General features: G+C 43.5%; 46 protein-coding genes and 1 pseudogene (1 of these 47 only partly in view). 35 read left to right on the top strand and 12 right to left on the bottom strand.

Annotated elements, in window-relative coordinates; genetic code table 11:
- The 14 genes from IEW26_RS14875 to IEW26_RS30760 form a co-directional block, all read left to right on the top strand.
- On the top strand, positions 1-379 hold a 379-nt coding region (locus IEW26_RS14875), incomplete at its 5' end, for a hypothetical protein (protein ID WP_188592978.1).
- A gap of 46 nt (positions 380-425) precedes the next feature.
- Positions 426-2,363, top strand: coding sequence for a carbamoyltransferase C-terminal domain-containing protein (locus IEW26_RS14880; RefSeq protein WP_188592979.1), 1,938 nt, complete (start codon positions 426-428; stop codon positions 2,361-2,363).
- Positions 2,364-2,486: 123 nt separating this feature from the next.
- Positions 2,487-2,744, top strand: coding sequence for an acyl carrier protein (locus IEW26_RS14885; RefSeq protein WP_188592980.1), 258 nt, complete (start codon positions 2,487-2,489; stop codon positions 2,742-2,744).
- A gap of 60 nt (positions 2,745-2,804) precedes the next feature.
- Positions 2,805-4,631: an ABC transporter ATP-binding protein gene (locus IEW26_RS14890; RefSeq protein WP_229729875.1), complete on the top strand. Its 1,827-nt coding sequence runs from the start codon at positions 2,805-2,807 to the stop codon at positions 4,629-4,631.
- Positions 4,632-6,521, top strand: coding sequence for an ABC transporter ATP-binding protein (locus IEW26_RS14895; protein WP_188592982.1), 1,890 nt, complete (start codon positions 4,632-4,634; stop codon positions 6,519-6,521).
- Entirely contained in the window at positions 6,490-7,992 is a 1,503-nt protein-coding gene (locus IEW26_RS14900; protein WP_188592983.1) for a class I adenylate-forming enzyme family protein, read from the top strand. The genes IEW26_RS14895 and IEW26_RS14900 overlap by 32 nt, the downstream gene beginning before the upstream one ends.
- Positions 7,993-8,299: 307 nt before the next feature.
- Positions 8,300-8,707: a GDP-mannose 4,6-dehydratase gene (locus IEW26_RS30755; RefSeq protein WP_188592984.1), complete on the top strand. Its 408-nt coding sequence runs from the start codon at positions 8,300-8,302 to the stop codon at positions 8,705-8,707.
- Between the two features lie 98 nt (positions 8,708-8,805).
- Positions 8,806-9,699, top strand: coding sequence for a glycosyltransferase family 2 protein (locus IEW26_RS14910; protein WP_188592985.1), 894 nt, complete (start codon positions 8,806-8,808; stop codon positions 9,697-9,699).
- A gap of 44 nt (positions 9,700-9,743) precedes the next feature.
- Positions 9,744-10,871: a glycosyltransferase family 4 protein gene (locus IEW26_RS14915; protein ID WP_188592986.1), complete on the top strand. Its 1,128-nt coding sequence runs from the start codon at positions 9,744-9,746 to the stop codon at positions 10,869-10,871.
- Complete coding sequence (locus IEW26_RS14920; protein ID WP_188592987.1) at positions 10,872-11,717, top strand: DUF6492 family protein; 846 nt, start codon at positions 10,872-10,874, stop codon at positions 11,715-11,717.
- A gap of 4 nt (positions 11,718-11,721) precedes the next feature.
- On the top strand, positions 11,722-12,594 hold the full coding sequence (locus IEW26_RS14925; protein WP_188592988.1) for a class I SAM-dependent methyltransferase: 873 nt from the start codon (positions 11,722-11,724) through the stop codon (positions 12,592-12,594).
- 157 nt (positions 12,595-12,751) lie between these two features.
- The gene (locus tag IEW26_RS14930; RefSeq protein ID WP_188592989.1) at positions 12,752-13,108 is read left to right on the top strand and encodes a hypothetical protein; all 357 of its coding nucleotides are present in this window, start codon (positions 12,752-12,754) and stop codon (positions 13,106-13,108) included.
- 10 nt (positions 13,109-13,118) lie between these two features.
- The gene (locus tag IEW26_RS14935; RefSeq protein WP_188592990.1) at positions 13,119-13,379 is read left to right on the top strand and encodes a class I SAM-dependent methyltransferase; all 261 of its coding nucleotides are present in this window, start codon (positions 13,119-13,121) and stop codon (positions 13,377-13,379) included.
- Positions 13,380-13,384: 5 nt separating this feature from the next.
- Entirely contained in the window at positions 13,385-13,471 is an 87-nt protein-coding gene (locus IEW26_RS30760; RefSeq protein WP_373288495.1) for an FkbM family methyltransferase, read from the top strand.
- 156 nt (positions 13,472-13,627) lie between these two features.
- Here the strand turns inward: IEW26_RS30760 and IEW26_RS14945 are convergent, their stop codons facing one another.
- Positions 13,628-14,332: a 4'-phosphopantetheinyl transferase family protein gene (locus tag IEW26_RS14945; RefSeq protein WP_188592991.1), complete on the bottom strand. Its 705-nt coding sequence runs from the start codon at positions 14,330-14,332 to the stop codon at positions 13,628-13,630.
- 323 nt (positions 14,333-14,655) lie between these two features.
- On the opposite strand from IEW26_RS14945, the gene IEW26_RS14950 reads away from it, so the two are divergent.
- The 5 genes and pseudogenes from IEW26_RS14950 (at position 14,656) to IEW26_RS14970 (ending at position 19,470) form a co-directional block, all read left to right on the top strand.
- Positions 14,656-16,425 carry an HAD-IIIC family phosphatase gene (locus tag IEW26_RS14950; RefSeq protein ID WP_188592992.1) on the top strand — a complete coding sequence of 590 codons (1,770 nt, stop codon included), beginning with the start codon at positions 14,656-14,658 and terminating at the stop codon, positions 16,423-16,425.
- A gap of 22 nt (positions 16,426-16,447) precedes the next feature.
- Positions 16,448-17,302 (top strand): glycosyltransferase family 2 protein, encoded by an 855-nt coding sequence (locus IEW26_RS14955; protein ID WP_188592993.1) that lies wholly within the window; start codon positions 16,448-16,450, stop codon positions 17,300-17,302.
- Positions 17,303-17,343: 41 nt separating this feature from the next.
- Positions 17,344-17,691: pseudogene (locus tag IEW26_RS30860) on the top strand (transposase); the annotation flags it as partial.
- 409 nt (positions 17,692-18,100) lie between these two features.
- On the top strand, positions 18,101-19,006 hold the full coding sequence (locus IEW26_RS14965) for an SDR family oxidoreductase (protein ID WP_188592994.1): 906 nt from the start codon (positions 18,101-18,103) through the stop codon (positions 19,004-19,006).
- 104 nt (positions 19,007-19,110) lie between these two features.
- Entirely contained in the window at positions 19,111-19,470 is a 360-nt protein-coding gene (locus tag IEW26_RS14970; RefSeq protein WP_188592995.1) for a hypothetical protein, read from the top strand.
- 344 nt (positions 19,471-19,814) lie between these two features.
- Here IEW26_RS14970 and IEW26_RS14975 read toward each other — a convergent pair whose 3' ends face one another.
- The gene (locus tag IEW26_RS14975; RefSeq protein WP_188592996.1) at positions 19,815-23,447 is read right to left on the bottom strand and encodes an S-layer homology domain-containing protein; all 3,633 of its coding nucleotides are present in this window, start codon (positions 23,445-23,447) and stop codon (positions 19,815-19,817) included.
- A 593-nt stretch (positions 23,448-24,040) separates the two neighbouring features.
- Here IEW26_RS14975 and IEW26_RS14980 point away from each other — a divergent pair.
- Positions 24,041-31,738, top strand: coding sequence for an immunoglobulin-like domain-containing protein (locus IEW26_RS14980; RefSeq protein WP_229729876.1), 7,698 nt, complete (start codon positions 24,041-24,043; stop codon positions 31,736-31,738).
- A 156-nt stretch (positions 31,739-31,894) separates the two neighbouring features.
- Here the strand turns inward: IEW26_RS14980 and IEW26_RS14985 are convergent, their stop codons facing one another.
- Entirely contained in the window at positions 31,895-32,425 is a 531-nt protein-coding gene (locus tag IEW26_RS14985; protein WP_188592998.1) for a glutathione reductase, read from the bottom strand.
- Between the two features lie 271 nt (positions 32,426-32,696).
- Between IEW26_RS14985 and IEW26_RS14990 the strand changes: the two genes are divergently transcribed.
- The 3 genes from IEW26_RS14990 (at position 32,697) to IEW26_RS15000 (ending at position 34,559) form a co-directional block, all read left to right on the top strand.
- Positions 32,697-33,296 carry a DJ-1/PfpI family protein gene (locus IEW26_RS14990; RefSeq protein ID WP_188592999.1) on the top strand — a complete coding sequence of 200 codons (600 nt, stop codon included), beginning with the start codon at positions 32,697-32,699 and terminating at the stop codon, positions 33,294-33,296.
- A gap of 17 nt (positions 33,297-33,313) precedes the next feature.
- Complete coding sequence (locus IEW26_RS14995) at positions 33,314-33,793, top strand: GNAT family N-acetyltransferase (protein ID WP_188593000.1); 480 nt, start codon at positions 33,314-33,316, stop codon at positions 33,791-33,793.
- 97 nt (positions 33,794-33,890) lie between these two features.
- The gene (locus tag IEW26_RS15000; RefSeq protein ID WP_188593001.1) at positions 33,891-34,559 is read left to right on the top strand and encodes a Type 1 glutamine amidotransferase-like domain-containing protein; all 669 of its coding nucleotides are present in this window, start codon (positions 33,891-33,893) and stop codon (positions 34,557-34,559) included.
- Positions 34,560-34,579: 20 nt separating this feature from the next.
- Here the strand turns inward: IEW26_RS15000 and IEW26_RS15005 are convergent, their stop codons facing one another.
- The gene (locus tag IEW26_RS15005; protein ID WP_188593002.1) at positions 34,580-35,515 is read right to left on the bottom strand and encodes an FAD:protein FMN transferase; all 936 of its coding nucleotides are present in this window, start codon (positions 35,513-35,515) and stop codon (positions 34,580-34,582) included.
- A 9-nt stretch (positions 35,516-35,524) separates the two neighbouring features.
- Positions 35,525-36,454 (bottom strand): LysR family transcriptional regulator, encoded by a 930-nt coding sequence (locus IEW26_RS15010; RefSeq protein WP_111273001.1) that lies wholly within the window; start codon positions 36,452-36,454, stop codon positions 35,525-35,527.
- 179 nt (positions 36,455-36,633) lie between these two features.
- On the opposite strand from IEW26_RS15010, the gene crdA reads away from it, so the two are divergent.
- From crdA to IEW26_RS15030, 4 genes are all read left to right on the top strand, one after another.
- A complete protein-coding gene (gene crdA / locus IEW26_RS15015) occupies positions 36,634-37,248 on the top strand; it encodes an NADPH-dependent FMN reductase (protein WP_188593003.1) in 615 nt (204 codons plus the stop codon).
- A gap of 13 nt (positions 37,249-37,261) precedes the next feature.
- Positions 37,262-39,688 carry a flavocytochrome c gene (gene crdB, locus IEW26_RS15020; protein ID WP_145402936.1) on the top strand — a complete coding sequence of 809 codons (2,427 nt, stop codon included), beginning with the start codon at positions 37,262-37,264 and terminating at the stop codon, positions 39,686-39,688.
- A gap of 241 nt (positions 39,689-39,929) precedes the next feature.
- Positions 39,930-40,739, top strand: a complete 810-nt coding sequence (locus IEW26_RS15025; protein WP_145402935.1) for an alpha/beta hydrolase — start codon at positions 39,930-39,932, stop codon at positions 40,737-40,739.
- A 48-nt stretch (positions 40,740-40,787) separates the two neighbouring features.
- Positions 40,788-41,309: a MarR family winged helix-turn-helix transcriptional regulator gene (locus tag IEW26_RS15030; RefSeq protein ID WP_188593004.1), complete on the top strand. Its 522-nt coding sequence runs from the start codon at positions 40,788-40,790 to the stop codon at positions 41,307-41,309.
- Positions 41,310-41,470: 161 nt separating this feature from the next.
- On the opposite strand, the gene IEW26_RS15035 is transcribed toward IEW26_RS15030, so the two are convergent.
- The 4 genes from IEW26_RS15035 to IEW26_RS15050 form a co-directional block, all read right to left on the bottom strand.
- Positions 41,471-42,871, bottom strand: coding sequence for a prolyl oligopeptidase family serine peptidase (locus IEW26_RS15035; RefSeq protein ID WP_188593005.1), 1,401 nt, complete (start codon positions 42,869-42,871; stop codon positions 41,471-41,473).
- Between the two features lie 201 nt (positions 42,872-43,072).
- Positions 43,073-43,369, bottom strand: coding sequence for a putative quinol monooxygenase (locus IEW26_RS15040; protein ID WP_111273008.1), 297 nt, complete (start codon positions 43,367-43,369; stop codon positions 43,073-43,075).
- Positions 43,370-43,492: 123 nt separating this feature from the next.
- Positions 43,493-44,143 carry a nitroreductase family protein gene (locus IEW26_RS15045; protein WP_188593006.1) on the bottom strand — a complete coding sequence of 217 codons (651 nt, stop codon included), beginning with the start codon at positions 44,141-44,143 and terminating at the stop codon, positions 43,493-43,495.
- A gap of 24 nt (positions 44,144-44,167) precedes the next feature.
- Positions 44,168-44,587: a MarR family winged helix-turn-helix transcriptional regulator gene (locus tag IEW26_RS15050; RefSeq protein ID WP_188593007.1), complete on the bottom strand. Its 420-nt coding sequence runs from the start codon at positions 44,585-44,587 to the stop codon at positions 44,168-44,170.
- A gap of 344 nt (positions 44,588-44,931) precedes the next feature.
- Between IEW26_RS15050 and IEW26_RS15055 the strand changes: the two genes are divergently transcribed.
- The 5 genes from IEW26_RS15055 (at position 44,932) to IEW26_RS15075 (ending at position 50,816) form a co-directional block, all read left to right on the top strand.
- Complete coding sequence (locus IEW26_RS15055) at positions 44,932-46,533, top strand: helix-turn-helix domain-containing protein (protein ID WP_188593008.1); 1,602 nt, start codon at positions 44,932-44,934, stop codon at positions 46,531-46,533.
- Between the two features lie 108 nt (positions 46,534-46,641).
- Positions 46,642-47,622, top strand: coding sequence for an ABC transporter substrate-binding protein (locus IEW26_RS15060; RefSeq protein WP_188593009.1), 981 nt, complete (start codon positions 46,642-46,644; stop codon positions 47,620-47,622).
- A complete protein-coding gene (locus IEW26_RS15065; RefSeq protein WP_188593010.1) occupies positions 47,623-48,453 on the top strand; it encodes a (2Fe-2S)-binding protein in 831 nt (276 codons plus the stop codon). It abuts the gene before it with no gap.
- A gap of 225 nt (positions 48,454-48,678) precedes the next feature.
- Positions 48,679-50,169 carry a flavin-containing monooxygenase gene (locus IEW26_RS15070; RefSeq protein WP_188593011.1) on the top strand — a complete coding sequence of 497 codons (1,491 nt, stop codon included), beginning with the start codon at positions 48,679-48,681 and terminating at the stop codon, positions 50,167-50,169.
- A 134-nt stretch (positions 50,170-50,303) separates the two neighbouring features.
- Positions 50,304-50,816 (top strand): hypothetical protein, encoded by a 513-nt coding sequence (locus IEW26_RS15075; protein ID WP_146259781.1) that lies wholly within the window; start codon positions 50,304-50,306, stop codon positions 50,814-50,816.
- Between the two features lie 185 nt (positions 50,817-51,001).
- On the opposite strand, the gene IEW26_RS15080 is transcribed toward IEW26_RS15075, so the two are convergent.
- Positions 51,002-51,691, bottom strand: coding sequence for a G1 family glutamic endopeptidase (locus IEW26_RS15080; protein WP_145402927.1), 690 nt, complete (start codon positions 51,689-51,691; stop codon positions 51,002-51,004).
- A gap of 238 nt (positions 51,692-51,929) precedes the next feature.
- On the opposite strand from IEW26_RS15080, the gene IEW26_RS15085 reads away from it, so the two are divergent.
- From IEW26_RS15085 to IEW26_RS15095, 3 genes are all read left to right on the top strand, one after another.
- Complete coding sequence (locus tag IEW26_RS15085) at positions 51,930-52,676, top strand: DeoR/GlpR family DNA-binding transcription regulator (protein WP_111273017.1); 747 nt, start codon at positions 51,930-51,932, stop codon at positions 52,674-52,676.
- Positions 52,677-52,678: 2 nt separating this feature from the next.
- Positions 52,679-53,590 (top strand): 1-phosphofructokinase, encoded by a 912-nt coding sequence (pfkB, locus tag IEW26_RS15090; RefSeq protein WP_188593012.1) that lies wholly within the window; start codon positions 52,679-52,681, stop codon positions 53,588-53,590.
- 111 nt (positions 53,591-53,701) lie between these two features.
- A complete protein-coding gene (locus IEW26_RS15095) occupies positions 53,702-55,672 on the top strand; it encodes a PTS fructose transporter subunit IIABC (protein ID WP_188593013.1) in 1,971 nt (656 codons plus the stop codon).
- A gap of 89 nt (positions 55,673-55,761) precedes the next feature.
- Here the strand turns inward: IEW26_RS15095 and IEW26_RS15100 are convergent, their stop codons facing one another.
- Positions 55,762-56,925 carry an oxalate decarboxylase family bicupin gene (locus IEW26_RS15100; RefSeq protein ID WP_145402924.1) on the bottom strand — a complete coding sequence of 388 codons (1,164 nt, stop codon included), beginning with the start codon at positions 56,923-56,925 and terminating at the stop codon, positions 55,762-55,764.
- Positions 56,926-57,010: 85 nt separating this feature from the next.
- Positions 57,011-57,671, bottom strand: partial view of an SDR family NAD(P)-dependent oxidoreductase gene (locus IEW26_RS15105; protein WP_188593014.1) — the 3' portion only. 188 nt of this gene lie beyond the right edge of the window; 661 of the gene's 849 nt are visible here — the last part of the coding sequence; its start codon lies beyond the right edge, outside the window; it ends in the stop codon at positions 57,011-57,013.

Below are 57,671 nucleotides of genomic sequence, written 5' to 3' on the forward strand. Positions count from 1 at the left end.
TAGCGAGCCTATCATCAACAGGGCAGAGGAAGCAATTAATTTTGCGTTGCGAAAAAATATCAAAGTTATCTACTTGAACGGTAAGCGAGTCGAGTTGCAGAATCATGAGAGGTATACGGAAACCAAACCCTTGGGTGATCAACACTGGAGCGAATTCTTCTCTAGAGAAGTTACGACCGATGAAGCTCTCCTGGCTGAAGTGAATCCGTTCCATATTTCCCGTATCATGATCGTCATGTATCTTACGACACCGAACATGCGACAAACCATAGACATCACAACGAAAAAGGGTGCTAGAGAATTGATAAGGTATTGTTCAATTGCTTACAAGATGATGGAAAAGAAAAAGATCCGTCCTGCAGTCACGTGCGATCTATAAGTTTGGCAATATTTTAAATAAATAAAGAGAATTAGGGGGGGTTGAGATGAGAGATGGTTATTACTTAGCGGCATATCTCGTTGTGAACAAATTAGCCTACGCTATGGACATTAGTGTAAGGCACGATCACAACCTCTCGCTATGGAAAAAAACAGGTGAAAAAATAGAGCTAGTCCATTATTGGGAGTTAGAGAGATTAACAAGGAATAAAGGTCATTACCGTGCATTTAAAGACGTGGTCAGCGCAAAAAAATTTATTAATACATTACTCAACCAATACGATTTGTCGATAGACGATATGGTCGAGGTTTGGGGGACTCCAGAACTAGCTACCTGCAGCGACTATCATTCGTATACTGAGTACCCTTCTATTGCCTATCACAGCGTTAGTCATTTGTTCTCTGGCATTCTTACGGATTCAAAGAAATTCTATGAAGAAAACATTATTGGATTTGCCGTTGACGGTAGTCCAGACGTAGTAGTTGAACCGGATAACGAATGGTTTGAGTACACTTATTGTGGCTGCATTGTTAATCGAGGACAAATTAACATATTTCCAGTGATGGGTCCAGGTGCTCTCTGGCAGATGGCTACTTTTTCATTAAAGTTAAGAGAAGGGACATTGATGGCATTAGCTAATGCCAGCAAAAGCGAAATGCTGATCGATTATCCATTCGAAATCGATATTTCCGAAGCGAATGTTCTTGACAGAGTCAACAACTATGTCGAAGAATTAATCGCTGCAGTAAATGCACTGGAGCTGAAAGATGAGGGCGTACTTTTCAATTATTTCGATCCGTCATTTACAATCGAAGAGAACAAGATCAGCATGGTCATGAAGGTAATACAGAAGAGATCGATCGAAATGATGGACCGGAACGTCCAGATGATCGTCAATCAATACGGCCTAGACCCATCAAATTATCATTTGTCGATGAGTGGTGGCTATGCGTTGAATTGTCCAACGAACAGCTTTTTGATGAACAAATACAGATTCAAGGACTTCATAGCGCCGCCTTGCGTCAACGATTCGGGCATGTCGCTCGGGATCGCGCTGTACGCGTTCTATAAGAAGATGGGTAAGTTTGATTTCACGCTTGAACATGCCTATCATGGCGATGAGGAGTTTGATATTGCTCAAGTGACAGAAGGCGGTCTGTACTCGAAGTTTATCAAGAGCGTTCGTGAATTTGACCCAAGTCAAGCGGCAGAGGACATCATCGAGAGCCCTATCGTATGGCTGAACGGGAGAAGCGAAATCGGTCCCCGTGCATTAGGGAACCGGAGCATTATCGTCGATCCGAGAAGCGGGATGGCAAAAGACAAGCTGAACATCATCAAACAGCGGCAATGGTGGAGACCGGTAGCGCCAATTGTACTGGAAGAGCATATGGACGAATGGTTCGAGGATTGTTATCCTTCCCCATTTATGCTGCATACGTTCAAGATCAAGGAAGACAAGGCGGAGCAGGTGCCAGCAGTATGCCATCTCGATCAATCCGCACGGATTCAAACGATGGTGGAGAGTGCTAACCCTCTGCTGACCAGCGTTTTACAGGCATTTTACGAGAAGACGGGCGTACCGATCGTGTGCAATACCTCGTTAAATGACAACAGCGAGCCTATTATCAACAGGGCAGAGGAAGCAATTAATTTTGCGTTGCGAAAAAATATCAAAGTTATCTACTTGAACGGTAAGCGAGTCGAATTACAAAATCATGAACATTATAAGGAAATCAAACCATTGGATAATTTGAATTGGCTTGAGTTCTTCTCTAGAGACGTTACGACCGATGTCGACATTCTAGCTGAGGTAAACCCATACGGAATCGTCAGAAACAAACTTTCGATGTACATGAATCACCCGCAACTAAAATCAATTGATATAACATCTAGCCGAGGGGCAAGAGCTGTTCAACGAGCTGTCACATTGGCTTACATGACATCCAAGGGCATAAAGAAACTCAATTATGCGGATTCCTAATTCACTCGGTTAGAAGCCGTTTTCTAAAGGAAAACCATGCGAAAATGTAAAGAAACTTTTTAGTGGACGGACTGTGACATTGGATTAATGGTAATAAATTCCTATAAATGGGAGGAAATATTAATGCTTAATACAAGAGAAAATGTAAAAGATCAAGTATCTAAAATAATTCAGAAACACATTGAACTAAATATTGATGAAACAAATCAGCAAGACGGATTAGACATTTCCGCAATTACTTCATTAAAATTCATTGGAATTGTGGTGGATTTGGAATTAGAATTCGATTTTGTATTTGAAGACGAGTACCTAGATAACCGGATGTTCAACTCGTTCGATTCCATAGTAACCTATGTTTACGACAGAACTAACTTGGCGTAATGCATAGCGGGCCATAGCAAAAGCGATGAAGAATGCTACCGGAAAGAAGGAACCAAACTCATGCATAAGTTATTGGGTGGGGAAAAATTCAACAACTTAAAAAACCTCTTATTCGTCATTGCCTTGGTCTATCGAGCAAGTCCTCCTAGAATTATCATATCTATAACGAAGTCCGTTATAGAGAGGGTTTTTAACGTATTTTTCTTCATTTACTTGTTGCAGTATATTTTCGAATGCATTGAGAACGGGACAACATTCTACCACTTGTTCTGGATTCTCTCGATGATTATTGTCGTAAGAGCATTGATCGGTTTGATGAATATAGGCTACAACTATTATATTTCTCGGAACAACCCAATCGTATTCAGGTATATATTCGGTCGCATTATGAATAAGTCAACTGAAATCGAGTTATATAAATTCGAGCAACCTGACTTTTACAACGATTATACCTTAGCGCTGGACCAATCGAGTTGGCGTGCTGAGGAAGTGACCGAAAGCATGTCCTACATTATCAGTCAGTTCATCGGAATTGCCGCCACTGTCATTCTAATTGTCTCATGGGATCCGACTCTTATATTTTTCACAATTGTGCCAATCATTAATAGTTATTTGGTAGGATTGATGAGGAACAAGGTTCAGTACGAAAAGGACATGTCTCTCTTGAAAGATGAACGGATAGCTGCTTATTCCAAAAGAATATTCTATGAGAAAAAGTATGCCCAAGAAGTTCGGTTGTTTGGAATAAAAGACATCTTCCTAAAGAAGCAATTAGATAGTTATCGCGCAATGAGGCAAAACCTGAAAAAACACGGAATTAAATTGACAATACTAGATATTTGGAACGTGCTCGTCATGGATACGTTGCTGTTCCTTGCGGTGGCTCTCTACTCTACTTACCAAATCGTAGTGAACCACAATCTCTCGATTGCGGTGTATGTCTCGATCATGACAGCAGTAAACAGTGTCAGTTGGAGCTTTAATGGGCTTATATATGAGATTGCTTATTTCGCCCAGCATGGTAGATATATCGAGAATATCAAAAAGTTCATCAACTACGAGATGCCTGTAACGACGACCGTCAATTCTGGTTTAACTCCTCCGTTTGAGAGCCTGGAAATGATTAATGTATCTTTCCAGTATGAAGGTTCGAACAAGGCCGTATTAAAAAACATAGATTTAAAGATCAGTAAGGGTGAGAAGATTGCTTTGGTTGGGTACAACGGTGCGGGAAAAACAACATTGATTAAGCTGTTAATGCAGCTTTACGATGCCCAGCAAGGCAGCATCTTTTATAACGGTGTGGACATCAGGCAGTTTGATAAAGATGATTATTATTCCCGCTTTTCCGCAGTGTTTCAGGATTTTCAACTATACGCCCTCTCCTTACAGGAAAATATTTTGATGGACGAAGCTAAATTGGATAAGGATAGGATAAAAGTGCTCGAAGCCTTAGAAAAAGCAGGTTTCGAGGAGCGATTAAGTAAGTTAGATAAAGGCATCGATTCAGTTCTGACGAAAGAATTTGATAATGATGGCGTAGTCTTATCTGGAGGGGAAGGACAGAAAATCGCAGTTGCACGGGCATTCGCCAAATCTTCGGAAATTATCGTTATGGATGAACCCTCAAGTGCCTTAGATCCCATAGCGGAATATCAGCTTTTTCAGAAGTTGATGGAAATTGCAAACAATAAGACGGTGATTTTTATCTCGCATCGTTTATCCACTGCTAAACTAGCAGATCGGATTTATATGCTGGAAGACGGGGAGATTATAGAAGAAGGAACCCACGAAGAGCTGATGGGTAATCATTATAAGTATTCAGAGATGTTTACCAAGCAAGCTGAGAAATATATCAATTATGAATCAGCAAAGGATGTTATCTAAATGGCGTCAACTACCAGTCAAGGGACAAGCCGAACGTTTCGACAGTTTATTAGAAACAACTTGTTTATTCTCAAATATTCCTTTCAGATCTCGCCGGTATACTACTCTATTTATATTGCCATCAGCGTACTGACAGAAGTCGTGAACAACGTGATGTATGTAATGTTAATCAAGTTTATTATCGACGCAGTTAAAGAAGGGAAAACCTACGAAGAGATTCTCAGGTTAATCTTACTCTGTTGCGCTATTACAGCGACAACCTTGATCGTATCAAAAGTTTTAGCATTTTTAGATGAAATGAAATCAAAGGATATAACGGGACACATTCAGCGAGTGATCATGACAAAGGTATCACAAATGGACCTCATTTATTATGACGATTCGTCATTCTATGACGAGTTCATACGTGCTAGCGGACATGCGGAGGATAATATAAAGCGCTGCATTGGGAATGTGGTTTCTATTCTCTCCAAAATGTTAAGTATCATTACGATTACTGCTGTTATCGTTACGATTGATCCGGTCCTGGCGGTCTTTCCTTTGGTCGCGTTCATTGCGGGTATTGCCGCAGAGTATTTCAAAAACTCGATTCAGTATAAATATCGGCTTGAACTAGATCCGATCGAGCGTATGAAAAACTACTCTCGCAGAGTTTTTTATCAATCTGAATACGCCAAAGAAATGAGAATGACAAAAATAAAAAAACCGCTAATTAAGCAATTTAATCAAGCAATTGACGACCATAGGACGCTTGCCCGCAAGTACGGTCTAAAAGATGCTATCGTATCGTTCATCAATGAAGTATTCGTATGGTGTATATGTATCTTTTTCCTCCCCCCTGCTTATCTAAGCTACCATGCAATCGTAACAAGACGGATCACGATTGGGGATTTTGCTTCTATGAATAATGCAACGAGAACGATATTCGATAATCTAAACCAATTCAAGGACGCGTTCTCTGTTGCTCACAGTATTGGGCTGTATACAGAGCATTTCAGGAAATTTATGGAAAAGGATATTAATATTGAGAAGCCCGAAGGCCTCCCGTTAAAACTGACGACTTCTCCGGAAATAAAGTTGATAAATGTCTCTTTTAAATATCAAAATAGCGATGATTACGTGCTGCGAAATGTTAACATGACAATTAATCCATACGAAAAAATCGCGATTGTCGGTCATAACGGTGCGGGTAAATCAACGCTTATCAAGTTATTGCTGAGATTGTACGACCCCACCGACGGTAGAATAGAGCTGAATGGTGTCAACATTCAAGATTACACTATTAAAGAATACAGAGAACAATTCGGAGCGGTGTTCCAGGATTCGCAATTATATGCAGCGTCCATTTATGAAAATGTCATGATGCGCAAAATGGCGGAGAGTGAGAAACAACGAGCCGACAAAGCCTTAAGTTTAGTGGAGTTAAACAATAAATTAGGCACGTTACAGCATGGGGGAGATACGATCTTAACGCGTGAGTTCGATGATGAAGGCACCTTGCTTTCCGGCGGCGAAGGTCAGAAGGTAGCAATAGCAAGAGTATTCGCTAAGGAATCTTTCGTGGTGATCCTTGACGAACCGTCAAGCGCGCTAGACCCCATTGCCGAATACAATTTGAACCAACTTATGCTCGATGCCGCAAAAGACCGTACTGTCGTTTTCATATCACATCGCTTATCTACCACACGAATGGCTGATAAAATCTACTTATTCGAGAAAGGAGAGATCAAAGAAGTAGGTTCCCATGAACAGTTAATAGGGATTAATGGAGAATATGCAAAAATGTTTAAGAAACAGGCGGAAAGTTATTCGTATAACTCAGAGGTTAAGAAAATAAATGGCGTAGGTGGAGAGAATATTGAGAGTCGAGGAGTTATTGTGGAGCGATGAGAATCGGACGTTTAGAATTGTAGACGATGCTGGAGAATGGTCGTATCAGCAGATCAGAACTAGAATCGGTAAACTCGCTGGTGCATTGACAACCAACGGCGTAGTAGAAGGGGATCGCGTAGCTGTACTTTGCGAGAATAGTGTGTCCTTCTTTGTAGGCATCATGAGCGGATTAATATTGAATGCGACAGTCATTCCGTTAGATCCACAACTTCCTCTCAACGAATTGATCAAATTGGTTAAGAATGTTGATGCGAAAATTTTATGTACCTCAGGGACAAGACCCGAGAGGATTATAATGGATGAAGCATTAAGGATTGAAACGAATGGAATAACAATTCTAGACGAATCCTCCGGTCACTGGGACGCTGACCGGTTTGGTCAATATTTTACTGATACTCCAAAGGATCCGACTGTTCCTGCCTTTATCTTGTTTACATCGGGCACGTCTGGCCATCCCAAGGGCGTCACTCTGTCTCATGAAGCAGTGTGCAAGAATGTCCAATCTATCATGGACTGGATCCTGCCTTCGTGCCAAGATCGGTTCTTGATCACGAAGACTTTGGTCCATTCCTCTACCTTATTGTGTGAAGTTTTGGTTGCATTAAGAGCGGACGCAACGGTATTCATGTTGAATCCTGTGGTACCCATATCTGTTACCGTGAAGCGTATCCTAGAGCTCAAACCAACTATAATTGGCTTGAATCCGACATTGCTCTGGCTCTTGAACCGATCCATAAAAGATTCTCGGTCTTCTTCAGTAAAACTAATTGTGTCTAGCGGTGCTGTAGCTGCCCCCGACCTTTTGAACGAGAGCGAACGCAAATGGCCGAACGCAAAGATTATTAACGCATATGGATTAACTGAAGCGGGTCCTCGTGTTACGATGCAGAAGCTCAATCAACCTAGCAAGAAGGGGTCAGTTGGCCATCCTGTTCCCAACGTCAAAATTAGAGTAGTGAAAGATGGCTTTACATGCCAGGTAAACGAGATTGGATGTATATTCGTAAAATCGGATAGCATGATGAACGGTTATTGGAAGGATAACGAAGCTACAGAACAAAAAATTCAGGCAGGCTGGATAAATACTGGAGATATTGGGTACCTGGACGAGGATTCCGAGCTGTTCGTAGTTGGAAGAAAAGATGACATGATTATAAGGGGTTCGCATAATATCGACCCGAACTATGTTGAAGACGTACTCAGATCTTATAAAGGCATTAAGGAGTGTTTAGTTTTCGGCGTAGTGGACAAAGTGAATAGCAATAAAATTGTATGTTATATTGTGCCTGAAGAGGACTGTGGCTTAGATATTTCAAAGGTATTCGACTACTGCGCTAAATTGCTGGCTCCTTATGAATGTCCTCAAGAGATCTTGCTGAAAGATGCAATACCCAAAACTTCAAACGGAAAAGTTTCTAGAAAATTAGCAGCAGAGCAATATGTAACATTTTTGACCACAAGTAACTAATTCCATCTCAATAATAATTAATCCGAGTGTTTACATTCATGTATATAGAGGAGGGGAGTAGGTGGATTTTAACGGTAAAGAAGTGCTTATTACGGGGGGGGGGGACTTCGATTCGTTGGCAGTAATCTCGCAATTAAGCTGTGCGAAAAAGGAGCTAATGTGAAAATTGTAGATTGGTTGATACCCGGATACGTTGGAATCCCTACAATATCGAGCTCATTGCCGATAGTGTCATGACACATAAATTGGAATTAAGAGAGTTTGTAGAAATAGAAGGCATTATAAAAGGTAAAAAAATATTTTTTATTTGGCGGATCAGCTAAGCCATGTGGATAGCATGGATGATCCCATGATGGATATGGAATTAAATATCCTATCTCATATTTCTCTATTAGAGGCTTGTCGCAGGAAAAATTGTGATGCCTTGATCGTGCTAAGCAGCACTCGTCAGTTGTACGGGAAACCGCAATACTTCCCAGTTGATGAGAGGCATCCACTAGACCCGCCTGATGTTAACGCAATCAACAAATTGTCGTCCGAATATTATCACCTTCAATATTATCGAAATTATGGGATTAGGACAGTTATATTGCGCCTTACAAATACCTACGGACCTAGGCAACTGATTAAAAATGCAAAACAAGGGTTTTTGGGCTGGAAATCAAGTTCGAGATTTCACTTATGTGGATTCGTCGAAGCGATGCTTAAATCCTAATCTCACCAATGATGAGCAAGTAAGAATTATTTACGAGATAAAAGAGTTTTTCAGAACGCTATGAACAATCGAAAATACTTGGAGAGTGTTGAAACTATATGATTCATTCATGTGAATATTCCATTATTATTCCGGTGTATAACCAGAAAGAATCGTTACTTATTACCTTATCTTTGTTCGAGAAACAAAATTACCCAAGTGATAAATTTGAATTGATAATCGTTAATGATGGATCCACGGACGAATTGGAAGTAGATATTACCCATAAGGAATGGCCTAGAAACTTTAAGTTCATTCATCAGACCAACAAAGGCCGGGCATGTGCACGGAACATCGGAGTCGAGAATGCGCGATCAAATAACCTGATATTTTGTGATGCCGATCGGTTTCCAGACCCGGATTATATTACTAGCATTGCTAACGTTAGGAATCATTACGGCGATTGTGCGATCATTGGGAGACCGCTAGAGTTCTTTGGATCTAAGAAATGGCTCGATCTCAGTGTGGAACTAGATTGGAATAAAATAAAAAAGTACTCTAGGGATTCCGTATACTACCACAAAATCACTCAATTGTATGATCATCGTGGATTTACGGATTCGCCAATAAGATGGTCATCGTTCCTCGTCGGAAACTCTTGCGTTACTCGCCGTGATTTTGAACTGGTCAATGGATTTGATCCGGATTTCAAAGCATGGGGCTTCGAACATTTCGAATTTGCATTGCGACTTCAAGACAAAGGGGTTTTCTTTTATAGCTGCTCGGATGCAATAAATTTTCATATTCCGCACCCTCGGGAACAAAGTTTCTACCGAACAATGATCGAACAGAGCATGGACATTGTGGAGAGGAAGCACCCAACCGTTCCATGCAGATTGCTTAAAGATTTTATGTTTGGCGAAATTACTCTGCAGCGATTCGAATACATGTTCGGAGGTTTCAACACGGAGACGCTTATGCAGCGGGAGCCGATTACGATGACAATAAAATGATAACATAATACCACTTTATTCTAAGAAGGGTCGGGGATAGGAAAATGAAGCTACATAGGGATAATAATGTACTATTGATTACAGACGTTACAGGGGAAGGTGGCACTGATACATTTTTGATTGATGTAGCTCTTGCTGGTAGAAATGAGGGCTGGAACATCAGTGCATTGATTAATGATACGAGTGGTTCGGACCAACTTGGCAGAACATTGACGAAAAGTGGCGTCCCAGTCGTTCGTGCACCGTTATACCATGGGTACTATGATAAGTATCAGCGCAGAAAGGCGACGTTGGATGCGATCAATTTCTTCAAACCGAATATTATCCACGTGTTCTGTGGTTCTCCTCGCAGCGCAATTACGCCTAGGGAAATCGCGATCGAAAAAGGTATCCCTTTATTTTTCACCGAAGCTTTCGTGCCGGAGCAGCCACATTTTGCACCAGGGATTCATGAAAGGGTACATGAATTGTATGAACAAGCTACTGCCGTTACAACGGTATGCAGAGATAATATTCGATTATTATCTAGGGTTTACGGTTTTCCTGCCGAGAAAATCATTTATGTTCCGTCATCCATTAAAGTAGATCCTACTTCTCTAGAGATTGACAATAATACCATAGCTAGCGGCAAGGTTATCAAGGCGGTAACGGCGGGGCGGTTCGTTAAGCAGAAGGGAATTGATATCCTGATCAAGGCTATAAACTTGTTAGATGAACAGTCCAGAAGCAAGATCAATTTTACAATCATAGGTGCCGGTGAGGATGAACAGTTGTTGAAAAACATGGTAAATAATTACGGTCTCGAAGGAATGGTTTCATTCATTAATTGGCAACAAGATCTATCTGAAGCATTGGAATCGTTTGATGTATTTATTGCGCCAAGCCGTCACGAGGGTGGGCTACCCTTTACGATACTGGTCGCGCTTGCCAAAGGGCTACCATTAATCGGATCCTCTGTATCTGGTATCAAAGAGGCACTCGATGGCGGTGAGTTAGGGGAACTGGTAGAGCCAGAGAACGTGCTCGCGTTATCCGAAACAATCAAATCGTTCACTAATAACCCTTATCCACTGCAAAAAAAAGCTAAGAAGTCACGGCAGTTTTTATTAGACAATTATGATGTCGACAAGAATATGAAAAAAATAATTGATTTGTGGAAAGGTGCCTTGTAGATGGATAAATTAGAAAAAATAGATGTTCTGATATGTGCCGCGCGAAATGATATTAACTTCATATTGGAATATGCAATCAAGTCGTGCATTCAAAATTTCAAGCCCTTAAAGCGAATTTATATCGTTACGCCGGATCCCGATGAAATTGATCGAAAACTAGAAGAATGGCAAATAGATAAGGAACAGATTGTTCTTTTGAACGATTCCGAAGTATTAACAGCGGAAATGATGAATTTGCCCGGCTGGCTCAAGCAACAAATAATAAAACTCCAAGTCGAGCAAATCTGTAGTACGAGGTATGTTTGTTGCTTCGGGGCAGATACTGTCATGTTGAAGCCGGTTACCTATGATGAGTTATTTGAGAATGATAAGGCCGTGTTGTATTTTAATCGATATTCAACTCCTGGTATACACTTGCACTACGAAAGGAAACGGGTTGAAAATATTTCGGAAATTTTGCAAACGACACCTAAACGAGCATTTCTTCTAGGGGATTTCATCATGGAGTTAATGATTTTTGATTGCCAATATTTGAGAAGTTTAATGAATTATCTTAATCAATTATATGGGAATAATGCCTTAGCATCTGTCGTTCCGGATTCTTGTGATACCTACTCTGAAAAAACAGCGTTTGGCGAATGGACCCTCTATGCCGTATACATCTTGGATGTACTGAATGATAGTGTTCCGATTCGAAATTCAGAGTGTAAGTTTGTTCGTCATCTTCATAGTGCTAATGATCTACGCAGATTCCAGTACGACTGCCATGTCGCGCATTTTGTAAACAAGTCTTTCGATACGATTGAACTAACTAGACGATTCGAAGCAATGGGAATAGGAGCGTGACATCATGTTCAGATGGGCAAGGCTAACAGAGTTCAATTCAGATGTATTTGCTTCCTTCTTTCATCGGAATGGTTACCATCACAGTGTTGGTGATCATCAAGGGGAAATGTGGGGGTACGCATGGGCCTTCAACCATGCACGCTCTCGAACCAGCCAACGCGTTTTATGCATCAACTCGGATGTCTTTCCTGATTATCTTCGTAATGAATCGCCGCAATCAACTATCCATACTGCGTCAAATCCTGATGTGCGAACCGAAGGAGAATTCGATACGATATACGCATTCCATTCCCTTTATAGATTGAGTCCGAGAGAATTCACGGATAATGCAATGCATATGTTTCAACTTCTTCGACCCGGCGGAAAACTTGTGCTAATCGAAAAGTATAAAGTAAGTGGGGGAGTGGGGCATGATTACACGGAATTTTTTGATAAGTCTGGCTTCATGCTCTTCCGTCCTTATCAATACGATCTAATACCACGGCATGACAGATTAAATCAAGAATGGTTTAAACAAAGGGATGATTTGATCCTTACGATGGATAACTGCGGTAACAAGCATGCATTCTTTGGGGCTATCTTTTTCAGGCCGTATCGTGCATCAGAAATAGAGGACAAGGTGTTCAAATGCAATAACAGTTGGTTGGGTCTTGACTCAAGGGGATTAATACAACCGTTTGAATACATTGGTGGATATCAGGATGATTTTAGCATCTATAAAGGCGCACAAATACGAATATTTCATTTGCCGGAGGAGCTCAAAAATAAGGAGGCTATCGGGCTGAATGAGATCAGTTCATGCTTTGGAACTAACAGAGTAGACTCAGCCATGTTGATAAATGAACTAATCTGTCAGGAGTATCTGCTAGATCGCTGAGATTGTGTCAATTCTGTTTGTATCAGTTGTTAAGGTGAATTCAAGATTCCATTTTGTTTCCCTCTCATTTGTCTCAATGGGGAGGAAATATGGATTTAGTGAAGGAAGTCTGCCGGTTACGAACTGATGAGTTTGAAAGACTATGGGGAGTGATTCAATGAGACAAGATTATTTGAATTGGCTCTATAGTATTCTTGCAAAGATGACGGAAGAGAAAGAGGTTGTCATTTTTGGGTTGGGACCACGGCAAAAAAACTTGAAAAAATTGCTCGAAAATGCTGCCATACCTTTCCTGGGCTACTGTGGAGAAGACGTAACCAGCACAGATGAACGATATGACAACGAAAGGCTATTTGACTTAGGTGACTTGAATCGACTAATTAAAAGCATTATAAAAATCTTGATTAATCCCATAATTCATCATGTGGCTGTGAATAAATTATCCAAAGGCTGGCCAAACAATCACCGTATACGCTGGGGAAGAGATGGTTCAAGCCTTGGTCAGAATTCATGAGGTTTACAAAATGCTCGAGGATTCCGAATCGAGAGAAATATTGGACAGCATTACGCTATACCAGCTAACACGGGATACGAAGTATTTGCACGCAACAACATACGACCAATACTTCCACCTGGTTGTCATGCCTTCCCAGGATGATGTCATTATCGATGGAGGTGCCTACATTGGCGATACGGCAGAAATTTTTGCTTCGTTTTTGCTGAACAAACGTTCGATCCATTCCTTCGAACCGTCAAGCGCTTTTATAGTAAGAGCATTCAGCTAAAAAGGATCGACTTAATTAAGCTCGACATCGAGGGTGCTGAACTCGAAGCAATAAGGGGGGACAAAAAATACGATAAAAAAATGGAAACCTAAATTGCAAATTTGTTTGTACCATCATGCAAGACATTTACGAAATCCCCTGTATATTTCCAAAGAATTCAAGGAGTTCGATTATAAATTCTACATAGGCCACCATCATCAGGATGATCCTTATGAAACGGTATTATACGCGGTTTGCCGTTCAGTAAATCAGTAATGCCGGTTGAGTACATTCGTCAACATTTCAATCCCGATAAAATCAATAGTTTTCGGAAAAGCCTGCTTTGATGCGCATACCGAAATACAATATTGCGGAATAACATTATACTGGTGGAAGCAGGGGCCTGAGAAATAGTTTGGCATTTTACCCGCAAATTCAAAGCAACAAGTGTTTGCCTTCCGAATAGAAAATGTGTTCAGAGGCATCTTAAGACCTAAGCCGATTTGTTTAACATAACTTTCTTTTAATGTCCAAAGGTCATAAAAGTATTGAAGCTGCTGATCTGGTGTAGTTGCAATTAAATCTGTATATTCTTCGCGGGAGAAGAAACGATTGGCAATCTTCAAGTAGTCGATAGGCTGAATTTTCTCTATATCAATGCCTATTGGTTCGTCGTCGAATGCGGCTACAACCCATTCCTCAGAATGGGAAACGTTAAAGAAAAAGGTTAGCCCTTCTAGAAGAGGTTTACCGTATTTATTTGACGAGATTCTGATTTCATTAACTGCAAGATCAAATCTATTCGATAATTCACATCGGACCATTACTTTCGCCAATAAAGATCTGTAGGCATCCTGAGTGGAATTAAATGTATTGATGAGCAGTCTCTCTTCATTCGTAAGGCTACTCAGTAAAAGGCTGTAATTGTTTTGGCTGATAACGGAGGGGACTTTGAGCGCGAGTAGTTTTACCATGAAATAAGGATCCTTTTGAAAAGATATTTTATGCTATTAGGGATGATTAAAGAAGCAACCTATTAAAGAAGGAGAAAAATATTATCTGATTTTTCAAACAAAGTTAGTCTAGTGTCTCAAAGATTGTTTCAAAATGATAACACAGGATTCTGGCTTTTGTAAACACCACTCGCTCGAAGTTGTGTAGTCACATGCAGCAAAAACGACTTCAAATAAAGGTGAATTCTAAATGACAAACTTTCCGTTTGTTCCATACTCCTTTAAGTCGATTTATAAAAGATTAGGACGAAGTATATAGAAACTTAACTAAGGAAGTGAAAGGGTTGAAGCACAAACTTCATAGTATAACCGATCCCATTAAATTAGTAATATGGGATCTGGACGATACATTCTGGCAGGGTACTCTTGAAGAAGGAGAAGTCGATTTTATTTCTGAAAACATACGTATTGTTAAATTATTAACTGAGCGTGGCATAGTGAATTCAATTTGTTCTAAAAATGAATATTCAGTGGTGAAATCTTACCTTACTGAAAACGGACTGTGGGAGTATTTTGTGTTTCCAGAAATTAGTTGGAAACCAAAGGGCCAAATGGTGAAAAATATAATAAATAGCGCAAAGCTCCGTGCTAATAATGTATTGTTTATTGATGATCTTGCAGCAAATCTTGATGAAGTCAAGAGTCTGAATCCTGGTATTTGGACTATATATCCCGAAAGCATTCACCAAATCCCCTCCTATCCTGTGTTTCAGAGCACTGGTAGTAGTGACGAACGACTTCAATACTATAAGATACTCGAAAAGAAAAAAGAAGAAATCGAGTACTTGAGTTCGAACGAGGAGTTCTTAAGACAAAGCGAAATAAGGATTTTTATTGATTTTGATTGCACCAAGCATATCGATAGAATTGATGAATTAATAAATAGAACAAATCAATTGAATTTCACAAAAAATCGTATATCACTTAATGAATTGAATCATTTATTGAGGGATAGTTCAGTTCAAAATGCAACAATAAGAGTTGTTGATAGGTACGGTGATTACGGAATAGTCGGATTCTTTTCTATTAAACAGGGAAAACTTATTCATTTCTTGTTTTCCTGCCGTGTCTTAAATATGGGGATAGAACAATGGATATACTCATATTTAAAATTTCCTGAAATTATAAAATGTGGTGAAACAGCCATTGAATTAGAAAATGATTATACACCTTCGTGGATTAAACTAGAATCCATCGATAACACAAGCATCAAAGGCAATAATACATCAGAAACAGCTTCATATAGAATCAAGTGTTTACTAAAAGGGGGGTGTGATCTTGAACAAATTTATCATTATTTGAAATATGAAAATATAGAATTAATCAAAGAATTCAACTATCATTCTAGTGATTCCAAGGCTCCGATTAGAAGAGAACATACCGAGATTCTAAAGTTACCCTATCACGTTACAGAAAGTGAATATTCACCTATTATTGAAAAAATCCCCTTCTGTGAAAATCAAATGTTTCAAACGGATTTTTTTAATACTGATAATAACGTTGTTATATTTAGTGTATTAATGGATTATTTCGCTGGTGTCTACTCATTAAAGCAAAACAATCTGATAAAGATTGCTTATGAAGATTTTTTACTGTCATATACAGAGCCTAAAGATAGGGAAGCGCTTAAAGAGCGTGCTCTATCATGGTCGGGATATGAAATCAATGATCATTTTTTTGAATGGTTCCTCCATTACTTTCGTCGTCTCGGTCCAATAAGCGAGAAAGATTTCTCCGAGAACATCTGTTGGATTCGAAACCATCTGCCTCAACAAACTATATTAATTATTATAAATGGTAGTGAAGTAGATTATCCTAATCCATTAGAAAAGGACCGGCACAATAGGTACAAAAGTATGAATAAAGCACTTCAGGAAACTATTAAAAATCTTCCAAACACCTTTCTACTCGATGTGAATAAATATATCAGCAGTAAAGAGGATCACTCCAATCATATTAATCATTATAAAAGATTTGTATACAAACAAATGGCAGACGAGATACTCTCAATAATTGAAAAGGAACTTTCTGTTGCTCGTGGTAAAAGAATATAGACAAAGTAGGTGAATAAGCAACGTGCTTAAAAAATTGTCAATTGCAACTTGTACTATAAGTCCTCAGCTTACATTAACATTCTTGCATTCCATACTACCTTATATAGTTGATGATCAAATAATCGTTATTCTGGATGGTAAAGAATATACGAATGAAGATCTTAGTAGATTTGCATATGAAAATGGAATTCTATTAATTACAAATGAAAAAAATATGGGGTTGTCGTACTCCAGAAATGTAGCGATGGAGAAGGCAGAGAATGAGTACATCATTTTTTTTGATGATGATACAGTACTAATTGATAATGTGATAGAGAGTTATAAAATTTGGTTTGAAAAAGGTTATGATTTGTTGGGTGGTCCTTTACTGCTTCCTCGTAATTATCCAAAGCTTCCAAATTGGTTACCTGAAGGGCAATCCGCTTTATTTGGAATTCACATAAATCAAGAGAAAATTTGGGGAGGAAATTTTGGCTATAACTTAAAAAAAGCAAAAATCAAAAATATTTTATTTCAAATTAATCTTGGTAGGAAGGATGGTCAATTACAAGCTGGCGATGATACTACATTTATAAAAGAGTATTGTGCAAAAAATCATACTGAAGGACTTTTTCGCCAAGAGCTGGCTATTGAACATCATATTAACCCGAAAAGATACACATTCAGATATCTTTCTCGAAGAACATTTTGGCAAGGAAGGTGTGAAATCCGCCGGAAGTCATTCTTTAATGGTTTTATAAAAGAATTCAAAAGGAACTTTCATTCTAATAAAAAAAAATATGAAATAACAAAGTTTGGAATGGGTGCAATTCTATTTAGTTATTATATAACTGGTAATTTGGTAGAAATCCTAAATTTGGCTCGAAAAAAAATATGAAATAGGTAGCGTTTTATATAATTATTGTTACAAATTTCGTCGTTGCAGGATTTCTTGCCGAGGTTGGCGATTTGAGTCAATATGAGCACGGATAACAAATCATCCGGCTGTCGGGCTTGAATCTGAAAGAAAAAAGCTTTGGTAAACGCAAGGGAAAGACCGGCATTACCAAATGTGGGCGCTCCAGGCTTAGGACTTTGCTGTTTCGTTGCATAATGCCAATGGTAGCAAAGAATGAGAAGGTTAATGCGTTTCTAAAAACAGTCGCTTATCGCGCTCTGTGGAAAACTAATACGCGTCATACATTGGGGACTAAGTAGAAAGAGTACAACGCAGTAGATGTTTTAGGACCGTTACGACAAGCCCAATTGCAACAGTGTGGAGCATAAATTCAAGCAAACATTAACCTGAATCTCAAGTCATTCCCAGAAGTACAATTTGACATTTGAAGCACCGGAGTAGCCGAAGAATAAAATTCCATAAGGGACGCCCCCGTATAGGAATAATAACCGGCTTTACCCCTTGGCAAATAGAACGAAGGAGTGGAAGGGGATAGGACCCAGCATCACATGGGAGGGTAAACCCCAAGGGAAGATGTGGAGATCCACTGTGCGATCACAAGCATTATCCACAGTTTGAAAAAAATTGAGTCCAAGCCATGTTCCCGTCACCGGCTTCAATGAAAAAAATGGTACTAGACCAACCTTTCTCCATTACCTCTAACCTGTCAAAGTTGTAAATCTAAGAATGAATGAGAAAACAGGCCCAAAACATTACTTTTTAGTGGGAGGAAAAAATATGGATAGAGTATTGATAACCGGATGCGGTGGAATGTCGGGGAAAGCCTTTTATAATAAATTTTCAAAGGATTCAACCGTTAAAGCAACTGACATTAATATAAATGAACATTGGTTATCATATTTGGATGTAAGGGATTTGGAAGAATATATGATTGAAGCTGATAAATTTAAACCAAATGTCATCATCCATCTAGCTGCTCTAACAGATTTGGAGTACTGCGAAGAAAACCAAGAAAATGCATATTTAACTAATGTGATTGGCGCTGAGAATTCCGTTATAGTAGCGAAGGAATTACAGGCAAAATTAGTATATATATCAACTGCAGGAATTTTTGATGGGGAAAAAGAAGAATATGATGATTGGGACACTCCCAATCCGTTAAATGTTTATGGACGATCCAAGTATTTAGGTGAAAAATATGTTGTGGATAATTATGATAAATACTATGTGTGTAGAGCAGGGTGGATGATGGGAGGGGGGGAAAGTAAAGATAAAAAGTTTGTCAAGAAAATCATAGAACAAATTAATAATGGAAAAAAAGAGTTATATGTTGTGGATGACAAACTGGGAACACCTACTTACACGAAAGATTTCGCAAATAATATCTATGAGTTGATAAAAACGAACTATTTTGGTGTATATAATATGGTTTGTGAAGGAGACGGCTCCAGATTCGATGTTGCTAAAGAAATCCTAGAAGTATTAAATCTAACGAACGAAATAAAATTAACAAAAGTAGATTCTAATTATTTTAAAAATGAATATTTTGCTCAAAGACCCTCTTCTGAAAAACTGATAAATAAAAAATTGATGCTTCGAAATTTAAATAGAATGGGCAATTGGAAACAAGGACTTTACGATTATCTAAAAAATGATTACTACGATTATGTAAAAACTAAGTAAGTTAATTTAAGAGCAGGAGTTAGTACTGCACTTTTAAATGATTTTGAAAGTATTGTAACGGTTGATAGACCATCCATAATAAGTATGAGATTGATCGTTGGGTATTGAATCCTGAAGCGAGTGGTGGAATTCGAAGGGTTTGTACATGGAATACAGCAATTAGTCAATATCAAAGATTCATTGACAAGGATGCTGAACAAGAAATAAGAAAAGAATGTTTAAGAAAAGCTACTGAGATGCGGAAATTAGGACAGGCTAAAGAGAGATTTAAAGATAAATTAAGTGCACTCTTAGTAATGAAGGATACCTATAAGCGCGGTAAATTATTTGAAGATATTCTTACAGACAGTTTAATACATTCGGCATTTTTGTTAAGTATAACTGGTGATGATAATGAGGGCATTGTTGAGCAGATTGATGGTGTTATTGAGATGGATGGTGAATTTTATCCTTGTTCAGATTAGTACTTATAAAAGGTCGTAAGGGATTGCATTACTGTCTATTCGTAAATATTTTGGATGTTTCGAAAGAATGAATGTGAGCTGCTCTCTTGGGGACGAAACCATCATATTACCCCTTAAAAGCTTAAAAGAGCCTAAACGATCGTATATGTACCTTAGAAAAACCTTATAGAATCAGGCTTTTTCACAAACGGACCTATTGTACCATAATAAGTTTCCATTGCTGTCAGTGATGAGGTCAGGGGTTCGATCCCCTAGGCTCCATACTATAAGAACGCCATCACGTCACGTGATGGCGTTTTTTCTGTAAGTCCCTAACAAGGATTTGTTTTATCCTGTATACGCTTTCACTTAGCGAGGTGTTCGACAAACCTTACAAAGATAGCAGCGACTTCGGCGCGGGTAGCAGGAGCTGTAGGAGCAAAAAGATTATCTGGATTGCCTACTACAATGCCAATGCCCCGCAGCGCTTGAACGGCTTCCAATGCCCATGAGCTGATTTCGCTCTCGTCTGCGAAGGACTTAGATTGGCTTTCAGGTATCTCATAGCCTTTGTACTTCATGTAGTTGTTAAGGATCACTAACATCTGCTCGCGCGTCATTGATGAATGTGGGTCAAACTGCTCTGTGCTTAAACCATTGACTATGCCTTTTTCGGCCGCCCACTCAACTGCTGCCGTGTACCACTGTCCGTCCGTCACGTCTTCAAAGCGGGAACTTGTGTACTCGGCGTGTTTTACGTTCTCCAGATTGGCCAGTACCTGCACGAACATTACGCGTGTCATTGGGGTACCCGGTGAGAACGTCGTAGACGTCGTGCCGTTGAAAAGGTCGTATGTGTAGGCGGAATTTACATCGCTGTAGAACCAGTCGTCCATAGTGGTATCCCTGAATGGATTGCCGGAAACCACGAGCAAGCCGAGTGGGGAGCTGTCATCGAATACAAGCTCTGCAGCCTTACGGATGTTTAACGACATGTCGTTTTTTAAGCCAACACTTGCTCCGTCCGGTCCGACTACAAGCGTACCGTCACTCCGTATCTTCGATCCGTTAAGGATATGCACTTGATTGCCGTTTGGCAGGTTCACGTGCGCTTCTTTGCCGCCTACTGTGACCGTACCATCGCTCGCGATCGTCGAGCCGCCCGGAATGGTCACTGTGCTGTTGCTGCCGGGTAGTGTCACCTGGGCGCTCTTGTCCGTCGGAATGGTCACCATACCGTTTGAGTCTATCGATGTGCCTTCAGGTACTTTGATCTCCGTCCCGCCTTTGGTCGCAATAATGCCGCCGCCGGGCAGGGTGGTATTGCCGTTTTTATCCGTGACTGCCGGCTTATCCTTCGGTGTATTCACGGTGTAGGTCGACTTCGACATTCCAGCGTCTGTCCCGGTGCCCGTATTGTCGGTGTTGCTTGTGTTACCACTGTTGTTTGTATTACCGGTGTTGCCCGTATTGCCCGTAGTTCCACCAGAATCAGGCACGGTAGGCGTTGTCGCGGCTGTCGGCATGGCCGTCACACTGATCTCTGCGCCGTCACCCTTTGCGTTCACCGCGATGATTTTGAAGCTGTAGCTTTGGCCGTTTGTCAGATTTTTGAAGGTATAGCTGGTATCCGCCGCACTCAAAGTGACTGCTGCTGCGTTGCCATACCACACCTTGTAGCCCAATATCGGGCTTCCCCCGTCGTTAGCAGGAGCAGTCCAGCTCAATGTGACCCGTCCGTCACCTGCAGTTGCCTTGAAGCCGCTTGACGCACCGGGCACAACCGCTTTTCTCTGCGCAAACATCCAATCAAAGACATCTGTGTAGTCATTGTTCCAAGCCGGCAAGTTAGAGGACTGCGCCGTGGGAGCCATACTCCAACTTCCCATCGTTATTTGGTTGTAAAGAACCGCCGCTTCAACTTCATGCGCTATATAATCAGGCAGAACAGGTGTGTTGGCAGGATTAGGCCTCAGATTCGGCTGATCAAATTGATTGTACGGCCACGTAAGCGCCTCATTACTTTCAAAGCGTGAAGCCCTCGCGTTGACCATTTTCGGCATATTGTTATTGATGAAGTTATTGAGGTTAGTCTGGTAGCCTCCAACATTATGAGCATTTAAAAACATCCAATAGGCCAGATTGTTGTGAGCGTCATTGTCCTTAGCATTCGGTGAACCGCTTACCGGGGCCATAGGTGCAGCGGCGGCGAAGAAGCCAGGGTAGCTGTTAACCAGGTTGTTTGTATACTGGCCGCCCCATGAGAAGCCTGCTGCGTAAACACGGTTAGGGTCTACTTCGCCGCTGGCAATCAGGGCGTCTATGACCTTTTTAACATTCTCTGTGGAGGGAACAGATATGCCATTATAGGAGATATTCAGTACATGGCTGGCGTACTTCTCGGGATTTTGCTCCATCTTTTTCATTAGAGCGACCGAGCCGTTGGCTGATTTCATGGCCGCCTTTTGGTCTGTTGCAGCGTTTGTACCGCCGCGTGACATGCCATGGGTATAAACATACAGCGGCAATCCTTTCATCACGTTACCGTCTTCATCCTTGTGAAGGTAGAGCGAACGATTGACTGAATTGTCCGTGAATGTTGCAAATTGATCGAGGATTGGATTCACAACTTTTTCTTGTTCAAAAACGACGTTGTGAAGCGGATTTCCTTCTGTCAATACGATTTCGCCTTTTTGGATAAGGGTGTAAACCTGCTTTGTCGAGTTGCTGCCATCCAGCGTTGTTTTGCCGCCGCTCTCTGAATAAAACTCAGACTCAACGACGATATATCGGCCGCTCGCCAGTCCGTCCTGATAATCTGGTGAATTGCTTACCGGCCCCACATAGCCCCGTACCTTCGGCTCGTCATTGGCGTATACCCTGGTGATCTTGCGTGGTCCTTCAAAGGTAACCGCTTCACCGTTCAGGGTTGTGTTCCTGGCCGACAAGGCAAACAAGCCGGGATGAAGCTCGGAGCCTAACGCCGCTTTTCCCTCGCCTAAGTCGATGATAACAGCCGTTGTGTACTCGCCACTGGCGAAGTTGTCATTCCATACGATAAAAGGGAGTATGCTCGCGTCCGGATCGTTTTTGAATGTCACATGGATGGTATGGTCGGCTTCAATATTCGTAAAGGTATAAGTGCCAGCAGAAAAAGGCACGATCTCGCCGTCTACCGTTACGGTATCCACAACTTTACCGGAGTCGGGAGCAAACGAAATTTCTTTGTTAGAGCCCGGGTCTACTCTCAGAACATCGCCGGGTGGGCTCGACGTTATTCGACCGCCCGGACCTGCCGTTGCAGTGATTGATAATCTGGTGTCCACTTCATCGGCTGAGATGAGCTGCAGGCTGTCTGTAAATGAATCAGAGCTGGTATAAGCCGCATCCGGAACTCCAAAACAGGAAACGACTTCATAGCGGTCAGCGCCGTTTTCCGTTGAGTTATTGATATAGACCTCAAAGGTAAGATTTCCCTCCTGTAAGGTCAAATTTCGTTTGGGTATTCTCATTTCCACGATGTATCCTGTTTCCGTGATCTGGGTCCATGCAGCTCTGCCTGGAGCGGCCTGCCCTGAAAACACACCCGTCGCGCTGACACGCCATTGGTTAGAGCCGCTGCTTCCGGTACCCACATAAAACTCCAGGCTGTCGTACCGGTGATCTCCGCCAGCTCCCTGATATAGATTACTATCATTAACAACAACGCGGACATACAGGAAGTCATGATCCCAAAGGATTCTGGCCGTGCCCGTGGCATGGGGTCTTGGGTCGGTGGGCACAGTGCTTTTGTTGATGTGATGCTCCATAGTTTGGCTCCAGAGGGGGTCGTTTGACCCGAGTTCGGGAGTCCCAAAAATGGCGGTCGGTGTTTCATTTGTTACTGCTGCGTTTTCAATGTTGTCTTTGTCGGCAGCTGCATAGCTCGCAGACATTAACGAGGCTGCCATGACCAAGCAACAGAGGAATGCAAGCATTCTGCTAAAACGTTTGGGCATAAATGAAATCCTCCTTATTTTTCGATCTGGTGCGCTAAGGCTTACCCGCATCCTAACAGGACACGTTATGCATTTGACAAGCGCCCAACTATATATATTATGCTTATCAGGGGTTCAATCCTTTAATTTAAACATAGAGTATATTTAGAATCGAAACGATTACTTCGAAGGATAGTGATAGTGTTGCAGTCCATGTCAAATTTCAAATTGAAATAAAAAAATCCACGTTATTAAGATGATAGTACATTGAATTAGAATATCTGAACACGTAATATGAGAAGAAATGTAAGCGCATTCATTTTAAAGAGTTATTCGATATAAGTTGAACGATTTATTTACACGAAGGTTATTCTGTCATCGGAGTGGATTGTGTAAAATCTTTAGTTCAACTTATATAGCTCCTTGAGTGAGGTGGTCTTGTTTTAAAGGTGAGTTATGGCTTTGTATGCTTCTGAATATTAAATGAGGGGAAGAATGTTATGCGAAAGCGAATGACAAACATAACTTTAGTTTTACTTTTGACCTTTAGCAGCTGTTTTAGTTTTGGTATGCCATTTAGCAACCAAGCTTCCGCAGACATGATAACACCAACAATGTTGGCGCATTACCCGTTGATTCAGGATGTATTGGATACATCGGGTAATGGCAAGCATGGGACGGCTGTAGGAAACATTACGTATGCCGATGGCCTTACTCTACCTGGAGGGAGCGATAGTAATACGAACTACGTGCAGCTTCCTACCGGCTTGTTTGATCATCAAGAAAATACAACGATCTCTGTATGGATCAAGAGTAACACTGGACGCGGGAATTACTCCGCGTTGTTCTACGGTACGTCAGCAGCTGAGAATAAATTGCCAACGAACTATTGGCTGTTTAATCCATCCAATCCAAGTGGTGATTTCAAGTCTGTGTTTACAGATCGCAATAATGTGGAGCAGCCTTGGACAACTGAGGTAGGCGTATCAGGCACTTCCACGTCGCAGTACGAAGGTCAATGGGTTCACTATACAACGGTCATCACAGAACAATCTATTACAGGTTACATTAACGGTGTAAGTATAGGCACAGCCGCCAAAGAGAAAACAACAGCCAGCTTTGGTACGGATTTGCAAGCTTACATCGGTCGCTCCAATTATGTAGGGGATGCTACTTTTGCGGGCAGCTTTCAAGATTTAAGAATTTACGGAGAGGCACTAAGTAGTGATGATATCGCTGGAGTATACCAACAATCGCTCAATGAAAAGCAAGTAGAACAAAGCAAAAAAGAGCTAACGTTAGGTGATATATCTGCCGTTACCGAATCTCTTGAACTTCCTTCTGCCAATACGTATGGCGCATCGATATCGTGGACTTCCAGTGATGAGAATACGATTAGTCCAACGGGGGAAGTGTTTTTACGAGAAACGGAACAACAAGTAACGTTAACGGCAACCATTTCTATAGGTGAAAGCCAAGCGACAAAAGAGTTCGTGGTTACCTTACTACCTAAAGATGCTTCTGTAGAGCAGACTACCGTTCAAGAAAAGTCGTTAAATGATGATCTGCTTCTTCATTACGACATGAAAACGACTGCCGAAGTAGATGGTCAACTCGTACTGAAGGATGTCGCCAACAAGAAAGTTACATTTGATGGGATATTTAAAAATGCAAACCATGGGCAACTCATTTCAAACAGTGAAGTTGGTTTTATCTCCTTCAATGGTGGAAGTTCTACATCGAATAGTGGATATGTCGAGATTCCTAAGGGCACAAATGGCCTGGATCTATTACAAGGTCTGAATGAGATTACCGTATCTTCCATCGTGAACTGGACGAATGATGGTACGAATCGCTGGATTTTCGGTTTGGGTACGATGTTAACACCGGAAACGAACAAATATTTTTTCGTAACCCCACGTCACGGCAGCGGATCAGGCAATATGGTGGCCTCAGGTATCTCTAAAAATGGCTGGCCGAACGAAGCGTTAGTTACAGGCAGCGCAAACTCCAATCTGATCGGTGGACAATGGAAGCATGTAACGGTTTCCTTCTCTGAAGCCAGCAACAGAATCACATTATTTGTGGATGGAGTTAAGGTTGCTTCAGGTAATGCGAAAGGACTAAAGCTGACAGAAATTGTTAATCCGGATTCCACGTTCTCTGGTTTTATCGGCAAGTCCATCTTCTCGAACGATCCATATCTTCAAGGCAGCGTGGCTGATTTTCGTGTATATGATCGTGCATTGACGGAGCAAGAAATGGGCGAGTTATATCAACAAGAAGCAGCAGATCTCATTTCCAAAATACGAAAGCTTACTGTGGATGATGCAGCGAATCAACTTAACATCGATCGTTACCTAGATGAGGCAGATCAGAGTGCGGAACAGATCACGAGAAACCTTGCCTTACCAACGAGCGGTAAAAACGGTGTAAGCATCACTTGGAGTTCCAGCCATCCTGCTGTCATTTCTAACAGTGGTATCGTGCAACGTCCAAATGCGCAAGCAAGTGATGTTCAAGCAGAGCTTGCGGCTACTTTAACGTATCAAGGGGTATCAACAACAGCTGTATTCCCTGTTACAATCCTGAAGCAGTTCGATGATCAGCAGAAGGCTGAACTGGATGCTGAACAATTAAAGATCTACAATGCCGACAACGTTAAAGGCAACTTACGTCTTGTCACTACAGGTGAACAAGGCTCTGCCATTACATGGACATCTAGCAGACCGACAGTTGTTAAAGGGACAGCCGAAGCGGCTGGCAACGCCGCAAAGCTAGGCTGGGTAAGCCGGCAAGCTACGGATATCCCCGTTACGCTAATTGCTACAATTACGAATGGCACAGCTTCCAAAGAGCGTACGTTTAACCTTAAAATTAAACAAGCACCTGCGCCAGTAAAGCCTGATGCGTACTTCTTTGCGTATTTTACAGGTGAGCATGAAGGTGGGGAAGAGATATCCTTCGCTACAGCTGAAGATCCCTTGTTCTGGAAAGCACTGAATAATGGAAAGTCGATCCTTCAATCGAATATGGGGGAAAAAGGACTTCGTGATCCATTCGTTATTCGTTCAGCAGAAGGGGATAAATTCTATATGCTGGCAACCGATTTGAAAATGGGTGAAAGTACAGATTTTGACCAAGCTCAAATTACAGGTAGTCATTACATGATGGTTTGGGAGTCGGAGGATCTCGTTAACTGGAGCGAGCAGCGAATGGTCAAGGTTGCTCCCAAGACGGCAGGAAATACGTGGGCACCAGAAGCGATCTATGATCGGGAAACCGGAGAGTATATCGTATTTTGGGCATCCTCGATGAAAAACACAGAGACATACGGTGATTATAACGGGAGACCGGCAGGTCAGTACAATGTGATGTACTATGCAACAACGCGGGATTTCTACAGCTTTTCTGAGCCAAAGGTCATGATTGATGAGTCACTTCCAACCATTGATACGACGTTTATTGAGCATAATGATATGTTATATAGATTCACCAAGTCAGAAGTGAATACGAAAGTGTACGTGGAGAAAGCGCCAACGTTTTACTATGACAAGGATGGTATTGCAGCAAATGGCCTTCAATACGACGCTGTTCCGGGTACACGTGATAACAAACTCGGCTTGATTGGAAAAAATGGGAACAACGAAGGACAAACGATTTTCAAGGACATTCATAAAGACAAATGGTATCTGTTCCTGGATTCATGGCCATATCATGTACGATATACAACAGATCTGGATAGCAGCACGCAATATATGAACAATGTATTAAGCAGTGATCAATATGCACTTCCGCCAGGACCAAGGCATGGAACCGTAATTCCCATCTCACGTGCAGAGTATAATGCTTTGCAAGAGAAGTATGCATGGAAGGGTCCAGAACCATCAACAGACCCGGTTGTACATTACTCATTTGATACAAATACAGTGAAGGGTACGACGTTGAATGACATTTCTGGCAATGACCATCACGCAACACTGGTAGGTGGAGCAACGATTAATGAAGAGGATCATGTTGGTAAAAAGGGTGCTTCGTTAGAGCTTAATGGGTCAACGGGATATGTGAAACTGCCAGATAACTTGATTCAATCCTTGAATCTGGAGAAGGCTACGTTCTCTACATGGGTTCAAGTAGACAAAAATCAGGCAAATCAACGCATATTTGATTTTGCTTCCGAAACAGGCAGACAGGTTAACCGCAACACCATGTACTTGAGTACACAAGGAGATACAGGTAGTTTAGAGTTCGCTGTCGTAACACCTTTTACGGAGAAATTCATCAATGACAGCACGAGACTCGGATCAGATTATAAATATGCATTGCGAAATGCTGCACTATTACCAACGAAGACTTGGCAGCATGTTGCCATTACGATGGATGAATTTGATGCAGTATTGTATGTGAATGGTCAAGAGGTTAAGCGCAGCTCGACATTTAATGTTGAGCCGAGAATGTTACTGGAAACAACGATGAACTATATTGGTAAATCGAGAAATAGTACCGATCGTCTGTTTGCTGGTAAACTGGATGATTTCCGTATCTATAATCGTGCGTTATCCGCTGAAGAGATTGCAGCATTAGCGGATGAAGACATTACTCCTCCAATAGAGCAGCCGTCTGAGGCTGAGCTTATTCTCCATTACGATATGAATGATATCGATGGAGAGACGGTTATTGACCAAACCGGAAAATTCAACGGGAAATGGATGAATCCGTCTAAAGCAGAATGGGTCCATACACAAGATGCTGGTGTGCTAAGTTTTAATGGGGGCACAACTAATTCCTATGTAGAGCTTCCACAAGGAGTGCTCGATGGATTAACGGATATTACGGTTTCATCCATAGTGAACTGGAGCGGCAAAAACGCTGCGGAGTGGTTATACGCATTAGGAAAACCCAACAATAATACGCACTATACGTATTTTACACCACGTTATAACGCTAACGGTCAGGCCCGTTTAGGGATCGCAACAAATGCCTGGAATAATGAGTCCGCCGCTTCGACCACGGGCTTGAAAAATAATGAATGGAAAGTAGTTACAACTGTTGTTTCAGGCACGGATGGTACACTGACGCTTTATATTGATGGTGTTGCTGTTGCAACAGGCTCAACCAATGGAATGACGCTGGAACAAATAAAAAATATCTCGGGCAGTAGTGGATATATCGGGAAGTCATTCTATACAGCTGATCCTTACTTCGGCGGGTTGATTGCAGACTTCCAAATCTATGATGGTGCTATGAGTGCGTCAGATATTGCAGCACTGAAGGCTCGTGCAGATCAAAAGATTGCTTCGATGAAGGGCATGTTTGTATCAGCTGCGACAGAGAAATTAACGATTCATGATCTTCTTGCTTCGAATACATCCAAAGATGCGATTACAAGCAATGTAACCTTGCCAACATCAGACGCTTATGGCACGACAATAAGCTGGACAACAGATAAAGGCCATGTGATCTCAACTACAGGTGCCGTAACAAGACCAGCTAACGCAACTGGCGATCAAGTTGTAACGTTAACAGCGGTATTTTCAGATGGCACTGAGACTGCTACCAAAACCTTTACGTTGAAGGTTAAAGCATTGCCGAACGATGCCGCTGCTGTAGATGAAGCCAAAGCAGCACTAGTCGTTCATAACATTCATGATGTAAGGGGGCATCTCACATTACCGGCATCTGGACTCTATGGAACAACGATCACGTGGACTTCCGTTCAGCCAAACGTCGTTTCAGGTACGGGTGAAGTAAAACGCCCGGCGCACGGTAGTGGAGATGCAGACGTGAAGCTTACAGCGACGATTACATTAAATTCCGCATCCACTACGAAGGAATTTATTGCGAAGGTGAGGGAACTGCCTGCTGAAGAAAATTATGCGGGATACTTCTTCACATATTTCACAGGAGAAGGTACTTCTACAGGAGAGCAAATTTACTTTGCAGCAAGTGACGGCAATGATCCGTTGAACTGGCGAGAATTGAATGATGGTAAACCTGTATTGACCTCTGCCTTGGGGGAAAAGGGGGTTCGTGATCCGTTCATTATTCGTTCGCCTGAAGGTGACAAGTTCTATATGATCGCTACCGATCTGAAAATTAACGGCAATGGCAACTGGGGCAGAGCGCAAACATGGGGAAGTCGTTCCATTATGGTTTGGGAATCGAATGATCTGGTCAACTGGACAGATCAACGCATGGTAGAGGTTGCACCGGAAGAAGCGGGTAATACTTGGGCACCGGAAATCATGTATGATAAAACAACAGGTGAATACATTGTATTTTGGGCATCGAGAATGTTTGATGATGCATCCCATACAGGCAGCGCCTACCAAAAAATGATGTATAGCAAGACAAGAGATTTCTATACGTTTACTGAACCTAAAGTATATTTGGATTATGGATATTCCATCATAGACACCACGATGATTGAGCATGATGGAAAAGTATATCGTTTTACGAAGGATGAACAGGACAACGGAGCTGCTGCTCCATTTGGCAAGATGATCTTTCAGGAGGTTGGTGACTCAGTCCTGGACCCAGCCTTCAAGATGATTAATCAAGGCGTAGGTAACATGAAATGGGTCGAGGGTCCAACGATTTTCAAATCGAATACAGATGAAAAGTGGTATTTATTCGTAGATGAGTTTGGTGGAAGAGGTTACATTCCATTCGAAACAACCAATCTGGCATCAGGTATCTGGACATTATCTTCCAACTACAACTTACCAGCTAATCCGCGTCACGGTACGGTTATTCCGATTAAACAAAGCGAATACGATGCACTCCATGGGAAAAATGTATCCGTTAGCGGAGTTAGCTTGGACAAAACGACATTGTCCATCGCAGCAGGTCAATCAGTGCAATTGACAGCTACGATCACACCAGCAAACGCAACGAAAAAAGAAGTAAGATGGCGCTCAAGCAATCCATCTGTAGCTACTGTAAGTGCAACAGGTCGCGTAACGGCGGTGGCACCAGGAACAGTAACCATTACAGTAACTACGGTAGATGGCGGTTTATCATCCAGCGCTACGGTAACGGTGACACCACTGGTTGAACCGACTGCACTAGGCAGTGGTAATGGAGATGGTGGCGGTAGTAGCAGTAATACTCCTGCACCTGTAGCACCACCAACTTCTACAGGTGGAACTGAACCTGTGGTATCGGATAACGGGCAAATAAAAATCAAACCAGTCGTGAATGAGAGCGGCACTTCTGAAGTCAAGTTAAGTGCAGATACGGTGAAGCGTGCGCTTGATCAAACGACAGGCAGTAAGCTGCGGGTACAAGTTGAAGGTAATCAAGGCTTGAACGAACTAACCATTGATCTATCAGTTGATCCGCGCTTAACAAGCGGAACTGCCAAGGTAAGTAGCATCGAGATCAACACAGGCTCAGCAGTCGTAACGTTGGCTAGCGAACGGCTTGGAACAGGAGCAAGCGCAGGGAAGACGTTAGGATTGTCCATCAAGAAAATGGCAGCGGATCAACTTCCAGCTGGCACACAAGCTGCGCTGAACGGTGAGGTTGTATACGATATCAAGTTAACGCTGGATGGTAAGAAGCTTACAGCGTTTGATGGTAGAGATGATCTTGTCATTGCACTGCCATACACATTAAAGGCTACCGAGAATCCAAACAACGTCATCGTATACGATGTGAAGGACAATGGAGAGTTAAGAGTTGTGACGAATGGTAAATACAATGCAGCGACAGGAAAAGTAGAGTTCAAGCCAACGGAACTAAATAAGTATACGGTAGTGTATGTTGCAACGAGCTTTAAGGATGTGACCCAAGGCTGGGCGAAGGATGCGGTCTCTGCATTAGGAGCAAGAGGCATCGTAAAAGGTGTAGGCAATGGCGAGTTTAATCCGAAAGGTCAGGTGACAAGAGCAGAATTCATTACTATGCTGATGAATATGTTGGAGTTATCGGATGAAAGCGCAACGACAAGTTTTAGTGATGTGGAGCAAGGAGAATGGTACCATGGAAATATCGCAACCGCGCAGAAGCTGGGGATTGTGAACGGGAAACCAGATGGAAGCTTCGGAGTTCATGAGAGCATTACGCGAGAAGATATGGCCGTTATGGTATACAAAGCGATACAAGTGAAGCAACTGGAATTATCAAGTAGTGAAGCTGCTGCCTTCAAGGATGAAGCAAGCGTCGCAGACTATGCGAAGCAAGCGGTAGAGGCAATACAGGGAGCAGGCATTATAAACGGTGTAGGTAACGATGAGTTTGCGCCGAAAAAAAATGCTAACCGTGCAGAAGCAGCAGTGATGATCTATAATTTATGGAGTTTGATGTAGACAGGTTAAGTATAGGGGGCCTACATGGAGCGATGACGAAGTGATTAATCCTCCGGGGCTTGATTCAAAAAAGGAACGCCATCACATTACGTGATGGCGTTTTTTAGTTGGAAAACCGGCGAACTAAGTGTACAAATACTAACGAGTTTTTGTTGCCTATTCAGAGGTACGCGCTTGTTGCCTTGTTTCTATTAGCGCGAACACCTCATCCATGTCGAGGGAAAACATGACGCTTTCGCTTGTTATCGGCTGGAAGTGGAATTCCAGCTTTTCTTTTCCGAATTGCTTCTCAAGCTCCGCCCACTGTTCCGTAGATAATAAGAGATACGCTAACGTGTCGTTGCCTAAGGACTCCATAAACCATCGAATCTGATACCGGGGAGCAATCATATCCTGCATAGCTCGAATGGCGCTGTCTCGATCAGTCCGATCATCAGCGAACGGAATGGTCAGCTTGCGATCATGCGAACTTAACACAATATCAACGCCTCTCGGTTTGTTGATGTCGATGATCTCACACGTGATCTGATCCGATTCCGGCAGTTGATCGTTAAAGTATTGGATGATGTCGCCTTCGTCTTCTCTCCAATCAATCCAGATTAACGACTCGTGCTCGAAAAATTGCTCCATCACATTCTCATCAGAAGAATGCTGAAGTACATGGATAACCGATTGAAGCGTACTCATTATCATCCCATCCCTTATTCAAGATTGAAATATACTCTACATTATCCTATAAGATCAGCGGGGCCTGAATAGGTCAAAGGATACAGGAGAATGCCCAAAACAATTGCAGTCATCTAAATTTCCAGATTATAATGAAGTAAATATTTGGTATGTGCCACTTGCGTAAACGTGGAGAACCACGAGCAGGCACATATGTCATAAGCCGTACGCCTGAGCAACGTATTTGGTCATACACCGTATGCTTTTACTTATTCTAGGGGAGATGAATAGGATGGAACAGGTACGGCAGGCAAGAAATGTGGCATTATTCATTTTTGAACAAGTAGAACCTTTGGATTTTGCAGGACCATTTGAAGTTTTTATTTCAGGAAGTAACAGAGGGCAGGACTTCAATGTGTACACTGTGGCGGAAATGGAAGGTCCGATCCAGGCATTGGGAGGGCTTAGCATTAATCCAGCTTATACGATTCATAACTGTCCTGATCCCGATATATTAGTGATCCCTGGAGGTTGGGGTTCAAGAAAAGAAATGAATAATGAAACGATAACGAGCTGGGTTCGGGACGTGTCCAATGATGTAGAAATTTTACTGTCTGTCTGTACTGGGGCCTTGATTTTGGCAAAAGCCTATGTATTAGACGGTTTGAAGGTTACAACCAATCGTTTGGCGATGAAAGAATTACGGGAAATTATCCCTGCTTCTACTGAAATCATTGAAGATATTCGTTATGTGGATAATGGGAAGATTGTATTGTCCGCTGGAATATCTGCTGGCATGGATGCTGCGTTATACGTTGTAGAACGACTACTGGGCGAAGAACGAGCAATACAAACGGCAAATATTATGGAATATGATTGGAAGAAGGCTTGAATTTGGAGGGGATTTGCGTGCGTATCCGTTTGTTAGAACACAAGGACCGAAATAAAATAGAAACCATAATGAGTGAATATCCCTTACAGTTTCCTAAGTTTATTATTGAAAAATACCCTGCACGTTGGTCAGAGTTTTTAGATACAGCGAATGCAACCAAAGAAGATGCCTATTACGTTGCTATAGACAGTAATAATGATATCCTTGGTCATGCAGGCTATTTATTCAATGAAGGGTTAGGTCTTTACGAGATCGTAGGAGTGGTAGTAAAAAAGGGAATTCAACGGAAAGGTATTGGACTCGCCCTAATTAGCACAATTTGCAATAAAGTTAAAAAAATGAATGAAAAAGAAATTATTCTTTACACACTAGGTCATGTCGGAAATGAAGATACTATAAAATTTTATAATCATATCGGGTTTGATGAGGTAGCTTATGAAAAGGATTTTTTTACAATGGATTACCATAGAGTTACGTTTATTAAAACGTTGAGATAACAGGTGAATTGGAAAATATATCAATTCGCCCTCAAACTCCGCTGATAAATAAGCATAGAATAGCAGCATGAAATTATACATATGGAGGTCATTAAGTTTGAGGACATATTACTACTTCAGTTGGTTTAATCATTTTTTCCCAGAGAAGCTGGTTAAATTGTTGCACGAGGATATCCAAGACAGAAAATCACTTGTTATGATTAGCGGTGATCCTTCTGATTATGAAGGTGAGCAGGTTAACTTTGATGATTTCACGGAATGGACATGGTTAACTCAGGCAAACCTTCTTTTCGATGAAACTCATTTTATAGATTACCGTGTGCAGCACGAAGAGGCTCAGCGAATTATTCGGAATGCTTCAGTCATTTTTTTATGCGGTGGAGATCCTGTTCAGCAGCACGATTTTCTGGCCAAATATGAATTATCCAATGTAATCAAGAACAGCAACGCCGTAATCATCGGTGCAAGTGCTGGTTCATTAAACATGGCTTCAAAATGGTTCTCTTCGGCTGATGCTAAGCCTAAACTTGAAACAAGTATTATTTATGAGGGTTTAAGTTGTAACGCTTTTGCTTATGAATCGCATGCTCAACGTGACTACGCTACGTTTGCTGAAGGCTACCTGTTCCCCTTATCCAAAGAGATAGATGTTTATGCGGCAGAACAGGAGAGTGCTATGCGTGTCAAGGACGGAAAAATAGACATTTTAGGTCCTGTATATTTAATATCCCACTCCAGGGTTCAGAAATTGGTCGAAACATTTTAGTTGGAATAAGCTTTGTACAGTCATGAGATCGAATGGATTTTGCCCCTGAGATTGTCGGTGTAGGCCAGATTTCCGTCCTTTGTAATGACAGCAGCTTCGATATGTTTCATGGGATTGACTTTGTGAATGATGGAGGCGGCATCTAACCCGAACAATTCGGTCGTATAGATGTCACAGTCCAGCGATTTGTCTGCAATTATAGTTAATGAAGCGATATTGCTTTCCATCGGATAGCCCGTTGTACTGCTGAATATATGGTGGTACTGCTGGCCTTCTTGTTTTAGAACTCGCTCGTATATACCGGATGTAACGACGGACTGCTCCCGGATGCTAACATATGCTGCTGCATTTCCCCGGGGGAGAAAGGGATTCTGTATTCCAACCTTCCAGTGACTGAGCCCTGAGGGGGAATCCCCATGAACAAGCACATTTCCACCCATATCGACCATTGCAGAGACGACCCCGTTTTTTTTGAAAAAGGCCATAACCTGATCGGCAAAATAACCTTTAGCAATCGCGCCAAGGTCGATCTCCATGCCTTTTTTGCATAAATGAACTGTTTGCTGCTCATCGTCAAGCTGTATATGCTCCGGATTCAACAGCTCCAGCACCGCTTTAATATCTAAATCCTGGGGCACATGTGCCTCGCGGAAACCAATTCTCCACAATTTGATCAATGGACCGATCGCAATATTTAAAAATGAATCTTCATGCAAGCTGTGTGCTTTGCCGATCCGGATAAGATCATACAGCTCTTTGTCCACCTGTATCGGATGAGATGCGGCTGCTCTTTTTAACATGGCAAGCTGCGAGTGCTCGCTGTTGGCACTAAACACTTGTTCATAATGCCTTAGCATTTTCGCTGCTTCCTCGGCAAGCTCTTCAGCATTTTTGCCATCAATATATAGAGAGATGTTAGTTCCCATGAGTGGTATCGTTCTCGTAAAAGGTTTCATGATAGCCTCCTATATCGCACATTGTTGTCCGTGATTGAGAAAAGTATGGATGAGGTCATGATCCACGCTGGTCAGCTTTTTATCTCCATGATGGGCTATGAAATAATCCAGACTTATCTTATCCAAAGGAATGGGATAGATATTGTATTCTGCAGGGCACTCGTCGATTCGAACACTCTCGGGCACAATCGTGAGGCCTAAATTACACTTGGCGAGCTTGAGCACAGTGTAGATATCTTTGCTTTCCATCATGATGTCGGGCTGTACCTTGTATACACTAAGCAATTGATCAATCTGTTTACGAATGGCCGAGCCCTTGGACGTTAGGATAAGCCGTTGACTCAAAATGGTGCTGATCTCAATCGTGCCCTCCGGGATGACCGCAACATTCTCTTGATATAATTCGCAGCAGCGCGGAATAATGGCCCGGTAACTGTGTTTACCCCAGCTATAGGAGTTCAGGTTCGGGGAGATGCTGCTGGAATTTTGTCCAATCCAGAAGTCGAGCTCGTTACTCTGGAGGCGTTTCTCATTTTTTTCAGGCAAATCCTCGACAAGATTAATTTTATACGTTGGATGAAGCTCCAGAAAATTCGGTAAAAAAAGGGGCGTTAAGTACGCGCCGAGGCTTGGAAGAATACCGATCCGCAACACTTTGTTGTCGATATCCGATACATAGGAGATTTCCCGGACAAGCTTGGCGTAGCTATGTTCGAGTGAAGTCAGGTATTGATAATATATTTTCCCCTGTTCGGTTAATCGGTATGGAAGTTTGTTGCGTGTGATCAGCTCACAGTTCAGCTGGCCTTCGATCTTTTTGATCACCTTGGTAAGGTAGGGCTGAGAGATGTAAAGGGATTGGGCAGCTTTGCTATAATTGCTGTATTTCAGAAGGCTGTCGATGTAACATAAGATATCCTGCGATTCTAATTTAGACATGTCGCTCACCCTTTGTGAAAAAAGTAACAAACTTAGGATTTGAGCTGATTATAACAAATTGGTTATCAAACTGCAATGAATAACTATTAGATCATTCGAGCTTTGATATGTTAGAGTTATGCCGAAAGATCGAGTGAACAGTTGCAAACATCTTCTCGAATGACAGAAGGGGGATTACGATGAATTATTTAGCTATTGTGGGCACGAATTCGGATGTCTCAACGAACCGTACACTGCTTCAGTTTATGCAAAAGCATTTTGCCAGCGAGGTCCAGATTGACTTGTTTGAAATCAAGGATTTGCCTGCCTTTATCGAAAAGGATGATTTGGAGGAAGCTGAAGTTGATATTCCTGTAAAGGTACAAGACTTGCTGGATCAAATCTCCAAAGCAGAAGGCATCATTATTGCTACTCCTGAATATGATCACGCGATTCCTGCTGTATTGAAAAGTGCGCTGGAATGGATTAGCTATACCACTCAAACCTTAAAAGACAAGCCTGTTCTGATCGTGGGTGCTTCCCACGGCTCGCTCGGCTCCTCCAGAGCACAGGCACATCTCAGACAAATTCTGGATTCGCCTGAACTTGGTGCGAGAATGATGCCTAGCAGCGAGTTTCTTCTAGGAAAATCACAGAGTGCATTTGATAACAGCGGCAGCCTGATCAGTGCTGAGAAAGTTGCAGAGCTTGAGGAAATTTTCAGAGAGTTTGTTTTGTTTACGGAGATCACAACAGAACTGCTGTCTAAACGGACGTTGAAGAAAAAAACGAAAAAATTTTCCTGGCAAGAGTAGGGGGCGAACTACAATGAAAATCATAGCGATCGTTGGCACAAATGCAAAGAAATCATATAATCGCAAGCTGCTTCAGTTCATGCAAAAGCACTTTGAATCCAGAGCAGACATTGAAATCCTTGATATTACAGATGTTCCGATGTTTAATCAATCCGATAACCAAACGAACAGTGCAATTATACAATCGTTTAACGAAAAAATTATAGCAAGTGATGGCGTGATTATTGCAACTCCGGAATATAACCATTCCATTCCTTCATCCCTGAAAAGTCTGCTGGAATGGCTGAGCTTTGAAATCCATCCGCTTGCTGGCAAGCCGGTCATGATTATTGGTGCTTCGCAGGGAACGCAGGGTTCCTCGCGTGCACAGCTGCATCTACGTCAAATTCTGGATGCACCGGGTGTTGAAGCGAATGTGATGCCAGGATATGAGTTTTTGCTTGGCAGTGCACATAAAGCATTTGATGAAGCAGGAAACCTGAACAGTGAAGGAACCATTGATTTTCTGGAAGTGTGCTTCCTGCGGTTCCTTCGTTTTGCCAAAATCTCCAATCAGCTCAATGAGGAAGAGGAGTTTACCTATACACCGGGTGTGTATGAGGTCAATGCGATTGGTCACAGCGGCAATCTGCCGATGAAGGTATCCTTTAGTGAAAATCGGATCGAACGTATTGATATTGATTCCCAGGGGGAAACCGAAGGCATCGCCGATGTCGTTTTTGTAAGGATTCCGAATAAAATCATTGAAGGGCAGACACTGAATGTGGATGCGCTATCCGGTGCTTCCGAGACAAGTAACGCTGTCATCAACGGTGTCGCCAAAGCAGTCAAGCTGGCCGGAGTGAACCCGGACATTCTGAAAAGACGTCCAAAACCTGCCAGCAGCCAGATGAAGGATGATGAGGAATATACTTGTGATGTGGTTGTTGTAGGGGGAGGCGGCGCCGGACTCAGTGCGGCTGCTACAGCTCTACAGCAAGGTGCGAGTGCGATTGTGCTTGAAAAATATCCAGCTGTTGGGGGGAATACAATCCGTTCAGGTGGTCCTGTTAACGCGGCAGACCCTGTATGGCAGCAGCAGTTTAGTGAGAATCCGGGGGAACGACAAACGATTGAGAACTTGTTAAGTACCGATGAGAGCCTGATTCATCCGGAATATATCGATGATTTCCATGCGTTGAAAGCAGAATTTGCAGCATATCAGGAGAAGTTTGGCACAGAAAAGGCTTATTTATTCGATTCCCCGCTGCTGCACAGAATGCAAACGTATTTCGGAGGCAAACGAACCGACTTGAATGGCACCACGATCTATGGGCAGTATGATCTGGTTAAGGTGCTTACCGATCGTGCCCTGGAAAGTGTGCAATGGCTTGAGGATATCGGTGTTGAATATGATAAAAGCATCGTATTTGCTCCAGTAGGTGCCCTGTGGCGCCGTGGTCATAAACCTGTCAAAAGCTATGGTTCTGCATTTATCATTGCGCTTAGCAAGTATGTAGAAGACAATGGCGGACAAATTATTACAGATACCCCGGTAAAACAATTGATTATTGAAGATGGAAAAATTGCAGGTGTCATTGCAACGGGTGTAAATGGTCAGAAAATTACGGTTCATGCAAAAGCGGTTGTGCTTGCCAGTGGTGGTTTTGGTGCAAACACGCAGATGCTGAAGGAATATAACACGTATTGGAGCCATATTGACGATGATATCAAAACAACGAATTCCTACGCGATGACCGGTGACGGAATTTCGCTTGGCAAGAGTGCAGGAGCCGCACTGACAGGCATGGGCTTCACGCAAATGATGCCGGTAGCTGACCCGGAAACGGGCGAGCTCTTCAGTGGGCTGCAAGTACCGCCTGAAAATTTCGTCATTGTTAACAAAAAGGGAGAACGGTTTGTCAACGAATTCTCTGGACGAGATGTCTTAACCAAAGCGGCGATCGAGCAGGGAAGTTTATTTTATCTAATCGCTGACGATGAGATCAAGAAAACCGCTGCCAATACCAGCCAGGAAAAAATAGATCGGCAGGTCGAAGCGGGCACTTTGTTTAAAGCGGATACGATTGAAGAGCTGGCAGTGAAAGTGGGTATGGACCCTCAGGTTCTCAGATCGACCGTTGATAAGTATAACTCTTACGTAGATGCGGGCTTTGATCCAGAATTTCACAAGGATACGTTTAGCTTAAAAGTCGAGAAGGCTCCATTTTATGCTACGCCTAGAAAACCGGCGGTCCACCATACGATGGGCGGTATCAAAATCGACACCCAAACTCGCGTATTGAATGAAAACGGCCAACCTATTGCACATCTGTACGCTGCCGGAGAAGTTGCAGGCGGTATACACGCTGGCAATCGTTTAGGTGGTAATGCCTTGACGGATATCTTTACGTTTGGACGGATTGCTGGTCAAACGGCTGTTGATGAGATGAACAAATAAGTAGTAAAAAAAGAAATGTACAGAGAACATCATATTCGACTTTTAAACCACTTCAATATTGAAGTGGTTTTTTTGCAGTTCTCTGCGATGCGTATGAGCGAATGGAAAAGCTTCAAAGCTCCAAAATGTAAACGCTTCAAAAAATGCTGGACAAATGAATTGATGGAATGGTATATTGTTTCTGTAAGAAACAATATTATATTTAATGAATATTAAAATACAAAAAAGGACGGGATATGCGATGACTAGAATTGAAACAACGCTTCAATCATTTGACGGTACACAGCTTTATTTCAGCAAGGATACTGTGGAGAATGCAAAGGCTGCGGTAGTCATCGTACATGGATTGGCTGAGCATGCCAGCCGGTATGATTATGTGACAGAGAAGCTGAATGCACGAGGATTTAATGTATATCGTTTCGACCATCGCGGTCATGCCAGATCGGAAGGGGCACGCACATTTTATAGTGACTTCCATCATCTGATTGATGATGTGAATGCTGTAGTGGAGGCAGTGCTGCAAGAGATCGGGGATACTCCGCTGTATATTATCGGACATAGCATGGGCGGCTTTGCTTCTTCATCGTTTGGAACGAAATATCCGGGAAAAGTGAAAGGCATCGTGTTGTCGGGAGCACTTACCCGTTACAATACAAAGGTGGCTGGAGAACTTCCGATGGAGCTGCCAGCAGGCACATATTTCCCGAACGAACTCGGCAACGGGGTATGTAGTGACCCGGAAGTGGTATCCGCTTACGCCAATGACCCGCTCGTAGAGAAGCAGATTTCAGTTGATTTGTTTAACAGCCTGGGTTATGGCGTGGAATGGCTTAAAGAGAACGCCAAACAATTTGTTGATCCAGTGCTGGTGATGCATGGAGCGAATGACGGACTCGTAAGCGAAAAGGATTCTCGGGACTTTTACGGAGATATCGCTTCAACGGATAAAACACTGAAAATCTATGCCCATCTCATGCATGAAATTTTCAATGAAACGGCACGGGATGAAGTCATTGAAGAAGCTATTGCATGGATTGAAAAACGCCTCTGATTTCAGTAGAGTAAAAGAGAGAGAATTTGAGGACGAAAGGGATTACGCATGAAATTAGATTGGATGGGTGAACATCGCGAACTTGTCGAGAAGATTATCAGGTACGGCAATGCTTACTCCAACACCTATAAGCTTCAGCGAAGCTACGGAACAGATATGACGTTCTCTGCTGCTCAGATTCAGACACTCGAATATATTTTAGAGGCAGAGGATCAGGAAGAGAAGATGTCTGAGATGGCCGCACGTTTGGGCGTTAGCCGCAGCACCTTTTCCAAAAATGTGAAAAACCTGACGGAAAAAGGACTGCTCGAAAAATATCATTTAAGCGGCAACCGCAAAGATATTTACGTCAAACCTTCAGACAAGGGCCGCGAGGTCTACATGAAGTATACCGCATTTGTGCGTGAGCTTTGTTTCGATGATATTTTCAAGCTGGCAGATCGGATTACGGAGGCTGATAAAAAAAGCTTTATTCGCATCATGGATCTGTTAGCAGATGTGCTGCTCTGGTACGGTGAAAAAGAACAGGAGCCGCGCAAGCTCATTAAGATTGAGCCGGACAACGAATAGGCCGATGGTTTCGACAAGTCATTTTCGTACAAAGGAATCTTTCCTCCAGCGATGGAAAAGCTGTGAAGGAGAGGTTCCTTTTTGGCTTGAATGAAAAAGGAACCGCTTATGCGGCTCCCTGAACAGCTCCCTGAACATCGTACCACCGTTTATATATGGCGTTATTTCTTCTGATTAGCCAGCCACTCCATCAGCGTTACGGCTTTACCTTTTATTTTGACAGGTTTGCCATTGAAGTCCTTGGAGATGTTGTTGTTCAACACAGGAATCCAGGACCAGTGCCCGTTGTACTCATACGGAGCGTTGTCGCCGTTGCCTTTGGAGTACACCCCACTCATATCCAACACCTTATCAAAATAGGAGTAATGAACATTTTTGGCTCCCGCAGCGATCAAGCGTTTGTAGGTAGCTGTTGACGTTTTGGATGTATCCACTGTCTGATCTGCTCCTGCAGCTGTGAACCAGATCGGAATATTTTTCAGCTTGGCTATATCCTGTTTGGTTAACAAGGAATCGTCGTATGCTTCAGCGGAAGGATAAGCAGCCGCGAAGTAATCGGGGTTGGCCAGCAGCATGTTCAGGGTCATAAATCCGCCGTTGGAGCACCCGCCAATGTAAATGCGATCCGTATCAATATCTGCAGCATGCTGTTTAACATATTGTTTGATCAAAGCAGTTAGTGACTTGGTATACATACTCTTTCCATTCTTGGTGTACTGCCCTGTGCCGTCATTCATCCAGAAGGTCGGAGTTTGAGGAACCAGCACAGCGGCATCACCAAAATATTTCTGGATCGATTCATCAGCTAATGCGGTTACTTTATTGCCAAGCAGAGCAATTCTCGGGTCGGTTCCACCTTCACCTGCACCGTGAAGCCAGATGATCAACGGTTTTTTCTTGCTGGTCTCAGGCATATATGAGGCATAAGTCAGCTGAATCTCACCGTATGTGGAGTCCTTGTGTTTGAACTTGCCAGTCAAGTCAAACGGCTCAACACCTTGTTCGATCATCGTGTGAGGTGTATCCGGTCTTGTTGTCAGATAATCGATTACATTTCCGGCCTGATCCTGAAGGGATTTTTGCTGAATGATCGTATATTGCAGGTCAACATATCGATTGGTAAAGGACTGAAGATCAAACATAAACGGGCTGGCAGTCATCAGATCGGGATGCACTTTCATCTCAATGGTAATATATTGGCCGCTGGACATGGAGATTGGATTGCCATTTTTATCGGAAAGGTAGGCTTTCTCTATCGCTCGGCTGCTGCTATCCGATCCATCATACGTTTGCAGTGTTTGAAAATTAATCATCGGATAACTTCGTTCTGCGAGTACCTTAAACGTATCTTTGGTCAGTGAATTTTCTTGAATGGAGGTACCTGTATCCAGAATGATCTTGTACACTCCAGGCCCCCAATCATATCCTTTGGTTACGAGAGAGTAGGAGAGTGGAGAGCTTGATACAGCATTATTGTTTGCGCTTACATTAGTGGAGACGAGAAGAGAGGAAATTAGAGCCAGAGCGAGGAAACCTGACAGCAAGCTTTTTTTCATATTCATCAGCATGTACCTCCAGATGGTTAATTGTATGTAGATGCTAACATTGTATCATTTCAGGAGGAACATGGGAAATGCGAACACCTTTTCCAGCTTTATATAACGCAAAAATCGCCTGAAGCTCACCCTATGGTGAATTCCAAGCGATTCTGCAAGATGTGGGGCTTTGTATTTCGTTGTATGACGCAGGCTTTTTTTAGATAATTACTGTTTGACTGCTTCGCCTGCAAATACTTCTACGTTCATTGGAGCAGCCATAAATGCTGCAGCTTGTTGAACAAAAGCCTGGAAGTGAGCACTTGAGTTATGAGCCGCTGTTGCAGCTTCATCTTTCCACAGCTCGATCATCGTGTAGCTTTGTTCACGTTCTGTGCTTTTCACCAGATCATAGCTGATGTTGCCTTCTTCTTGGCGTGTTGCAGCAATCAGTTCTTTGGCAGCGTTCAGAAAAGCTTGCTCTTGAGCGGCTTGTACTTGCAGATGTGCGTGAATGATAATCATCGTGGAAAACCTCCATTGAATTGTATTAAGTAAAGCTGATTATTGTAATAAGAGTAGATCTGAATTTGAACATAATCAGTGTGCTTTAAATCCGGTCTGTATAGAAAAAGTATACTTCTACACTTATGCCCAGGTTGTAATTGTGTCTACTGGCAGACGGTAAGAAGGGTGACCTTCTTTGGCAGATTTACCAATCGAGATCAGCATTACCGGCTGATAGCGTTCTTTGTCCATGCCAAACGTTTCAGCGATTTGAGCTTTTTCATAACCGCCAATCGGGTTGGTGTCATAACCGTGAGCACGTGCAGCGAGCATCAATTGCATGGAAACCAGACCAGCATCAATCAGGTTCACGTCACGCAGATCGGAAGCAGGCATGTTGTCATAATAAGGTTTAACCACTTTTACTTGCTGTTCTGCAACTTCTTTTGGCATAAATCCGTGCTCTACGGCTTTACCAAAAATCTCTTCCAGATACTCGCCATTGTTCATGTCGATGAATACACCGATCACTGCAGCAGAAGTCAACACTTGATTTTGGTTAAAGCGTGCAAGCGGGGCAAGCTTCTCTTTACCTTCAGGTGAATCTACTACAAGAAAACGCCAAGGCTGCATGTTCACGGAAGATGGGGCACGGGAAGCCTCTGCCAAAATTTCAGTCATTTCTTCACGGCTGATTTTCACTTCTGGATCATACAATTTGACGGAACGACGGCCGTAGGTAATTTCATTAAAATCATTTGTTTTTTGGAATTTGCTTTGTGTTGTAGACATGGAAATCTCTCCTCTATATATGGTTTAAAAATTGTTTTGCATACGTTCCAAGAAATCGGCGAGCGCATGAATCTCATCTTCACTGAAACCGTCCAGAATCTGATGAATATAATTGGTTTTCTCTGCTTTATATCCTTCAATCTGTTTGCGCCCATGATCGGTCAGACGAACAAAAGTTACCCGATTATCCTCAGGATTTTTGCGTCTTGTAACCATCTGATCGGCTTCGAGTTGTTTCAGGTGGCGAGTAATAGCAGCACTGTCGATGTTAATGATCTTCTGAAGCATAGACTGGTTAATCTCGTCAACCTGATCCAGCTCATGCAGAATTTCAAAGCGAGAGGAACTGATCCCGGTGCAGCGTTCAAACTTGGGACTGATTTTGTTCCCCAGCACATTCAGCAGATTAATGATCTGCTCTTCTTTGGAAACCATACGTGTCATGACTAGACCTCCCGGGTGAATCCAATCAACAACGGCGTATGTTAACAAATAATTAAATTGCCAGTATACAATGCCATTGCCTCATGATTCTGTAGCTACGCTCAATCGTTGATGGATCAATATTTGATACGTCAATCATTGATGGCTCAATTAATATATCATGTCATTGATGAGAATGCAACAGTGGACTGAATAGAAATTTTTGCTGCCTTGATCAGGGTATGTTGGTTGTTATTTTATTGAGAACTATTATCATCTAAACTATAATGTCAATATAATAATGGCTGAAGGAATTCGTGTGTAAAAGCAACGTGCCTGACGTTCAATGACAGGAAGGATTGTTAATGGAAAAAAAGAATTACATAAAACGACTGGAAAACATACATATCTCCTCTGTTCACGTATATCAGGGCGCGATCGTTACAGCACGGGTTCAGCGCAGGACGTGGAGAAGGTATGCTTTATGCCGGATCAGTAGCGGCAAAGGTGTATTGAAGCTGGATCACGCTGTTCATCTGGTATCCGAGAACGATTGGATTATATTCGAACCGGGCATGTATATGGAGATAGAAACGAACGGGGAAGCTCCCCTCCGGTACCAGATCATCTTATTCTCCTATGTAGGTCTTGTCCGGCAGCAGGCTGCTTGGCGAACGGGAATGTTTGATTTCCCTGTAACAGGCAAGCTTCAGCTGTCGGAGAGTACCCGGGAGGTTCAACAGATGTTGGATCAACTGGTGCATTCCACTCCCCGCTTCCGTGAGCTGGAAAATATAGAAACCAAACAACAGCTGCACAGGCTGCTGATCCGGTTAATACGGAACGTCAAGTCGAATGCAGCGCCGCAGGCAGGTATGGATCAAGTACTCAATTATATGACTCATCATTACATGAAGGAGATTCGGATAGAACAGTTAGCCGCAATGGCTGGACTGAGTGTAAACCATTTTACAAGGACATTCAAACGCGAGTTCCATATGACTCCAGTTGAATATTTGATGCAGCAGCGGATCTCAAAAGCCAAGCAGCTGTTATTTTCGACCGAGAAAATCAGAGTCATTGCTGAGCGGGTTGGTTACAAAGACGAACATTATTTCAGCAGAGTTTTCAAAAAGCGCGAAGGCATCGCCCCGACATTGTTTATGAAAAATAAAGTAAACCGAATTGCCGCATTATATTATGGTCTGGATGATGCTGTCACTACGCTTGGGCTGGAGCCGGTATCTGCATTATCTTATGGTCAGCGGGTAAGCCGCCACGCTTCCAATCTGCAAAGCGAGCCTCTTGGCCACTCGCCACTTATGCTGGATAGCTTCGATCCGAATTTCGACAGGCTGAGAGGTATACAGCCAGACCTGATTATTACAAGTGATCGTATGCAGCTGAATTCTTCTCTGCACCGTATTGCTCCAACGGCGGTTCTGAGGCACACCGATGATATCGCCGAGAACCTTCTATATATGGCGGGCGTTATGGGTCGTAATGAACAGGCTGTTCGCTGGATTGAGCAGCACGCAAAATTAAGAGATGTCCTGCAAGCTGGTCTGCGATCCAGATGGGGAAAGCAGCGGGGGATGTTTATCCGAATTACGGCTCACTTCACGCGTATCTACGGAAAGCATAACCAAGTGGGAACCCTTTTATACGAAGATCTCGGCTTTCTTCTGCCCGCACATTTCCCGGAAGGAGAGTGGGCTGTTGAAATGTATGAGAGCCATTGGAAGCTATATGATGCGGATCATCTGTTTGTCATGGTAGACCCTGTAGCGGAGGCATACGATCGATGGAGGCAACTGCAGCAGTCCGGCGAATGGACACACTTGACAGCTGTTCGAATGGGCCACGTTTATGATGCAGGCGATATTTTTTTCAGAACGCTAGGGCCAGCAGGGCGATTGTGGTCAATGCACTATGTAGCCGGGTTGCTTGGAGTGAAGGCCAGGTGATATTGTGCATGTGAAGAGAGTGGAAAAATCCATGGTAAGAGGGCATGCTTTTCCCTACTATAATGATAATGATAATTATTATTAATTAGAAGAGGGGATTTGCTTTCAATGGTACGACATAGAAACGCACTCATCATCATGTTAACACTTCTCATGCTGGTTTTATCGGCATGTGGCAAGACAGAGGAAGGAACGAAATCAGCAGCAGAACCCGTTAAAGCCGCGGAGGAGAGCACTACGCAGACAATTGAACATGTGATGGGAACGGCAGTAATACCGAAAAAGATTGAACGTATGGTTGTCATGTCTGCTGCTTATATTGATCACATGCTCACGATCGGCGAGAAACCAGCCGGTGTTAATGTGGAAGTGCGTTATGGCGGAGAATACTTGCCATATCTGGCAGATCAGCTGGCAGGTGTGCCAACGGTAGGGTCAGCGGATAATCCCAACCTCGAAGCGATTTTGCAGATTGATCCCGATGCCATTATTATCGAGAACCGAACAGCCGAAAATACATACGAGCAGTTGGAGAAGATTGCTCCAACAATTGTACTCGGTAATGAAGAATGGCTGGATTATGGTGATGATACGATGTACTGGACCCAGGATTTGTTGACGATTGCGGGAATGTATGACAAGGTCGATCTTGCCAAAGAAAAAATAGCAGAACTGGAGAAGCAGACAGAACAGCTCAAAGCGAAGGTGGAGCAGCAGGAGAATCGGAAGCTGGCATATCTGCGGGTGAGAGAGAAAAACGTGCAGATTTATGCGGAGAAAGGCCACCCGACCAATACACTGCTCTATCATGATCTTGGCTTTATCCCCTCTTCGGTAACACCTTCTGAGAAGCGTGCAGACCTGTCCATGGAGAAGATTGGTGATATTGACGCTGATTACATCGTTCTGGAAGTTGATCCAAACGGGCACGATTATCTAAACAATATGCATGCCAGTTCCCTGTGGAAAAAGGTCCCGGCTGTGGTGACTAAACAGGTGTATGACACGGATTCCTTCTGGCTGTTTAAAGGCTGGGGCGTTATTGGCAGAACTGAGATTCTCAAAGAGATTGAGGGCATGATTCAATAGATGACACGTTATGCTGAATTTGATCATGAAGCAATGTCGGATGCATTGGAGCAGGCTTTTGTGACGAGAGTAAGAAGGATGAACGAGCTGCCCGGTTATTCTTTTTGCTCCAAGGATCTGCTTCATGAAGGAACAAGAGAGGCTATATTACATGAGCAGGCCATTCAGCAGGGGCTGGAACTCGGAGGAGCAGGGAGCACAGCGGTAGGGACACTTTTTGCCAAGCGCTACTCGGTTATGATAATGGCTGTAATCTCTGCATTCACTATGTATGATGCTTTACTTCATATTGAAGAAGGTGGGGTACGCATAGAACTAAACGGAGCAGGCGGCATGTGGTATGAAACCTGGCTGGAGAGATATGTGGGGGCTGATACAGGGGCGGATAAGGCTGAAGATTTTGTCCATCGGGAAAAGGAAGCTCGCTTGCTCAGGGAGCGATTGCATTTGCATCTGCACCGTGTATTCCAATCCGTGGCTGATGCTACCGGCGCGAGCGTTAAAGTGATGAATTCCCTGGTGGCGCACAATGTGCAGCAGCTCGCTGCACATATCCTCCACGATCCGAGCATATATCGAAACGAGCAACGGCTTGTTTTGGTGAAGCATGATATGAATATCTGGTTAGAGCAGCAAAAAGAAAACATTTTTGGCAGCACGTTTCAGTGCTTTGAACACTTCAATGGGAATGATGCACCGCTTCTGATTCGTCGATATTGCTGTTTGGCTTATCAGACCGGGAACGGTCATCATGCACATAGTTATTGTAACAGCTGTCCGAAGCTTGACTCGGAGTCAAGACTTCGGCAATGGATCAACAAGGGGACTTAACGTAACATGACTTAAAAAGCAGATATGGATTAATCCGTATCTGCTTTTGTTTTATCCAAATCTGACTTCGTACCGGCAAACAAGCATGTCACCTTTTTTTAGCTTTCCTAACAATTAAACAGTCATAAGCTTCAATTGAACAGGCTGAGCTCATATAATATCGCTAATAGTTCTCTTGAAATAAAATGCATATGGTGATTCATCGTCACGAAAGGATTGGTCTTCATGAGTCTGGAAGCATTGAATGAACGTGTGAGAAATGACTTGACGTTTCTGTCTTATGGCGGGGCCAGTTGGGTGCGAGCCAAAGAGCAGGCAGAGGGCCATGTGTATGATGTCGTTATTGTGGGCGGTGGTCAGAGTGGCCTTGGCGCTGCATTTGGTCTTCTGCGTGAACGGATATCGAACATCCTGATCATTGACGAGAATCCGGCTGGACAAGAGGGGCCTTGGGAAACCTATGCCCGAATGGTAACCTTGCGGACTCCTAAACATCTGACCTCCATTGATCTGGGCATTCCATCCTTGACATTCAGATCGTGGTGGGAGGCTCAGAACGGACGTGAGGCATGGGAAAAGCTTGACAAAATACCGCGCGGAGAATGGATGAACTATTTACGCTGGTATCGGGAGGTGCTGGAGCTTCCTGTGCGCAACGAGGTCAGGCTGAAGCTGATCGAACCCGCTGTTCATGCTCACTTCGAAAACGGTGTTGAGGGAAAAAATATCGGGATTCATCGTCTTCATATTGAGGAATCTGGCACAATGAATAACGAAGGACCGGGCACAAAAAATAACGTTATCCTTGCTCGAAAAGTGGTGCTTGCAACCGGCATCCAGGGAGGGGGCGAATGGCATGTGCCTTCCATGATCGCTGACCGATTACCCAAGGAGATGTACGCCCATACTTCGGAAGTGATTGATTTTGAACGTTTAAAAGGTAAAAGGATTGCTGTCCTTGGCGGCGGGGCCTCCGCCTTCGATAATGCAAGTTATGCATTAGCCTCAGGAGTACAGGAGGCACATGTATTTGTACGGCGGGAGCAGCTGCCTAGCGTTAATCCGATACGCCAGATGGAGCAATCTGGCATGATTGAACGTTTTCACGCACTGCCTGTCGCTGATAAATATCAGGTGATCTCCCATTTCTTCAAATACAATCAGCCCCCGACCAATGATACGTTTAATCGCGCAGCCGCCTGGCCCGGGTTTGTTCTGCGCCTTCACTCTCCATGGCTGAACGTGGAAGCGAAGGAGCAAGGAGTTCAGGTGCAGACGCCCCATGGACAGTTTATGTATGATTATCTTATCATCAGCACCGGACTGCTTAGTGATCCTGCGTTAAGGCCAGAGCTTGGACTGGTCGAAAAACATATCGCACGCTGGAAGGATTGTTTTGATGCTCCAGAGGAATATCGCAGTGCCTTGCTGGATGCTCATCCATTTTTAAGTCCTGGCTTTGCTATGACAAGCCGAACAGAGCAAGGCAAGCAGGTGCTGCATGGACTGTTTGTTTTCAATTATTCGGCACTCGCGAGCTGCGGCTTGTCGGCTTCTGCCATTTCAGGCACCAGGGCTGCCATTCCCAAGCTGGTTACGGCTATTGCAGATCAACTGTTTCTGGACGATCGGGAAGCCATCTTACAGCAGTTTTATACCTATGCAGAGCAAGAATTCACCGCAGTCTGGAATCCGAATAACGTTCTTGCTGAGTAAAGACGATATGTTTAATAAGCTTACCGTACAGTGTTCGCGCTGTGCGGTTTTTTGTTTTTGTAAACACCGTTTTGCAGGGGGCTTTAATTTATTGTAAAATGTCGTTTGGAACATGTTAAAGGCAGGGATCAGGAATGGAACTAATGAAACAGACCAAACAGATGAGTTATGATCAATTCAGAGCACATGTGAAAAGAGCATCGCGTTTACGCAATGTGCCTTTGATCAAAATTGTAGCTTTTCAAGAGAAGTATATGAAGATTGAAGAAATGCAGTTTTTTGATGTAGAACAGAATTATATGAGTGTTCAGGCTTGTAATACGTTATGGATGAATCTGAAGGACAAATCGTTTCGTACGGTGGTGTCTCAATCGCTTCAGTTTTACCAGCAGATGACCAATCTTGGACGGCATTCTCTTGAGAATCTGATCCGGGAGTTATATGATACGGCTGTTCCGGTACTGCTGGATTATGATCCGTCCAGGTATTATACCCTGGAACAACTGGTCGAGATTTTGGCAACCGACGAGGATAAGCTGATTGAGCAGCTTGAGATGGGACGTTTCAAAGGCGCCTTCATTAATGAAGAGGGTAAATGGCTCAAACCCAAGCCGGAAGTGGGAAGTATGGAATCCGTATATTATTAAGTATCTGTCGCTATAGGGTTATTCTTGATGAAATACATTGCAGTATCCCTTTTTTAGTCCATTGGAGTATGCGGTAGATTAAAAAGGAGGGCATCATAGGTATAACCATCAAAATCCTGCAGCACTGCCGTCAGAAGCGACGGTTGCTGCAGGATTTTTTCGAGCAGATAACCCGTTTCTGGCAGCTAACTGCAGAACACGCGCCGAACGACAAAACCATCCTTGCAGCGATTGGCAGGACCGGGAACAGCAAGCACTCGTTTGCCCTGCGTCATGATGCCTTTGAGATTGGAGCGTAATTGAGGAGAACGCCCATTCAACCGGCAATGACGGAACTGGATGGGGGTAAATCTGGATAAAGCAGCAGTAGAACCAGCAACAGTTGGTGCCTCCACAATCCATTCTGCAGAGGATTGTGGACCGGAATAACGTTGTACCGTGCGGAATGTCCAGCCCTTGCTTACGTTTTTCAACGTGATGCACCAGGTTTTACGTGTGATCTTCGTAATCGTCGCCTGCATTGTATCACCGGGTGATACAGGTGAAGAAATCATTGTCTCCGCGGCGGGAAGTATTTCCCACCAGGCATAATATACCGGCTTGCCGTTAACCCAGTCATGACTGGTTCCGGTCTGGATCAGATCTGTATTATTGTAGCCATCAATACCAATCCAGGCAGAGGAGTAAGCGTTCATCCGGGAGGGAAGCACATAAGGGACTATCCATTCTGCAGAAATTCGCTTATAGCTGCGGGGTAATCCAATCTTTGCATAACCGCTCCAGTTGGAGGAGATCCACCCCGGTTGAAGCAATATGCTTGTTTGGGGCTGTTTGGGTTTACAAGGTTGTCGCCGTTTACGGATACGATCGGTCATCTCATGCATCACCTTTCATTAATCACTCCCAAGGTTTAGTGCAGTTGAGGCTTCTCATGCCAAGTGCGATTGCGGGTTGTAATATCTAATGCATCTCTGTTGGCACGTGAAAGGTACAGCTGCTCAAGAAAACAAGTTGAATGGATGAAAGTTTTTGAAGGCTTTTAAATTATTTTGAATGAAAATGATTGTTTTTTACGGGATTTATGATACTATAGAAGCAGTTGGAGGAATGGATATGCTGACTGAAGAACGATATGCTGCAATTGTAGAGCGCTTACATTTACAGGGAATTGTGAAATTGCAAGAGCTGGTCGATGTGCTAGGCGTTTCTGAATCCACAATTAGAAGAGATTTGATTGATCTGGAAAGCCGTCAGATGCTCAAACGTATTCATGGTGGTGCTTCACTGGTGAATGAGAAATCATTAGAACCAGGCATGGAGGAGAAAACGTTCAAAAACATTCAGCAAAAAACAGTCATTGCCCGTTTGGCAGCGCAGGAGATTCAGAATGGTGAATGTATTTACCTGGATGCTGGCACGACAACGCTGGCTATGATTCCTTTTATCGAAGCCAGAGATGTTACCGTTGTAACCAACGGACTTTCCCATGTAGAGGCACTGGTGAGCAAGCGAATTCGCAGTTATCTGCTTGGCGGTATGATGAAAATTCATACGAAGGCGGTCATCGGCAGCATTGCGCTGCAGAACATGGATAATTTCCGGTTTGACAAATGTTTTCTGGGAAGTAACGGTGTAGATCCTGAGATGGGGTATACAACGCCTGATCCGGAGGAAGCCTTGATTAAGAGGCGTGCACATCAATTGTCAGGAAAATCCTATGTGCTGGCTGATTCCAGCAAAATTGGGGATATTACTTTTGCCAAATTGTTTGATTTGGAGGAGGCGGATCTGATTACAGAACGAATGCCTGAACATTGGCGGACGGTAATCACCCAGAAAACTAAAATAATTGAGGGATAGCGATGATATATACGATAACACTCAACCCGTCCATTGATTACATCGTAGAAGTGGACGATCTGAAGCTAGGCGGACTTAACCGCATGAATCGGGACTTGAAACTCCCTGGCGGCAAAGGCATCAACGTTTCCCGCATTCTGAATCAGCTTGGGGCAGCCAATACGGCCATCGGATTTTTGGGTGGTTTTACAGGTCGTTTCATTAACGACAAGCTGCAGGAGGAAGCTATTCAAACGGACTTTGTCACCATTGCTGATGATACTCGCATTAACATCAAGCTGAAGCATGGAGACGAAACCGAGATTAATGGTCTTGGACCAGCCATTTCTGCAGAGGAGGCTGATCAGCTGCTGCATAAGTTATCTTCCTTGCAAAAAGAAGATATCGTCATTCTGTCTGGCAGTGTTCCGCCATCACTCGGTTCGGATTTCTATGATCGTCTCATTCATGTCTGCAAGCAGACGGGAGCCGAGTTCGTCATTGATACTACAGGACCTGCACTGATGGAAGCACTCGTTCATCAACCATTGCTGGTCAAACCAAACCATCATGAATTAGCCGAATTGTTTGGCGTAACCATCGAGACTCGTGAGGAACTGGTTTCTTACGGTAGAAAATTGCTCGAAGCAGGTGCCAAGCAAGTTCTGATCTCCATGGCTGGAGAAGGGGCATTGTTCATCACCGGGACAGATGTATATCATGCAACCGTGCCGAAAGGAAAGGTCAGAAATTCAGTTGGCGCGGGAGATTCCATGATTGGCGGATTTGTAGGTACGTATGTATTGCAAGCAAACTTGTATGAAGCCTTCCGCACAGGGGTTGCATCCGGCAGTGCGACGGCTTTCTCGGATGACCTTGCAGCGCGTGAATTGATTGAAGAATTGCGCGAGCAGGTAACGATTACCAAGCTGTAGGCAGCGAGGTTATATCAGAGCATGAACGATTAACACATGAATAACGATCAAGAACAGTTACGGGCATGGCCTGCTGCTGCAGGCCAACCGAACTCAAGGGAGTGTTCTAAGATGAAAATCACTGATTTAATGATTCAAGAAGCGATGATCATGGATCTGCAAGCAACCACCAAAGATGAAGCCATCGATGAGCTGATTGCGAGTCTGAACCGGAATGGAAGAATTAATGATCCAGTGCTGTTTAAGGAAATGATCTACAAAAGAGAAGCGGAATCCAGCACAGGCATCGGTGACGGTATCGCTATGCCGCACGCCAAAACAAAAGCGGTAAATGAACCAACGGTCGTTTTTGCGAAAAGCAGCAAGGGTCTTGATTTTGAAGCGCTGGATGATCAGCCTGCCCACATCTTTTTTATGATTGCAGCTCCCGAAGGCGCCGGTAACACCCATCTCCGCACACTCGCGGCTCTTTCAAGGCTGCTAGTTGATAGCGATTTCATCTCGGAGCTGATGAATACGAATACACCTCAAGAAGTTAGCGCTTTGTTTGATGCTAAGCAGGCAGAGGCTGCTGCGAAGGAAGCTGAGAAAGAGAAAGCCAAAGCGGAGAAAGAAGCACAGAGTGCAGGGGTATCCAGTCGTGCTAACAACGTAAAAAGCAACGCTGGAGTCATTGTTGGCAATGCAAACTCTGAGGATTTTGTTGTTGCCGTTACAGCCTGCCCTACCGGTATCGCTCATACGTTTATGGCTGAGGATGCATTGAAGAAAAAAGCTCAGGAAATGGGAATCAACATTCGTGTGGAGACCAACGGCTCTGAAGGAGCACAGAATGTACTGACTGCCGATGAGATTGCTCGTGCCAAAGGGGTTATCGTCGCAGCTGACAAAAATGTTGAGATGGATCGTTTTGATGGCAAGCCTGTGCTGCAAAGACCGGTAAGTGATGGTATCCGAAAATCCGAAGAGCTGATTCGCAAAGCAGTCAACGGAGATGCACCGATCTATCGCAGTCAAGGCGGAGGCTCCAGGGGTGAAGCTGCAAGTGCTGGAAAAATGAGCGTAGGCAGCAAAATTTACAAAGATTTGATGAACGGTATTTCACACATGTTGCCATTTGTTGTTGGCGGCGGTATCCTGCTGGCGATCTCGTTCCTATTTGAGCAGATTGCAAGTCCTGACAATCCCATTGTGAAGCTGCTGCAAACGATTGGTGGCGGAGACGGAGCGTTCCACTTCCTGATCCCTGTGCTTGCCGGATTTATTGCAATGAGTATCGGTGATCGTCCGGCCCTGATGCCGGGTATGGTCGGCGGCTTGATGGCTGTCAATTCCAATGCCGGTTTCCTTGGCGGCCTGGCTGCCGGTTTCCTTGCAGGTTATGTGATCCTTGGTCTGCGTAAAGCGCTGAAAGGTCTGCCTAAAGCGATTGATGGCTTGAAGCCCATTCTGATCTATCCTGTGCTTGGTTTGCTGATCGTTGGTGCAATTGCATATTACATTTTTGATCCGATTTTCGGTTCCCTGAACACATGGCTGGTAGATGTACTTGGTAATCTGGGGACAGGTAACAAAGTATTGCTTGGTCTGCTGCTCGGCGGTATGATGGCGATCGATATGGGTGGTCCTTTTAACAAAGCGGCTTATACCTTTGCCATTGGTGTATTTACCTCCAGCGGCAATACAGATGGCGCATGGATGGCAGCGGTTATGGCAGGCGGTATGGCTCCTCCGCTGGCGATTGCACTGGCTACAACATTTTTCAAATCCAAATTCACGGAGCAAGAACGTAAATCCGGTTTGACGAACTATGTACTCGGCTTGTCCTTCATTACCGAAGGTGCCATTCCATTTGCAGCGGCTGACCCGCTTCGTGTCCTGACATCCTGTATTATCGGTTCTGCAGTAGCAGGGGGACTTACACAGCTGTGGAGCATTAACGTACCGGCTCCTCACGGCGGTATTTTCGTAGCAGCACTGGCTAACCATGCCTTGCTCTTCCTGCTCGCGGTGGCTATTGGTTCCGTTATTTCCGGTCTCATTCTGGGATTGTGGAAAAAGGCACCAACACTTGTTAAATAAGAATTAGATGATCTCATCAACAAATAAATGATAGCTCGCTGGCATCTCTCCACTTGAAACTTCGATGGAGAGATGCTTTCTTTATATGCTCATACCACAGGCCACTTCACTTTACGCAATGCATCCAGCAGCTCGGCGGGGGCGTTCAGATTGTCACGTACCAGATCACGCGGTGTTAGAGCCATCCACTGGTTGAGAGATACATCCTCAAAACGGTCGCTGCGGAAGATTTCCAGAAACCATAATGTGTCTTTGCCGGTATTCTGAATATAGTGTCCCATCGCTAAGGGAACATAGCCGACGTCTCCGGCCCGATAATCAAACGTACGTGCATTGCCTTCCCCGCCAAAAACCGTCATTCTGCCTTCACCTGTCAGATAGTACTGCCATTCATCCGCATTGGGATGCCAGTGCAATTCACGCATCGCTCCAGGTTTGATCTCGACAAGGGCAGCAGCGACCGTGGTTGAGGCAGGAAAGTTGGTGGAGTCGACAATACGTACGCTTCCTCCGGGTGTAATCAGAGGCTCCTGTGCAAGCAAACGATAGGTGAATGAAAGGGGAACCGTGCCGTAGGGAGATTCAACCTCCTGACTTTCGAGTGAACCGGGTACAGTATCCTGGAAAATGTAAACCTGTTCCTTGGGCATGGACTGAAAGGCCGATTCAGCCACTCCAAAATTTAACGATAATACCTCTGGCGGAGTGTGAGCAAACCAGTCAGAGATCGAGAGTGTATTCAGGTCCGAGAAGCTGCCGTCATCAAACACTAATAAAAATTCACATCCGTTCTCCAGCCCCTGAATGGAATGAGGCAATCCTTTAGGAAAAAACCAAAGGTCGCCCGGACCGACATCGGCAATAAAATTGCGCCCGTTCTGATCCACAGAAGTAATCCGGGCTGTTCCCCAAATCATATAGGCCCATTCGGATTGCTGATGCCAGTGTAGTTCGCGCACCCCGCCTGGAGTGAGACTCATATTCACACCTGCGAGGGTGGTGGCAATGGGCAGATCACGCACGGTAATCTCACGTGACCAGCCGCCATGATTCAACTGCATGTGGGTGTCGGAGAAGGACATTCTCATATTAGGCAACAAGCCATGATCTGTCTTGGGGGGCACAAGCATATCGGGATTCTGAATGTCTCGCAGCACATCCCTTGGACCGTAATCGGGCCCTCCTGCACCATCACTGCGAATGGGCTGAGGTATGATGAAAGGCTGGCCGCTGGGCTGTTTTCCTTTGCTCATGACATAACTCCTTCCGCTGTTGGCCGCAATCCATTGAGACACGGCGTTTTCACTATGATTACACCTATGAGCAGGGGCTTGGCAATTATGATGGACTTTGGAACTTATGCTTATAGATGTGCTCTACACGGTGCAGCACAGCAGCACTCTGCTCCGTAAAACGCAGGCGGGCCGGCTTATTGTTGACAAGATAACTGCCCGACTCATACGTAGTGTTTCCGAGCCCGGCGGCATATAGCAGGGATGCACCTCGCGTTGGAGGAGGGAAAAACAATTTCATGACAGGTTTGATATAGAAGGGTATGCCCGATAATTTATTAGCTCTTAATGTATTGTTCCCGCCAGGGTCCACACTTAGAAGATGTATGCCGTCTGCCTTGGCAGCAGCTGCAGCTTCTTGAGTCCAAAGCGAAAGTGCAAGCTTGGATGCAGCATAGGGACCAAACAGCTTTTTAAAGGATGCAGGCTGTTCCAGCGTTTGAAGATTGAATGATTTCAGCATGCGAAAAGCAGTTGTGGAGGTGTTCACTACGGTTTTCAACCGACCTTCACGCAGCAGAGGGTAAAGCTCTCGATAAATGATGTAAGGAACGACGGTTTGAAGCTCAAAATGAAGTTCATGACCTTGGGCTGAGTACAGAAGTCTGGGCGTGCTTCCCCCGGCATTGTTAAACAGGACATCGATGGCTTTGGTCTTGAAACGAATATGCTCAAGTGCAGCGTGAAGGCTGCTGTAGTTCGTCAGA

This window comes from Paenibacillus silvae (genome assembly GCF_014639235.1).
In the GTDB taxonomy this organism is placed as follows: Bacteria; Bacillota; Bacilli; order Paenibacillales; family Paenibacillaceae; genus Paenibacillus; species Paenibacillus silvae.

Excerpts from the sequence above, each read along its gene's own strand:
- IEW26_RS14975 (WP_188592996.1), bottom strand. The coding sequence starts at position 23,447 with ATGCCCAAACGTTTTAGCAGAATGCTTGCATTCCTCTGTTGCTTGGTC.
- IEW26_RS14890 (WP_229729875.1), top strand. The coding sequence starts at position 2,805 with ATGCATAAGTTATTGGGTGGGGAAAAATTCAACAACTTAAAAAACCTC.
- IEW26_RS15010 (WP_111273001.1), bottom strand. The coding sequence starts at position 36,454 with ATGTCTAAATTAGAATCGCAGGATATCTTATGTTACATCGACAGCCTT.
- IEW26_RS14920 (WP_188592987.1), top strand. The coding sequence starts at position 10,872 with ATGGATAAATTAGAAAAAATAGATGTTCTGATATGTGCCGCGCGAAAT.
- IEW26_RS15035 (WP_188593005.1), bottom strand. The coding sequence starts at position 42,871 with ATGAATATGAAAAAAAGCTTGCTGTCAGGTTTCCTCGCTCTGGCTCTA.
- IEW26_RS14935 (WP_188592990.1), top strand. The coding sequence starts at position 13,119 with ATGCTCGAGGATTCCGAATCGAGAGAAATATTGGACAGCATTACGCTA.
- crdA (WP_188593003.1), top strand. The coding sequence starts at position 36,634 with ATGAATTATTTAGCTATTGTGGGCACGAATTCGGATGTCTCAACGAAC.
- IEW26_RS14945 (WP_188592991.1), bottom strand. The coding sequence starts at position 14,332 with ATGGTAAAACTACTCGCGCTCAAAGTCCCCTCCGTTATCAGCCAAAAC.
- IEW26_RS15025 (WP_145402935.1), top strand. The coding sequence starts at position 39,930 with ATGACTAGAATTGAAACAACGCTTCAATCATTTGACGGTACACAGCTT.
- IEW26_RS14980 (WP_229729876.1), top strand. The coding sequence starts at position 24,041 with ATGTTGGCGCATTACCCGTTGATTCAGGATGTATTGGATACATCGGGT.
- IEW26_RS15040 (WP_111273008.1), bottom strand. The coding sequence starts at position 43,369 with ATGATTATCATTCACGCACATCTGCAAGTACAAGCCGCTCAAGAGCAA.
- IEW26_RS14925 (WP_188592988.1), top strand. The coding sequence starts at position 11,722 with ATGTTCAGATGGGCAAGGCTAACAGAGTTCAATTCAGATGTATTTGCT.
- IEW26_RS14930 (WP_188592989.1), top strand. The coding sequence starts at position 12,752 with ATGAGACAAGATTATTTGAATTGGCTCTATAGTATTCTTGCAAAGATG.
- IEW26_RS15050 (WP_188593007.1), bottom strand. The coding sequence starts at position 44,587 with ATGACACGTATGGTTTCCAAAGAAGAGCAGATCATTAATCTGCTGAAT.
- IEW26_RS15070 (WP_188593011.1), top strand. The coding sequence starts at position 48,679 with ATGAGTCTGGAAGCATTGAATGAACGTGTGAGAAATGACTTGACGTTT.
- pfkB (WP_188593012.1), top strand. The coding sequence starts at position 52,679 with ATGATATATACGATAACACTCAACCCGTCCATTGATTACATCGTAGAA.
- IEW26_RS14895 (WP_188592982.1), top strand. The coding sequence starts at position 4,632 with ATGGCGTCAACTACCAGTCAAGGGACAAGCCGAACGTTTCGACAGTTT.
- IEW26_RS14915 (WP_188592986.1), top strand. The coding sequence starts at position 9,744 with ATGAAGCTACATAGGGATAATAATGTACTATTGATTACAGACGTTACA.
- IEW26_RS15100 (WP_145402924.1), bottom strand. The coding sequence starts at position 56,925 with ATGAGCAAAGGAAAACAGCCCAGCGGCCAGCCTTTCATCATACCTCAG.
- IEW26_RS15045 (WP_188593006.1), bottom strand. The coding sequence starts at position 44,143 with ATGTCTACAACACAAAGCAAATTCCAAAAAACAAATGATTTTAATGAA.
- IEW26_RS15055 (WP_188593008.1), top strand. The coding sequence starts at position 44,932 with ATGGAAAAAAAGAATTACATAAAACGACTGGAAAACATACATATCTCC.
- IEW26_RS15030 (WP_188593004.1), top strand. The coding sequence starts at position 40,788 with ATGAAATTAGATTGGATGGGTGAACATCGCGAACTTGTCGAGAAGATT.
- IEW26_RS15080 (WP_145402927.1), bottom strand. The coding sequence starts at position 51,691 with ATGACCGATCGTATCCGTAAACGGCGACAACCTTGTAAACCCAAACAG.
- IEW26_RS14885 (WP_188592980.1), top strand. The coding sequence starts at position 2,487 with ATGCTTAATACAAGAGAAAATGTAAAAGATCAAGTATCTAAAATAATT.
- IEW26_RS15075 (WP_146259781.1), top strand. The coding sequence starts at position 50,304 with ATGGAACTAATGAAACAGACCAAACAGATGAGTTATGATCAATTCAGA.
- IEW26_RS14985 (WP_188592998.1), bottom strand. The coding sequence starts at position 32,425 with ATGAGTACGCTTCAATCGGTTATCCATGTACTTCAGCATTCTTCTGAT.
- IEW26_RS15005 (WP_188593002.1), bottom strand. The coding sequence starts at position 35,515 with ATGAAACCTTTTACGAGAACGATACCACTCATGGGAACTAACATCTCT.
- IEW26_RS15095 (WP_188593013.1), top strand. The coding sequence starts at position 53,702 with ATGAAAATCACTGATTTAATGATTCAAGAAGCGATGATCATGGATCTG.
- IEW26_RS14965 (WP_188592994.1), top strand. The coding sequence starts at position 18,101 with ATGGATAGAGTATTGATAACCGGATGCGGTGGAATGTCGGGGAAAGCC.
- IEW26_RS15065 (WP_188593010.1), top strand. The coding sequence starts at position 47,623 with ATGACACGTTATGCTGAATTTGATCATGAAGCAATGTCGGATGCATTG.
- IEW26_RS14990 (WP_188592999.1), top strand. The coding sequence starts at position 32,697 with ATGGAACAGGTACGGCAGGCAAGAAATGTGGCATTATTCATTTTTGAA.
- crdB (WP_145402936.1), top strand. The coding sequence starts at position 37,262 with ATGAAAATCATAGCGATCGTTGGCACAAATGCAAAGAAATCATATAAT.
- IEW26_RS15060 (WP_188593009.1), top strand. The coding sequence starts at position 46,642 with ATGGTACGACATAGAAACGCACTCATCATCATGTTAACACTTCTCATG.
- IEW26_RS14910 (WP_188592985.1), top strand. The coding sequence starts at position 8,806 with ATGATTCATTCATGTGAATATTCCATTATTATTCCGGTGTATAACCAG.
- IEW26_RS15085 (WP_111273017.1), top strand. The coding sequence starts at position 51,930 with ATGCTGACTGAAGAACGATATGCTGCAATTGTAGAGCGCTTACATTTA.
- IEW26_RS14880 (WP_188592979.1), top strand. The coding sequence starts at position 426 with ATGAGAGATGGTTATTACTTAGCGGCATATCTCGTTGTGAACAAATTA.